Source organism: Streptomyces sp. NPDC014656 (assembly GCF_043084305.1).
GTDB lineage: Bacteria > Actinomycetota > Actinomycetes > Streptomycetales > Streptomycetaceae > Streptomyces.
In genome coordinates this window covers 1-54018 of the sequence record NZ_JBIBZN010000012.1, presented here as the reverse complement: position 1 = coordinate 54018, position 54018 = coordinate 1, and the positions used below count along the sequence as shown (strand labels likewise).

The 54018-nt window shown below is 70.7% G+C and carries 63 protein-coding genes (1 of these 63 only partly in view); 47 read left to right on the top strand and 16 right to left on the bottom strand.

Annotated elements, in window-relative coordinates; genetic code table 11:
* On the bottom strand, positions 1-152 hold the 5' portion of the coding sequence (locus ACF1ED_RS25375; protein WP_391764123.1) for a hypothetical protein. 55 nt of this gene lie to the left of the window's left edge; only the first 152 of its 207 coding nucleotides appear in the window; its start codon is at positions 150-152; its stop codon lies off the left edge, out of view.
* A gap of 241 nt (positions 153-393) precedes the next feature.
* Here ACF1ED_RS25375 and ACF1ED_RS25370 point away from each other — a divergent pair, with 241 nt between their 5' ends.
* Entirely contained in the window at positions 394-1338 is a 945-nt protein-coding gene (locus ACF1ED_RS25370; protein WP_391764121.1) for a hypothetical protein, read from the top strand.
* Positions 1339-1386: 48 nt separating this feature from the next.
* Here the strand turns inward: ACF1ED_RS25370 and ACF1ED_RS25365 are convergent, their stop codons facing one another.
* From ACF1ED_RS25365 to ACF1ED_RS25350, 4 genes are all read right to left on the bottom strand, one after another.
* Positions 1387-1599: a hypothetical protein gene (locus ACF1ED_RS25365; protein ID WP_391764119.1), complete on the bottom strand. Its 213-nt coding sequence runs from the start codon at positions 1597-1599 to the stop codon at positions 1387-1389.
* A gap of 242 nt (positions 1600-1841) precedes the next feature.
* On the bottom strand, positions 1842-2132 hold the full coding sequence (locus ACF1ED_RS25360) for a hypothetical protein (protein WP_391764117.1): 291 nt from the start codon (positions 2130-2132) through the stop codon (positions 1842-1844).
* A gap of 89 nt (positions 2133-2221) precedes the next feature.
* Positions 2222-2830, bottom strand: a complete 609-nt coding sequence (locus tag ACF1ED_RS25355; RefSeq protein ID WP_391764115.1) for a phage tail protein — start codon at positions 2828-2830, stop codon at positions 2222-2224.
* A gap of 136 nt (positions 2831-2966) precedes the next feature.
* Positions 2967-3374: a hypothetical protein gene (locus ACF1ED_RS25350; protein ID WP_391764113.1), complete on the bottom strand. Its 408-nt coding sequence runs from the start codon at positions 3372-3374 to the stop codon at positions 2967-2969.
* Between the two features lie 556 nt (positions 3375-3930).
* On the opposite strand from ACF1ED_RS25350, the gene ACF1ED_RS25345 reads away from it, so the two are divergent.
* Positions 3931-4761, top strand: coding sequence for a hypothetical protein (locus tag ACF1ED_RS25345; RefSeq protein WP_391764112.1), 831 nt, complete (start codon positions 3931-3933; stop codon positions 4759-4761).
* Positions 4762-4857: 96 nt separating this feature from the next.
* On the opposite strand, the gene ACF1ED_RS25340 is transcribed toward ACF1ED_RS25345, so the two are convergent.
* From ACF1ED_RS25340 to ACF1ED_RS25330, 3 genes are read right to left on the bottom strand one after another with little or no spacing between them, the layout of a single operon-like run.
* Entirely contained in the window at positions 4858-5061 is a 204-nt protein-coding gene (locus ACF1ED_RS25340; protein WP_391764110.1) for a hypothetical protein, read from the bottom strand.
* A complete protein-coding gene (locus tag ACF1ED_RS25335; protein ID WP_391764108.1) occupies positions 5055-5792 on the bottom strand; it encodes a hypothetical protein in 738 nt (245 codons plus the stop codon). Before ACF1ED_RS25335 ends, ACF1ED_RS25340 begins: the two co-directional genes overlap by 7 nt.
* On the bottom strand, positions 5785-6153 hold the full coding sequence (locus ACF1ED_RS25330; RefSeq protein WP_391764106.1) for a WhiB family transcriptional regulator: 369 nt from the start codon (positions 6151-6153) through the stop codon (positions 5785-5787). Before ACF1ED_RS25330 ends, ACF1ED_RS25335 begins: the two co-directional genes overlap by 8 nt.
* A 244-nt stretch (positions 6154-6397) precedes the next feature.
* On the opposite strand from ACF1ED_RS25330, the gene ACF1ED_RS25325 reads away from it, so the two are divergent.
* The 3 genes from ACF1ED_RS25325 to ACF1ED_RS25315 all read left to right on the top strand — a co-directional run bounded on the left by ACF1ED_RS25325 (position 6398) and on the right by ACF1ED_RS25315 (position 10546).
* Complete coding sequence (locus tag ACF1ED_RS25325) at positions 6398-6847, top strand: helix-turn-helix domain-containing protein (protein WP_391764104.1); 450 nt, start codon at positions 6398-6400, stop codon at positions 6845-6847.
* 124 nt (positions 6848-6971) lie between these two features.
* Positions 6972-9938 carry a protein kinase gene (locus ACF1ED_RS25320; RefSeq protein WP_391764102.1) on the top strand — a complete coding sequence of 989 codons (2967 nt, stop codon included), beginning with the start codon at positions 6972-6974 and terminating at the stop codon, positions 9936-9938.
* Complete coding sequence (locus tag ACF1ED_RS25315; RefSeq protein WP_391764100.1) at positions 9935-10546, top strand: FHA domain-containing protein; 612 nt, start codon at positions 9935-9937, stop codon at positions 10544-10546. Before ACF1ED_RS25320 ends, ACF1ED_RS25315 begins: the two co-directional genes overlap by 4 nt.
* On the opposite strand, the gene ACF1ED_RS25310 is transcribed toward ACF1ED_RS25315, so the two are convergent.
* Entirely contained in the window at positions 10500-11900 is a 1401-nt protein-coding gene (locus tag ACF1ED_RS25310) for a serine/threonine-protein kinase (RefSeq protein ID WP_391764098.1), read from the bottom strand. The two genes, ACF1ED_RS25315 and ACF1ED_RS25310, sit on opposite strands and share 47 nt — an antisense overlap.
* Positions 11897-13120: an FHA domain-containing protein gene (locus ACF1ED_RS25305; RefSeq protein WP_391764096.1), complete on the bottom strand. Its 1224-nt coding sequence runs from the start codon at positions 13118-13120 to the stop codon at positions 11897-11899. Before ACF1ED_RS25305 ends, ACF1ED_RS25310 begins: the two co-directional genes overlap by 4 nt.
* Positions 13121-13486: 366 nt before the next feature.
* Here ACF1ED_RS25305 and rpsL point away from each other — a divergent pair, with 366 nt between their 5' ends.
* The 4 genes from rpsL (at position 13487) to tuf (ending at position 17835) form a co-directional block, all read left to right on the top strand.
* Positions 13487-13858: a 30S ribosomal protein S12 gene (gene rpsL, locus ACF1ED_RS25300; RefSeq protein WP_003948652.1), complete on the top strand. Its 372-nt coding sequence runs from the start codon at positions 13487-13489 to the stop codon at positions 13856-13858.
* A 2-nt stretch (positions 13859-13860) separates the two neighbouring features.
* On the top strand, positions 13861-14331 hold the full coding sequence (rpsG, locus tag ACF1ED_RS25295; protein ID WP_030494244.1) for a 30S ribosomal protein S7: 471 nt from the start codon (positions 13861-13863) through the stop codon (positions 14329-14331).
* A 39-nt stretch (positions 14332-14370) separates the two neighbouring features.
* Positions 14371-16497, top strand: a complete 2127-nt coding sequence (fusA, locus tag ACF1ED_RS25290) for an elongation factor G (RefSeq protein WP_391764094.1) — start codon at positions 14371-14373, stop codon at positions 16495-16497.
* 144 nt (positions 16498-16641) lie between these two features.
* Positions 16642-17835 (top strand): elongation factor Tu, encoded by a 1194-nt coding sequence (gene tuf, locus ACF1ED_RS25285; protein ID WP_043230265.1) that lies wholly within the window; start codon positions 16642-16644, stop codon positions 17833-17835.
* A gap of 127 nt (positions 17836-17962) precedes the next feature.
* Here tuf and ACF1ED_RS25280 read toward each other — a convergent pair whose 3' ends face one another.
* The gene (locus ACF1ED_RS25280; RefSeq protein WP_391764092.1) at positions 17963-20047 is read right to left on the bottom strand and encodes a PIG-L family deacetylase; all 2085 of its coding nucleotides are present in this window, start codon (positions 20045-20047) and stop codon (positions 17963-17965) included.
* A gap of 191 nt (positions 20048-20238) precedes the next feature.
* Here ACF1ED_RS25280 and gdhA point away from each other — a divergent pair, with 191 nt between their 5' ends.
* The 34 genes from gdhA to truA all read left to right on the top strand — a co-directional run bounded on the left by gdhA (position 20239) and on the right by truA (position 41172).
* The gene (gdhA, locus tag ACF1ED_RS25275; RefSeq protein WP_391764482.1) at positions 20239-21597 is read left to right on the top strand and encodes an NADP-specific glutamate dehydrogenase; all 1359 of its coding nucleotides are present in this window, start codon (positions 20239-20241) and stop codon (positions 21595-21597) included.
* Between the two features lie 138 nt (positions 21598-21735).
* Complete coding sequence (locus ACF1ED_RS25270; protein ID WP_391764090.1) at positions 21736-22098, top strand: YciI family protein; 363 nt, start codon at positions 21736-21738, stop codon at positions 22096-22098.
* On the top strand, positions 22095-23342 hold the full coding sequence (locus tag ACF1ED_RS25265) for an RNA polymerase sigma factor (protein WP_391764088.1): 1248 nt from the start codon (positions 22095-22097) through the stop codon (positions 23340-23342). The genes ACF1ED_RS25270 and ACF1ED_RS25265 overlap by 4 nt, the downstream gene beginning before the upstream one ends.
* Before the next feature lie 437 nt (positions 23343-23779).
* Positions 23780-24088, top strand: coding sequence for a 30S ribosomal protein S10 (gene rpsJ / locus ACF1ED_RS25260; protein WP_003948644.1), 309 nt, complete (start codon positions 23780-23782; stop codon positions 24086-24088).
* Positions 24089-24099: 11 nt separating this feature from the next.
* Positions 24100-24744, top strand: a complete 645-nt coding sequence (gene rplC / locus ACF1ED_RS25255) for a 50S ribosomal protein L3 (RefSeq protein ID WP_043230269.1) — start codon at positions 24100-24102, stop codon at positions 24742-24744.
* A 4-nt stretch (positions 24745-24748) separates the two neighbouring features.
* The gene (rplD, locus tag ACF1ED_RS25250) at positions 24749-25399 is read left to right on the top strand and encodes a 50S ribosomal protein L4 (RefSeq protein ID WP_351845842.1); all 651 of its coding nucleotides are present in this window, start codon (positions 24749-24751) and stop codon (positions 25397-25399) included.
* Positions 25399-25716: a 50S ribosomal protein L23 gene (gene rplW, locus ACF1ED_RS25245; RefSeq protein WP_030759382.1), complete on the top strand. Its 318-nt coding sequence runs from the start codon at positions 25399-25401 to the stop codon at positions 25714-25716. The genes rplD and rplW overlap by 1 nt, the downstream gene beginning before the upstream one ends.
* Before the next feature lie 39 nt (positions 25717-25755).
* Entirely contained in the window at positions 25756-26592 is an 837-nt protein-coding gene (gene rplB, locus ACF1ED_RS25240; RefSeq protein ID WP_043230273.1) for a 50S ribosomal protein L2, read from the top strand.
* 12 nt (positions 26593-26604) lie between these two features.
* Positions 26605-26886, top strand: a complete 282-nt coding sequence (gene rpsS, locus ACF1ED_RS25235) for a 30S ribosomal protein S19 (protein WP_043230274.1) — start codon at positions 26605-26607, stop codon at positions 26884-26886.
* Between the two features lie 44 nt (positions 26887-26930).
* Positions 26931-27278, top strand: a complete 348-nt coding sequence (rplV, locus tag ACF1ED_RS25230) for a 50S ribosomal protein L22 (protein WP_004571827.1) — start codon at positions 26931-26933, stop codon at positions 27276-27278.
* Positions 27278-28108, top strand: coding sequence for a 30S ribosomal protein S3 (gene rpsC / locus ACF1ED_RS25225; RefSeq protein ID WP_030759375.1), 831 nt, complete (start codon positions 27278-27280; stop codon positions 28106-28108). The genes rplV and rpsC overlap by 1 nt, the downstream gene beginning before the upstream one ends.
* A 5-nt stretch (positions 28109-28113) precedes the next feature.
* Complete coding sequence (rplP, locus tag ACF1ED_RS25220) at positions 28114-28533, top strand: 50S ribosomal protein L16 (protein ID WP_015035580.1); 420 nt, start codon at positions 28114-28116, stop codon at positions 28531-28533.
* On the top strand, positions 28533-28757 hold the full coding sequence (rpmC, locus tag ACF1ED_RS25215) for a 50S ribosomal protein L29 (RefSeq protein ID WP_030494258.1): 225 nt from the start codon (positions 28533-28535) through the stop codon (positions 28755-28757). The genes rplP and rpmC overlap by 1 nt, the downstream gene beginning before the upstream one ends.
* Positions 28757-29038, top strand: coding sequence for a 30S ribosomal protein S17 (gene rpsQ / locus ACF1ED_RS25210; RefSeq protein WP_024755411.1), 282 nt, complete (start codon positions 28757-28759; stop codon positions 29036-29038). Before rpmC ends, rpsQ begins: the two co-directional genes overlap by 1 nt.
* Before the next feature lie 105 nt (positions 29039-29143).
* On the top strand, positions 29144-29512 hold the full coding sequence (gene rplN / locus ACF1ED_RS25205) for a 50S ribosomal protein L14 (RefSeq protein ID WP_003956455.1): 369 nt from the start codon (positions 29144-29146) through the stop codon (positions 29510-29512).
* Between the two features lie 2 nt (positions 29513-29514).
* The gene (rplX, locus tag ACF1ED_RS25200; protein WP_030759367.1) at positions 29515-29826 is read left to right on the top strand and encodes a 50S ribosomal protein L24; all 312 of its coding nucleotides are present in this window, start codon (positions 29515-29517) and stop codon (positions 29824-29826) included.
* Entirely contained in the window at positions 29823-30380 is a 558-nt protein-coding gene (gene rplE, locus ACF1ED_RS25195) for a 50S ribosomal protein L5 (protein ID WP_106979021.1), read from the top strand. Before rplX ends, rplE begins: the two co-directional genes overlap by 4 nt.
* 5 nt (positions 30381-30385) lie before the next feature.
* Positions 30386-30571, top strand: coding sequence for a type Z 30S ribosomal protein S14 (locus tag ACF1ED_RS25190; protein ID WP_003956452.1), 186 nt, complete (start codon positions 30386-30388; stop codon positions 30569-30571).
* 223 nt (positions 30572-30794) lie between these two features.
* Entirely contained in the window at positions 30795-31193 is a 399-nt protein-coding gene (gene rpsH / locus ACF1ED_RS25185; RefSeq protein ID WP_030759363.1) for a 30S ribosomal protein S8, read from the top strand.
* Positions 31194-31213: 20 nt separating this feature from the next.
* Positions 31214-31753 carry a 50S ribosomal protein L6 gene (rplF, locus tag ACF1ED_RS25180; protein WP_043230278.1) on the top strand — a complete coding sequence of 180 codons (540 nt, stop codon included), beginning with the start codon at positions 31214-31216 and terminating at the stop codon, positions 31751-31753.
* A gap of 3 nt (positions 31754-31756) precedes the next feature.
* Positions 31757-32140: a 50S ribosomal protein L18 gene (rplR, locus tag ACF1ED_RS25175; protein ID WP_360308990.1), complete on the top strand. Its 384-nt coding sequence runs from the start codon at positions 31757-31759 to the stop codon at positions 32138-32140.
* A 45-nt stretch (positions 32141-32185) separates the two neighbouring features.
* Positions 32186-32791, top strand: a complete 606-nt coding sequence (gene rpsE / locus ACF1ED_RS25170; protein ID WP_030201551.1) for a 30S ribosomal protein S5 — start codon at positions 32186-32188, stop codon at positions 32789-32791.
* Entirely contained in the window at positions 32791-32973 is a 183-nt protein-coding gene (gene rpmD / locus ACF1ED_RS25165) for a 50S ribosomal protein L30 (protein WP_005313525.1), read from the top strand. Before rpsE ends, rpmD begins: the two co-directional genes overlap by 1 nt.
* 2 nt (positions 32974-32975) lie before the next feature.
* Complete coding sequence (gene rplO / locus ACF1ED_RS25160) at positions 32976-33431, top strand: 50S ribosomal protein L15 (RefSeq protein WP_030494264.1); 456 nt, start codon at positions 32976-32978, stop codon at positions 33429-33431.
* 217 nt (positions 33432-33648) lie between these two features.
* On the top strand, positions 33649-34968 hold the full coding sequence (gene secY, locus ACF1ED_RS25155; protein ID WP_391764082.1) for a preprotein translocase subunit SecY: 1320 nt from the start codon (positions 33649-33651) through the stop codon (positions 34966-34968).
* On the top strand, positions 34968-35615 hold the full coding sequence (locus tag ACF1ED_RS25150; RefSeq protein ID WP_391764080.1) for an adenylate kinase: 648 nt from the start codon (positions 34968-34970) through the stop codon (positions 35613-35615). The genes secY and ACF1ED_RS25150 overlap by 1 nt, the downstream gene beginning before the upstream one ends.
* Before the next feature lie 97 nt (positions 35616-35712).
* On the top strand, positions 35713-36564 hold the full coding sequence (gene map / locus ACF1ED_RS25145) for a type I methionyl aminopeptidase (RefSeq protein ID WP_391764078.1): 852 nt from the start codon (positions 35713-35715) through the stop codon (positions 36562-36564).
* Positions 36565-37009: 445 nt separating this feature from the next.
* A complete protein-coding gene (gene infA / locus ACF1ED_RS25140) occupies positions 37010-37231 on the top strand; it encodes a translation initiation factor IF-1 (protein WP_003956442.1) in 222 nt (73 codons plus the stop codon).
* Between the two features lie 63 nt (positions 37232-37294).
* Positions 37295-37408, top strand: a complete 114-nt coding sequence (gene rpmJ / locus ACF1ED_RS25135; protein WP_003956441.1) for a 50S ribosomal protein L36 — start codon at positions 37295-37297, stop codon at positions 37406-37408.
* Between the two features lie 190 nt (positions 37409-37598).
* Positions 37599-37979: a 30S ribosomal protein S13 gene (rpsM, locus tag ACF1ED_RS25130; protein ID WP_015035595.1), complete on the top strand. Its 381-nt coding sequence runs from the start codon at positions 37599-37601 to the stop codon at positions 37977-37979.
* A 66-nt stretch (positions 37980-38045) separates the two neighbouring features.
* Positions 38046-38450, top strand: coding sequence for a 30S ribosomal protein S11 (gene rpsK, locus ACF1ED_RS25125; protein WP_003956432.1), 405 nt, complete (start codon positions 38046-38048; stop codon positions 38448-38450).
* A gap of 120 nt (positions 38451-38570) precedes the next feature.
* The gene (locus ACF1ED_RS25120) at positions 38571-39593 is read left to right on the top strand and encodes a DNA-directed RNA polymerase subunit alpha (RefSeq protein ID WP_004946635.1); all 1023 of its coding nucleotides are present in this window, start codon (positions 38571-38573) and stop codon (positions 39591-39593) included.
* A gap of 168 nt (positions 39594-39761) precedes the next feature.
* Complete coding sequence (gene rplQ, locus ACF1ED_RS25115; protein ID WP_030759335.1) at positions 39762-40232, top strand: 50S ribosomal protein L17; 471 nt, start codon at positions 39762-39764, stop codon at positions 40230-40232.
* 82 nt (positions 40233-40314) lie between these two features.
* Positions 40315-41172, top strand: coding sequence for a tRNA pseudouridine(38-40) synthase TruA (gene truA, locus ACF1ED_RS25110; protein ID WP_391764075.1), 858 nt, complete (start codon positions 40315-40317; stop codon positions 41170-41172).
* A 13-nt stretch (positions 41173-41185) separates the two neighbouring features.
* Here the strand turns inward: truA and ACF1ED_RS25105 are convergent, their stop codons facing one another.
* Positions 41186-42172: a hypothetical protein gene (locus ACF1ED_RS25105; RefSeq protein ID WP_391764073.1), complete on the bottom strand. Its 987-nt coding sequence runs from the start codon at positions 42170-42172 to the stop codon at positions 41186-41188.
* A 56-nt stretch (positions 42173-42228) separates the two neighbouring features.
* Here ACF1ED_RS25105 and ACF1ED_RS25100 point away from each other — a divergent pair, with 56 nt between their 5' ends.
* The 4 genes from ACF1ED_RS25100 to glmM all read left to right on the top strand — a co-directional run bounded on the left by ACF1ED_RS25100 (position 42229) and on the right by glmM (position 46640).
* Positions 42229-43851, top strand: coding sequence for an ABC-F family ATP-binding cassette domain-containing protein (locus ACF1ED_RS25100; protein WP_391764071.1), 1623 nt, complete (start codon positions 42229-42231; stop codon positions 43849-43851).
* A gap of 312 nt (positions 43852-44163) precedes the next feature.
* Complete coding sequence (gene rplM, locus ACF1ED_RS25095; RefSeq protein ID WP_148005774.1) at positions 44164-44607, top strand: 50S ribosomal protein L13; 444 nt, start codon at positions 44164-44166, stop codon at positions 44605-44607.
* A 44-nt stretch (positions 44608-44651) separates the two neighbouring features.
* On the top strand, positions 44652-45164 hold the full coding sequence (gene rpsI, locus ACF1ED_RS25090; RefSeq protein ID WP_030750225.1) for a 30S ribosomal protein S9: 513 nt from the start codon (positions 44652-44654) through the stop codon (positions 45162-45164).
* A 117-nt stretch (positions 45165-45281) separates the two neighbouring features.
* Complete coding sequence (gene glmM, locus ACF1ED_RS25085) at positions 45282-46640, top strand: phosphoglucosamine mutase (protein WP_391764069.1); 1359 nt, start codon at positions 45282-45284, stop codon at positions 46638-46640.
* Positions 46641-46765: 125 nt separating this feature from the next.
* On the opposite strand, the gene ACF1ED_RS25080 is transcribed toward glmM, so the two are convergent.
* The 4 genes from ACF1ED_RS25080 to ACF1ED_RS25065 form a co-directional block, all read right to left on the bottom strand.
* A complete protein-coding gene (locus tag ACF1ED_RS25080) occupies positions 46766-47716 on the bottom strand; it encodes a DUF389 domain-containing protein (protein ID WP_391764067.1) in 951 nt (316 codons plus the stop codon).
* 19 nt (positions 47717-47735) lie between these two features.
* Entirely contained in the window at positions 47736-48743 is a 1008-nt protein-coding gene (coaA, locus tag ACF1ED_RS25075; RefSeq protein WP_391764066.1) for a type I pantothenate kinase, read from the bottom strand.
* A 260-nt stretch (positions 48744-49003) separates the two neighbouring features.
* On the bottom strand, positions 49004-49348 hold the full coding sequence (locus ACF1ED_RS25070) for a hypothetical protein (RefSeq protein WP_391764064.1): 345 nt from the start codon (positions 49346-49348) through the stop codon (positions 49004-49006).
* Between the two features lie 8 nt (positions 49349-49356).
* The coding region (locus ACF1ED_RS25065) for a polymorphic toxin-type HINT domain-containing protein (protein WP_391764062.1) at positions 49357-54018 on the bottom strand (4662 nt) is incomplete at its 5' end.

The window sequence follows — 54018 nt, the reverse complement described above, 5'->3', positions numbered from 1 at the left end:
GCCTTGTACGCGTGGATCTCGCGAGCCGCGACCTCGGCGTCGAGGGTGGCGAGGAGTGCGCGCTTGTCGAAGGGACCGGGTCCGCCCAGCAGCTCGTCGACGAGGTCGTGGAGCGTGCTCCCTGTGCGGCTTCCCCCGGTCTGGGACGTCATGTTGCCCTGCCTTCCGATTGCCTGTGTGCGATGCATTCTCGAACAGTCGTTCGAGTTTTGTCGAGTGGGAAAGGCTTCCGGCGCGTCCTTCGTCAGGTCGTCCGCCACATCCGGATGCCCGATCGACACGTCTGTTCGAGCGGGTAACCTGGAGGGCGCGTCTCGGATCCGACCACTCCGAGGGGCCGGGGCGCGAGGGGCGCGCGGGGGATCCCAGGGGGCTGGAAGGCAGTACGGACGCATGGACACGGATCCGGGAGCGCACCGGCGGGACGGGGTCGTCGACTGGCTCGCGGCCCATCCCGATCTGCCTCACCTCTTCGCTCACCTCTCCGAACTCGTGCACCGCTTCGGGTACGCGCCCGGGGACCTCGTCGTCGTCCCCCGGAGCGAGGTCGACCGCCGCGAGACGGCCGCCTTCACGGCGGGCTGGGCCGAGGCCGTGTCGGACGAACTCCCGCGCATCCGGAGGGAGTACGAGAAGCGCGTCGCCGACGCCTACGCCCAGGGTCAGGAGGACGCCCGCGGGATACGGCGCCCGCAGCGGCGCTCCTCCGGGGGGACGGACGGCGCCCGGGTCATCGCCCTGCCCTTCGCCCGCCTGCTCGAACCCCCGGCCGTGGTCGTCGAGGTCGAGGAACGGGTGCGCAGGGAGCGCGAGTCCTTCGAACGGCGCGCCGAGCCCGCCCACGAACAGGAGGCCGACGCGGAGTCCTTCGCCCGTCCTGACGCGGAGTCCGTTCAGCGATCTGACGTGGAGTCGGTTCGCCGGACTGACGCGGAGTCCGTTCAACGGTCTGACGCGGAGTCGGTTCGTCGGCCCGGCGCGGAGGCCGTACCGGAAGCGGGTCCCGGGCGGGAGGCCGGGCCCGTGCCGGAGCCCGAGCTCGAACACCAGAAGGAACCCGAGCCGGACCTCCTCGTGACCGCCCAGGAGAGCCGGGCCCGGAGGAACGGCCTGCCCGTGCGGAAGGTCGTCCGGGGCAAGGGCGGACGCCCGATCGTGCCGCCGCTCGCCGGAGTGCCCCACCAGGCCCAGGCGGGCGGCGAGCGCCGGCCCGCGGACCCCGCCGAGGCCGAGTCGCGCACGGGCCGGGCGCGCAGCCTCTCCGACCGGGCCAGGGCCCTGGAGGAGGAACTGGCCGCCGAACGAGCACAGGAAGCGCCCCCGGAGCCCGTTCCCTGACGGGACGGGTCTCCGGGGGCGCGGGTGCGGAGGCGAGCGGGACGGGGTTCAGCCGAAGAAGCGGGCGAGGTCCGTGGGGGACACCGCCTCGGCGGCGCCGCCCGGGGCGGACCCCGTCCCCCCGGCGTCTCCCGCGCCCGCCCGGTCCCGGCCGGAGCCGGTGCCGGCCTCCGCTTCGGCCTCCGCGTCGACCGGCCGCGGGACCGGCACCGGGGGCTCGGGCGGATCGTCGTCCTCGCCCGTGTTGACGCAGGCGAACATCCAGTTGGCGACGGCGAGGTGGTCGACCGCGGCCGCCAGCAGGTGATCGGAGACCGACCACTCGGCGGCCTCGCCGTGGAGGGAGCGCTGCAGGGCACCGTCCCGGGGGAGGTGCCGGATCAGGAGCAGGAGCCGGCGACTGGACAGTTCACCGCGGTGCCAGTCGAGCAGGTCCGTCCCGTAGTAGCGGAGCAGGTCCGCCTCAAGGGCCTCGGCGTGTTCGTCGACGAACTCGACGAGGCTCAGTCTTCCCCCAGGCCGAGCCCGGTCTCCTTGCCGTACGCCTCCAGGATGGCGGCGATGTCCTGCATGGTGACGTCGTGTTCCTCGAAGCGGGCGAACTGGTCCCCGCCCATCAGGAGCGCGAGCAGGCCGTCCACGTCGTTGTCGTCGAGCTTGCGCAGCGCCTTCGCGGTCGCGCGCGAGAGCTCCGTCGGAAGGGTGAAGGTGTCGCCGTCCAGCTCGAAGGACCAGGCGCGGCCGTGGGCCTCCTGGCGCTGGGCGCGGGCGGCGTTGACGTCGAAACGGGCCATGGCGATGCGTACTCCTCGATCGGGTGAGTGGGGTGGGGAAGGTCCCCGGGGCGGGACGGCGCTCGGCCGCCCCGCCCCCGGGGGGTGGATCAGGCCGAGGCCGTGCCGTACTGGTTGTCCTTCATGAGGAAGGTCGCCAGCGGCTTGCCGTCGCCGTTCGACATCGCGGTGAAGGTGACGCCCAGGGTGGACGCCGCCTTGCGGGCCAGCTTGATGTCGTCGGAGGCGGTGACCTGGCCGCGCGGGATGATGAAGCGGTAGGTGACCGCGACGCCGCCGACCTTCACGTCGGTGAACTCCAGGCCGAGGGCGCGGGCGTCCGCGTACGGCCGCTCGGCGATCTCGTACTTGTACGTGTCGGTCGACGCGGCCGGCTCCGCCTCGACCTTGCCGCCGCCCATGAAGAACGGCAGCGTGTCCTCGTTGAACTGGAGCATCGAGAACTTCAGCGAGAGGTCGCGGCTGGAGTAGATGAAGTGCACCGGGGAGACCGACTGCCAGGTGTCGATCGGCTCCAGCTTGTCCTTCTTGGAGAAGGTGACGCCGTCGCCGGTGGTGTAGCCGAGGTTCGTCCAGGTCGTCGCGGCCCAGTCGGTGGCCGGGTCGGAACCGAAGGCCGGGGCGGTCGAACCGGCGGCGGCCACGAAGAGCTTGCCGGTGCCGGCGACGCGGATCTCGGCCGAGTTGTTTCCTGCCATGGTGGTTTCTCCTTGTGATGGGGTGGGGCGCCGCGCCCGGGCGGAGGGAAGGGAGCCCGGGAACGGCGAAGGCCCCGCCGGACGGCAGGGCCTCGTCGATGGGGCCGGACGGGATCCCGAAGGGTCCGGCGGCGCGTCAGAAGACGCTCAGGGAGAGGCGCAGCACGCAGAGGTAGCGGTTGGCGCCCCGGTAGAGGTAGTCGGGCAGCCAGCGCGGCCCGTCCTGCTCCTCCACGTCGTGCACGACGTTGACGCCGATCCGCTTGCCGAGGGTGGCGAGCAGCGCGCGCCGGGCGCCGTTGGCGAGGACGTGGGCCTCGTTCTTGGTCGGGCCGTACACCTCGAACTCGATCAGCGGCATGTCGACGTGCAGGTCGCCGATCCAGGCGCCGCCGCGGCGGTTGACCAGGACGGCGGCCTGGGTGCCGTCGAAGCCGGCGGGCGCCTGGACGGCGATCACGGCCCCGGCCAGCGCCGGATCGGCCTTGAGGACGTCGACGACCAGCTTCTCGACGTCCGGGAACGCACTCGGGGGAGTGGTCATGACGGTTCTCCTCGGGAGGGGACGGACCCGCGGGGCGCCCGGGGCGCCCGGGGCGCGGGATGCGCGGGATGCGCGGGAAGGGAGGGGGTGCGGGAAGGGAGGGGGGTGCGGGTGGTGCGGGTGTGGAGGGCGCGCGGGTGTGGAGGTGGCGCGGTTGGTGAGGCGTGCGCGGGTGGTGCGGGTGTGGAGGTGGCGCGGAGCGCGCGGGTGGTGCGGGGTGCGCTGGTGGTGCAGGTGGTGCAGGTGGTGCGGGGGCGCGGAGGGCGCGCGGGTGGTGCGGCGCGGGGTGCGCGGGGCGCCGTCCGGGGGCTTTCCGCGGGGGAGGGGGAGGGGCGCGGCAGCGCGCCCCGGACGGCGGACGGCGGAGCCGCCGCCCGTCCCGCGGGCGCAGCTCCGCCGCTGCGCCAACTGTGACAGAGAGCGTGCGTGCACGCAACTAGTTCGGTGACCGGCTCCGCCCCGCCCTCAGGCATACGTCCCTGACCTGCGGCGATGCCTTCCACGGAGCCGGTGCCCGCCGATAGGTTGGCCCTCCCCGACCCCCGAGGAGCCCCCCGTGTCCGCCGACCGTCCCCGCCTGCTCTACGTCACCGACCTCGCCTACCCGGCCCGCGGACGCCGCTACTGCGACGAGGACATCGACCTCACCGCCCGCCTCCGCGCCTCCTTCGACCTCGCCCTCTGCCACCCCCGCGACGCCGCCGCCCTCATGGACTCCTTCGACGCCGTCGTCGTCCGCAACAGCGGCCCGGTCCTCCACCACCAGGAGGCGTACGACCGCTTCCGCGAGCGCGCCGCCGCCCTCGGCACCCGCGTCTACAACCCGCTCCACGGCCGCGGGGACATGGCGGGCAAGCAGTACCTCCTCGACCTCACCGCCGAGGGCCTCCCCGTCATCCCCACGGTCGACCGGCCGGAGGACCTGCGCCTTCTGCCCGAAGCCGGGGAGTACGCGGTCAAGCCCAGGGCCGGCGCCGACTCCATAGGGCTGCGCTTCGTCCCGTACGCCGAACTCCCCGCCCTCGCGGCCGGCGGCGGCCTGCTCGTCCAGCCCCGGATCGACTTCCGGTACGAGGTCTCCTTCTACTTCGTCGACGACCGCTTCCAGTACGCGCTGTACGCCCCCGACCCCGCGCGCCGCTGGGAGCTGGTGCCGTACGAACCCACCGGCGCCGACCTCGACTTCGCGCGCCGCTTCGTCGCCTGGAACACCCTGCGCCACGGCGTCCAGCGGGTGGACGCCTGCCGGGCGCCGGACGGCGGGCTCCTCCTGGTCGAGCTGGAGGACCTCAACCCGTACCTCTCCCTCGACCGCGTCGACGAGCCGGTCCGCGCCCGCTTCACCGAGGAGCTGACCCGCTCGCTCCACGACTTCCTCAAGGCGTGACCGCGTGACGGCGTGACGGCGTGACGGCATGACGAAGCACCCCGTGTCCGGTGTCGGACACGGGGTGCTTCGCCGGTGGCGGCGGAGGGCCGGGGATCAGGCGGTGCGGGTGCGGCGGCGGGTCGCCCGCTCCGCCGCGAAGACGTCCTCCAGGCGGAAGAGCTGGGCCCGGCCCGCCTTGCCCGCGGCCCGCAGGTGGCCCAGCTGGACCCACTTGCGGATGGTGGCGGGGGCGACCCCCGCCTCCTCGGCGGCGAGCGGCCCGGGGATCAGGGCGGGCAGGTGGGGGGTGCTCAGCACGCGGTCTCCTCCGTGTCGTCCATCGCCGCCGCGATCTCCTCCGTGCGGGCCCCGGAGGCGTCGGCCAGTTCCGGCCACTCCGCCTCCCGCCACAGGTGCCGGTAGGCGGGGTCGTCCTGGCAGCCGCAGACCGGATCCGCGCACACGCAGGCCGGGTTGACGCAGAGCACCGCCCGCCGGTCGGGGAAGGCGCGCAGCGAGACCGAGTCGCACCAGGGGCAGCGGCCCGCCACCCGGACGACCGTCTCGGCCTCGCCGAGGGTGCGGGCGCACCGGCGGGCCATCCGCCGGACCTCGTCGCGCACGTGCCGGGCGAGGTCGGGGTGGGCCGCGACGCCGTCGAGCAGGGCGACGATCCGGCGCAGCCGGTCGGTCACCCCGGCCCGCGGCGGCCGGGGCAGGCCGAGCCGCGCGTGCACGGCCTCCTCCAGCTCCACCACGCCGTCGGTGACGTCCCGGATGCAGTCCGAGACGTGGAGCCGGATCGGGGCGGCGCCGTGACCGGGCACGGCGAGCCCGTGCCGCTGTTCCAGGAGCAGCGCCTCGCGCCGCTCCTGGCGGAGGAGTTCGCCGGCGCCGGGGTGCGGCCCGGTGGGCGCGGGGCCGACGGGGGAGCGGCGCACGGGGGCCAGCTCCTCGGCCAGTTCGGGGAAGTGGCGGACGAGGGCGGCGGCCCAGAGCGTGATGTCCCGCGGGACGGCCGCGGCGCCGGCGGCGGGACGCTCAGCCACGGGTGCCCCCGGTGCCCGCGAGCACGGCGTCGAGCTGGGCGGCGGCGACCCGGACGTCGAAGGGGTCGCCGGCGGGAGCGACGGCGGGGGCCGCGGCCGGGGCGGCGCCGGCGGACCGCCGGGCGCGGGGCGTACGGGGCTTCACGGCACGTCCGTTGCGCCAGAGGCGGCCCGCGCAGACGCCGTCGAACCAGCTCTCGGAGGGGGCGACGGCCTCCTCGCACTCGCGGGCGACGGGGCAGGCGGCGCAGGCCTCCAGGGCGGGGGCCGCCTGTCGCTCGCGGCGGGCGAAGACGACGGACGGGGAGAGGCCGGCGCACGCGGCGGCGGCCTGCCAGGGGGTGGGGTCGGGCTGGAACAAGACGGTTCTCTCCACGGTCCGGGGCCGCCGGAACACGGGGCACCCCTAGGGGGCCCGGTGTGCGGGAGGCCGGCGAGTGCGGCGGCCAGCAGACTCGCATGTTGCGTGCGAGCTCGCAACTAGCGTTGTGGAGGGTTCTTCATCGATTCGACACTATTGCGTGCCCGAAAGCACGTAATTCCGTGCGCGCAAGCACGCTAGAGTGGGGGACCCGGAGGGTGGGGATGATGAGGGAGCGGTAAGCATGAACACTCAAGGGCTCGACGAGTTCGCCGGCTGGGTCGAAGACCTCATGAGACGGCGCGGGTACGACATCGACAGCCCGCGCGGCGGAGGCAAGTCGCGGATCGCGGACGAGGCCGGCGTCCACCGGGCCGCGGTGACCCGCCTGCTCCAGCGGCAGAGCATGCCCGACCTGGAGACCATGCGCCGCATCGCCCCGCTCCTCGGGGTCTCCGTCCGCGACATGCTGATCCGCTCCGGCCGGGTCACCCCGGAGGAGCTGCCCATCGCGGCGGACCTCCTCCCGCCGTCCGACTGGCAGCCGACCATGGAGGACTTCGCCCGCTGGCTGGGCGTCCCCGACGACCGCATGGGCGTCTTCGTCAAGGTCGTCAGCCAGTTCCTGGAGCCCGACGCCGCCCCCGGCGAGGAGGGGCCCCGCGTGGAGCCCCGCCGCTCGGCCCGGGACTGACGCCCCCTCAAGCCGGCCGGTGCGCAACGGAGATCCGGCGGTTCCCCTTGTCGTGATCCGCACGTTCGGCGTTTCATGGGGAGGTGTGGGCACGGGGGGTACGGATGCGGCGGGGTGAGTGCCGATGTTGCCGGCGCCGCTGAGCGGGGAGTACACGGCGGTACGCGCGCTCGGCGGGGGCGGCGGCGAGGCCGACCTCTTCGTGGGGCGCGACGCGCGCCACGAGGACCGCGTGGTGAAGTTGTACCGCCGGGGCATCCGCGCCGACCGCCAGGTGTGGGACCGGCTCGGCGACCTCGCCCACCCCAGCCTCATGCGGATCGAGCGGACCGGCACCGCCGACGGCCGCGACTTCGAGGTCATGCCGTACCTGCGCGGCGGCACCGCCGCCGCGCGGATGCCCATGCGGACCGGCGACCTCGTCCACGTCGTGCGGCGGCTCGTCGGCGGCGTCAACCAGCTCCACGCCCTCGGCATCGTGCACCGGGACATCAAACCGGCCAACATGCTCTTCGTCGACGCGGGCCCGCAGGTCGTGCTCGCCGACTACGGCATCAGCCGCCTCCTGGAGCGCGCCCGGATGACCGTCGCCTTCACCCCCGGCTTCGCGCCCCCGGAGCACGAGGTGACCCCCGCCTACGACTGGTGGTCGCTCGGCATGTCCGTCCTCCTCCTGGCCGCCGGCGCGGACCCCTTCCACGGCATGACCGCCCCGGCCGTGCAGCAGCGGCTGCGCGAGTCCGACATGGACCTCAGCCGGGTTCCGTCCCTGCTGCGACCGCTGTGCCGGGGCCTCCTCCAGCGGGACCCGGACGCACGCTGGGGCAGCGCGCGGGTCCTGGACTGGGCGGACGCGTACGACCGCCCGACCGCGCCCGGCATCCCGCCCGCCCCGCCCCCGCCCGCCCCGACCCGCCGCGAACCCCCGCCCGCGGCACCCGCCGGGCCCGCGAAGACCACGGCTCCCGCGAAGACCACGACGCCCGCGAAGACCACGGCCCCCGCGAAGACCGCGACGCCCGCGAAAGCGGCTGGTCCCGCGAAGACCGCGGCCCCCGCGAAGGCCTTACCGGGGAAAGCCGTGGCGTCCGCGAAGGCGCCCGCGCCCGCGAAGACCGCCGGACCCGCGAAGACCGCCGCGTCCCCGAAAGCGGCTGGTCCGGCGAAGACGACACCCCCCGCGAAGGCGCCCGCGCCCGTGCGTTCCGCCGCCTCCACGGCCCCGCCCGGAGCGGACGGGAAGGGCGGGCACACCCTCCGGTACGGCTCCGGGACCTACACCGGCGCGCCCGGCGAGCCCGCCCGGCTCGCCCAGGCCCTCCGGGACGACCCCCAGCACGCGCTGGCCGCCCTCCTGCCGGCCGGCGGCGGATCCCCCGACCTCGACGCCCTGCTCGGCTGGCAGCCCCTGCGGGCCGGCCGGACGCCCCAGGAGCGGGCGGCCCTCGAAGCGGAGCTGCGAGGGAGCCGGTCGCGCTGGTACAAGCTCAACCGCCTCCTGCTCGGGCTGGACCCCGCCGGACTGCCGGTGCTGGCCGACCGGCCGCTCAGCCAGGCGGCCCTGGAGGGCGTCTGCCTGGAGGCGGCCGACGGGAACGCCAGGGCGATCGAAGCCGTGCGGGAGCTGCGCGAGGAAGAACTCCTCGCCCTCCTCGCCCGGTTCGACCGCCTGAAGGCACTGGGCGCCGCCGCCGCCCCGTGGCGCCGCCTCGTCCACCAGTGGACGAACGACACGGTGATGGCGAACACCCCGGCGACGGTCCGCTTCCCGCGCAACGAGGCGGTGCCGCCCCTGCTGCTCCTGGCCGCCCTGCCGGGCACCACCGCCCGCCGCAAGCTGGAGGTCCGCGCCGCGGCGGTGACCGTCCCGGCCCAGGTGGAGCCCTGGTACCAGAAGCTGCTGGACCGGATGGGCGGGGAGAAGAGCTCCCCGGGCCTCGTGGTCCGCGCGGTGTGCGCGCCCCTCGCCGCGAAGCAGACCCCGCCCCCGCCGAAGACCGCGCCCAAGCAACCCGCCAAGTCACCGGTCAAGCAGCCCGCCCAGCCCCCCGCCAAGCAGCCCACCCAGCCTGCCGCCAAGCAGCCGGCCAAACCGCCCGCCAAGCAGCCCACCCAGCAGGAGACCAGACGCCAGGAGACGCACCGGCGGGACCTGGAGGCGCTCCGGGCCGGCTCCCGGCTGACCTTCGGCGGACACGAGTACAGCACCGCGGCCCAGCTGGCCACGACGATCCGGCACGACCGGAAGGCCGTCATCCAGGGCTTCCTCGTCGACTGGAAGGGCACCACCAGCAAGAAGGAACTGGCCTTCTCCTGGGAGCTGCTGAGGGAGTGGTCCGCACGCCTCGCGCGGGTGGCGGACGCCCAGAGGCCGAACTGGGACGCCGGGTTCGACGGCGAGTTCCGGCTGACGGACCAGCCGGAGCTGGCGGTGCTCCGCCTCCTGCGCTTCCTCGACCCGCAGGGGACGCCGGTGCTGTGCGGCCGGCCCGTCGCCGGACCGGAGCTGATCGAGGCGTGCGCGGCGGTGGTCAACGGCGCGGCCGGGGCGTCCCACCAGGACCGCAAGCACGTCCTGGAGGTGCTGAAACCGGGCGTGCTCGAAACGCTCGCCCGCTTCCCGTCCCTGGCCGGGAGCCTGTACGGCGTCCAGGCCGGGCTGCGGAAGCTGGAGAACCGGTACGCCTCGTACCCGGAGATGAAGAAGCTGCGGCAGGTGGCGTCGGACCAGGTGTTCCGCATCCCCGGCAGGGCCGCGATGCTCCTCGCGGCGATCGGCGAGCCGGCCGCCGACCGGCTGCGGACCCTGGCCGAGCGGACCGCCCTCGCGAAGGATCCGGAGGTCACCGGACTGGTCGCGCACATGGGCGGCCCGGACAGTCCCGGCGGCCTCGCGATGCGGGCCGTCTACACGCGCCGGGCGGTGCGCGCCTACCAGTACTGGCAGGAGGAGAGCCGCCAGTGGCAGCTCGACGGCGGTCCCCGCTCCGGCCGGCCCAAGCCGGTGAAGCCGCCGCTGCCGCCGCCGGACTCGCTGCTGATCCGGGCCCGCCTGGGGCTCCGGGCCCTGACGAAGGTGGAGGACGAATGAGCGAGGACGGCCGCCGCTGCGCGTGCGGGGAGCCCGCCATGACGCAGGGCCAGCTGGTCTGCCACGCCTGCTTCACGCCGTACGCCCTGGCCCCGCCCCGCACCCCCGCCCCATCCCGCACCCCCGGCCCCGCCCGTACGCCCACCCCGCCCCGTACACCGGATCCGTCCCCTACTCCCACTCCCGCTCCCGCCCCCACTCCCACTCCCGCCCCCGCTCCCGCCCTGGCCCGTGTGCCCGCCCCCGCCCCCACCGTGCGCGGGAGGTCCGGGACTTCTTGGGCCGCCGGGCTGCGGGTGGAGGTGGCCGGGGGCACGGTGGAGCTCCGGCCGGGCGGGTCGGTGACGCTGGGGCGGGACGCCCGCTACGACCCGCGCGTCGCCTTCCTCGCCGACGACGAGGCATTCCCCGAGCTGTCCCGGCGGCACGCCACGGTCCGCCTCGACCACGACGGCACCGCCTGGGTCCGGGACGAGGGCTCCAGCCACCACACCTACCTCGACGGCCGGGCCCTCCCGCCGCACCAGTGGGCCCGGCTGTCGCCGGAGGCGTCCCTGAGCCTCACCGCGGCCCTCCCGGTGACCCTCCGCGTGCTCGGCGCAGGGTGAGGGCGGCCACGGCCCGGCGCAGCGGATGGTCCGCGGCCAGCTGCTCCGCCTGGACCCGCAGCCGGGCCAGCCGGCGCTCGGCGGCGGCGCGCCGCCCGAGCCGGGCGAGGGCGCGGACCCGGCCGAGGCGGGCCGCGTGCATCGCGGGGTGGGCGTGGTGGCCGGAGGCGTGCAGTTCGACCGCCAGCGCCCGGAACGCGTCGTCGGCCTCCTGGGCCCGCCCGGCCCGCAGCTCCTCCTCCGCCGCCTCCAGCCGCCGCCACAGCTCCGTGCGGTCGGGCTCACCGCCGCCACGGCCACGGCCCGGCGGCACGGCCCCCGGCGCCGCCTGCGTCACGTCGTCCAGCCCGGCGGCCACCGGAGTGACCACCGGGGTGACCGCAGGAGCGGTCACCGGCACGGGAACCGGTGTGGGCACCGGCGTGGGCATCGGACCGGGCACCGGCTCGGCCCCCTGCTCCGGTGGGCCGCCCCGGGCCGTCGGGCTGTAGGCGGCGTGCGGGCGCAGCCGGTCCAGCTCGGTGGCCAGGCGGCTGCGCACCGAGCCCGCGCTCGGCCGCCGCGCGGGCTCCTTGGCCAGCACGGCGGCGAGGAGCGCCGCGCAGGATCCCGGCACCTCGGGCCGGTAGCGGGTGACGGGCGGCGGCTCCTCGTCCCGGGTCCTGGCCAGGGTGTCGAGGGGATCCGCGCCCCGGAAGGGCGAGCCGCCCGCCAGCAGCGCGTACAGCGTGGCGCCCAGGGAGAAGACGTCGGACGGCGCCTCCACCGGCCGTCCCGGGGTGGCCTGTTCGGGGGAGGCGTAACCGGGGGTGCACGGGCCGGGGCCGCCGCGCACGGTCAGCCGGGCCGCGTCCGGCATCCAGGCGGTGACCAGGCCGAAGTCGCAGATCTTCGCCCGTCCCGACGCCGTGACCAGGATGTTCCCCGGCTTGATGTCGCGGTGCACGATGCCGTGCGCGTGGGCGGCCGCGAGCCCGTCCGCGACCTGCCGGCCGAGTTCCAGGACCCGGGCGAGGGGGAGCCGCTCCTGCCGGGTGAGGACCCCCGCCAGGCTCTCCCCCTCGACGAGTTCCAGCACGGCGAAGGGCACGCCCGCGTGCTCCCCGCTGTCGAAGACGGTGACGACGTGGTCGTGGCGGAGCGCGGCGAGGGTGTGGACCTCGCGGCGGAAGCGCCCCCGCGCCTCCCCGTCCGTCGCGGTGAGGGTCTTGACCGCGACCTCCCGGCGGAGCCGTTCGTCGTACGCCGTGAAGACGGCGCCCTGCGCGCCGGCCCCGCGCGGCCCCAGCAGCCGGTACCGCCCGTTCAGCAGGACGCCCGCCCCGGGCTCCCCGCCACCGGTCCCTCCGGTCATCGCCGCCGCCTCCTCCGCCCGGGCTTCCGGCCCCCGCCCGGCCCCGGGCCCCGGATCCCGCCGGAGGCGCCGCCGGCCGGGTCCGGGGGCCGGAGCATGGTCGGGGCGGAGTCCTCGGGGCGCGGCGGCGGGTGCGGGTCCCGCTCCCCGTCGTCGGGCGCGAGGGTGTAGCGCCGCCCGCTGAGCAGCAGCTCCACGCCCTCGTACAGCTCCACGACCTGACCCGGCCGCAGGGTCCACTCCCGGCCGGGGCGCAGGGGCACGGGCGGGGCGTCGCGGCGCCGGACGGTGCTGCCGTTGTGACTGGTGTCACTGACCCTGAGGGCGCCCCCGCGCACGGTGACGCGCAGGTGGTCGCGGCTGATCAGGCGCCGCACCCCCTCCTCCAGCCAGGGGAACAGGGCGATCCGGCCGGGCCCGTCGGGGAACCGGCCCACGGTCACCAGGTCGCCCTCGACGACGGTGAAGCGGGTGCGCAGCACGCCGTCCACGCGGATCTTGGCCAGGACCCGGGCCGGGGCGGGCCCGGCGTCGGCGAGCGGGGCGGCGTGCTCCGGGCAGCGCGGGACGCCCTGCCGGTAGCCGGGCATGGGAGCGGCCGCCCGGGCGTCGGGGCCGAACAGCCGGCAGCCGGGCTCGGGGCAGTGCCAGCTCCGCCGGAAGACCCGCTCCCGGACGCCGCTGCCCCGGCGGTCGTGGAGGCCGACGGCGTGGAGCTCGTTCTGCTCCTCCTTGAGGGAGATCCGGGCCTCCTCCACGACGGGCATGATCCGCGGCACCACGGCCACCCCCCGCCCTCCGGCGTCCGGGACGGGGAGCAGGAAGGTGTCCGTGTTGCCCGGGATCCACGGATAACGGCGGTGGAAGTCGACGTAGTTGTCGCGGGACACGACCGGCATGTCCAGCGCGTGGGCGAGTTCGAGGAGCCGGGGGTCGGCCCAGGGCAGCACCTCGACGCGCCCCTCGGCGGCCCACCGGGCGAGCGTGGCGCGCTCGGCGGGGGAGAGGTGCGGATCGGAGAGCAGCGTGCGGTCGACGACGGCGTAGACCTGCGCGGACTCGTCCCGGGCGAAGCCGGCGAGGGCCTCGCACAGCAGGGTCAGGCGCTCCAGGTGGGCGGGGCGGCCGTCGGTGAGTTCGGTGGCCCGGACCACGTTGGCCGTGTCGACGAGGAAGTCGGCGCCCCCGGCGTCCAGTGCGAGCTGCCGTCCCGGATCCATGGGCCGCACTGTAGGGTGCCGGGGCGCGCCGCGCGGGGGGTACGGGGAATTCCGTGGCGGGCAGGAGTCCGGCGCGAGACCCTCCGACGGGCAGGTGGCCCGGCCGGACGATCTTCGCGGCGGGGGTGGCGGGTTCCATTTCTTTTGACCGCAGTCCGTGCGATAGGTACGCTCATGCCTTGTGCCTGGGGTGTGCCTGGGCTCCTGTGCGTGTCCACAACCGCACGGTGAGTCCGAGACCGGCCACCGTGATCCGCACCTTTCCGCTTTCCGCGGAAGGTTCTGCGGGTCCGACACTCCCGACCGCGTGGGTCGGTGAATGTTCCAGGTTAGTAGTACTTACGGCACACAGAAACCGGAGAAGTAGTGCCTACGATCCAGCAGCTGGTCCGGAAGGGCCGGCAGGACAAGGTCGAGAAGAACAAGACGCCCGCTCTCGAGGGTTCGCCCCAGCGCCGTGGCGTCTGCACGCGTGTGTTCACGACCACCCCGAAGAAGCCGAACTCGGCCCTCCGTAAGGTCGCGCGTGTGCGTCTGACCAGCGGCATCGAGGTCACGGCCTACATCCCGGGTGAGGGACACAACCTGCAGGAGCACTCCATCGTGCTCGTGCGTGGTGGCCGTGTGAAGGACCTGCCTGGTGTTCGTTACAAGATCATCCGCGGCTCCCTCGACACCCAGGGTGTCAAGAACCGCAAGCAGGCCCGCAGCCGCTACGGCGCCAAGAAGGAGAAGTAAGAATGCCTCGTAAGGGCCCCGCCCCGAAGCGCCCGGTCATCATCGACCCGGTCTACGGTTCTCCTCTTGTCACGTCGCTGATCAACAAGATCCTGCTCGACGGCAAGCGCTCCACCGCTGAGCGCATCGTCTACGGCGCCATGGAGGGCCTGCGCGAGAAGACCGGTGCTGACCCGGTCGTCACGCTGAAGCGCGCCCTCGAGAACGTCAAGCCGGCTCTCGAGGTCAAGTCCCGCCGTGTCGGTGGCGCCACCTACCAGGTGCCGATCGAGGTCAAGCCCGGTCGTGCCTCCACCCTCGCGCTGCGCTGGCTCGTCGGTTACTCCCGCGCCCGCCGCGAGAAGACCATGACCGAGCGCCTCATGAACGAGCTCCTGGACGCCTCGAACGGCCTGGGTGCTTCGGTCAAGAAGCGCGAGGACACGCACAAGATGGCCGAGTCCAACAAGGCCTTCGCGCACTACCGCTGGTAGTCGCAACCCCCATCGAGACCGAGAGAAGACTGAAGCCTTATGGCTACCACTTCGCTTGACCTGGCCAAGGTGCGCAACATCGGCATCATGGCCCACATCGACGCGGGCAAGACGACCACCACCGAGCGGATCCTGTTCTACACCGGCGTTTCGTACAAGATCGGTGAGGTCCACGACGGCGCCGCCACGATGGACTGGATGGAGCAGGAGCAGGAGCGTGGCATCACGATCACGTCCGCTGCCACCACCTGCCACTGGCCGCTCGAGAACGTCGACCACACGATCAACATCATCGACACGCCGGGTCACGTCGACTTCACCGTCGAGGTGGAGCGTTCCCTGCGCGTGCTCGACGGTGCCGTGACCGTGTTCGACGGCGTGGCCGGTGTCGAGCCCCAGTCCGAGACCGTCTGGCGTCAGGCGGACCGCTACGGCGTTCCGCGCATCTGCTTCGTCAACAAGCTCGACCGCACCGGTGCCGACTTCTTCCGCTGTGTCGACATGATCGTGAGCCGCCTCGGCGCCACTCCGATCGTGATGCAGCTCCCGATCGGTGCCGAGGCCGACTTCCAGGGCGTCATCGACCTCGTGAAGATGAAGGCCCTCGTCTGGTCCGCCGAGGCGAGCAAGGGCGAGATGTACGACGTCGTCGACATCCCGGCCGACAAGCAGGAGCTCGCCGACGAGTACCGCGCCAAGCTGGTCGAGGCCGTCGCCGAGAACGACGAGGAGCTCATGGAGCTCTTCCTCGAGGGCGAGGAGCCCTCGGAGGAGCAGCTCTACGCCGCGATCCGTCGCATCACCATCGCCTCCGGCAAGGGCGGCGACACCACGGTCACCCCGGTGTTCTGTGGCACCGCGTTCAAGAACAAGGGCGTCCAGCCCCTGCTCGACGCCGTCGTCCGCTACCTGCCGTCGCCCCTCGACGTCGAGGCCATCGAGGGCCACGACGTCAAGGACGCCGAGCTGGTCGTCAAGCGCAAGCCGTCCGACGACGAGCCGCTGTCGGCCCTCGCGTTCAAGATCGCGAGCGACCCGCACCTCGGCAAGCTCACCTTCGTCCGGATCTACTCCGGTCGCCTGGAGGCCGGCACCGCGGTGCTGAACTCCGTCAAGGGCAAGAAGGAGCGCATCGGCAAGATCTACCGCATGCACGCGAACAAGCGTGAGGAGATCGACTCGGTGGGCGCCGGCGACATCGTCGCCGTCATGGGCCTGAAGCAGACCACCACCGGTGAGACGCTGTGCGACGAGAAGAACCCGGTCATCCTGGAGTCCATGGACTTCCCGGCGCCGGTCATCCAGGTCGCGATCGAGCCCAAGTCCAAGGGTGACCAGGAGAAGCTGGGTGTCGCCATCCAGCGTCTCGCGGAGGAGGACCCCTCCTTCCAGGTCCACTCGGACGAGGAGACCGGCCAGACCATCATCGGTGGCATGGGCGAGCTCCACCTCGACATCCTCGTCGACCGCATGCGTCGCGAGTTCAAGGTCGAGGCGAACGTCGGCAAGCCGCAGGTCGCGTACCGCGAGACGATCCGCAAGGCCGTCGAGCGCGTGGACTACACCCACAAGAAGCAGACCGGTGGTACCGGTCAGTTCGCCAAGGTGCAGATCGCGATCGAGCCCATCGAGGGCGGCGAGGCGTCGTACGAGTTCGTGAACAAGGTCACCGGTGGCCGCATCCCGAAGGAGTACATCCCTTCGGTCGACGCCGGTGCGCAGGAGGCCATGCAGTTCGGCATCCTGGCCGGCTACGAGATGACTGGCGTCCGCGTCATCCTTCTCGACGGTGCCTACCACGAGGTCGACTCCTCCGAGCTCGCGTTCAAGATCGCCGGTTCGCAGGCCTTCAAGGAGGCCGCGCGCAAGGCTTCCCCCGTGCTCCTTGAGCCGATGATGGCCGTCGAGGTCACCACGCCCGAGGACTACATGGGCGAGGTCATCGGCGACATCAACTCCCGCCGTGGCCAGATCCAGGCCATGGAGGAGCGTCACGGTGCCCGCATCGTGAGGGGCCTCGTGCCCCTGTCGGAGATGTTCGGCTACGTCGGCGACCTCCGCAGCAAGACCTCGGGTCGCGCAAGCTACTCGATGCAGTTCGACTCCTACGCCGAGGTTCCGCGGAACGTCGCCGAGGAGATCATCGCGAAGGCCAAGGGCGAGTAACGCACCGCGTCCACACGCTTTAGGCTTGACACCGACCGGTGGGGGGCCGTCCCGAGAGGGATACCCCCTGCCGGACGGCACCCCAGCAAAGATCACCTGGCGCCGATGAAGCAAGGCGTTCAGAACCACTCCAGGAGGACCCCAGTGGCGAAGGCGAAGTTCGAGCGGACTAAGCCGCACGTCAACATCGGCACCATCGGTCACATCGACCACGGTAAGACGACCCTCACGGCCGCCATTACCAAGGTGCTGCACGACGCGTACCCGGACCTGAACGAGGCCTCGGCCTTCGACCAGATCGACAAGGCTCCCGAGGAGCGCCAGCGCGGTATCACGATCTCGATCGCGCACGTCGAGTACCAGACCGAGCAGCGTCACTACGCCCACGTCGACTGCCCCGGTCACGCGGACTACATCAAGAACATGATCACCGGTGCCGCGCAGATGGACGGCGCCATCCTCGTGGTCGCCGCCACCGACGGCCCGATGCCGCAGACCAAGGAGCACGTGCTCCTGGCCCGCCAGGTCGGCGTTCCGTACATCGTCGTCGCCCTGAACAAGGCCGACATGGTGGACGACGAGGAGATCCTGGAGCTCGTCGAGCTCGAGGTCCGTGAGCTCCTCTCCGAGTACGAGTTCCCGGGCGACGACCTTCCGGTCGTCCGCGTCTCGGCGCTCAAGGCGCTCGAGGGCGACAAGGAGTGGGGCGAGAAGCTCCTCGGCCTCATGAAGGCCGTGGACGAGTCCATCCCGCAGCCCGAGCGTGACGTCGACAAGCCGTTCCTGATGCCGATCGAGGACGTCTTCACGATCACCGGTCGTGGCACCGTCGTCACCGGTCGCATCGAGCGTGGTGTCCTCAAGGTCAACGAGACCGTCGACATCATCGGCATCAAGACCGAGAAGACCACCACCACGGTCACCGGCATCGAGATGTTCCGCAAGCTGCTCGACGAGGGCCAGGCCGGTGAGAACGTCGGTCTGCTCCTCCGTGGCATCAAGCGCGAGGACGTCGAGCGCGGCCAGGTCATCATCAAGCCGGGCTCGGTCACGCCGCACACCTCCTTCGAGGCCCAGGCGTACATCCTGTCGAAGGACGAGGGTGGCCGTCACACCCCGTTCTTCAACAACTACCGCCCGCAGTTCTACTTCCGTACCACGGACGTGACCGGCGTCGTGACCCTCCCCGAGGGCACCGAGATGGTCATGCCGGGCGACAACACCTCCATGACCGTCGAGCTGATCCAGCCCGTCGCCATGGAGGAGGGCCTCAAGTTCGCCATCCGTGAGGGTGGCCGGACCGTCGGCGCCGGCCAGGTCGTCAAGATCAACGCCTGATCTCGAACTGACCTGGTGGCTCGCAGGAGCCGCTGAGCAGTAGGGGAAGGCCCCGCACCGTCAGGTGCGGGGCCTTCTCGCGTTCCCGGGGACCGCCCACGGCCGCCCCCGCCCGGCCGGGGACCGCCTACGGCCGCCAGGACCAGAGCCGGCCGTCCGCGCCCAGCCCCACCACCGTCACGCCGCGGCCGTCCACGTGGAGCGCCGCCGCCACCGCCGCAGGGCCCCCGGTACGGGTGCGCAGCCTCCCGCCGGCCCGGACGCACAGCCGCCCCGCGACGTCCCTCCCCAGCAGCACCGTGCCCAGCGCGGCCGAGCGCGCCGCCGCCACCTCCCCGTAGCCGTCCAGGCCCGCGTCGGCGCCGTCCGGGCCGACCAGCCGCGCCGAGGCCGGCGCCCGGTGGTAGAGCCCGCCGCCCGCGCTCGCCGGCCCCGCGGCCGACAGCGGCAGCGCGCCCGGAGCCTCCCGGCCGTCCACCCAGTGCCGCACCGACTCCCGCCCCGCCGCGTACAGGTGCGTCCGCCCCGCCGCGTCCAGCGAGACGGCGAGGCCGTCCTGCACCACCGCGTCCCCCGGCAGCGCCCGCCACGGCCCCCAGCCGCCGTCCGGCTCCCGGACCCGCTCGGCGACGCCCCGCGCCGCGTTCCGCACGTACAGCCGCACCCGGCCGTCCGGGGCGGCCACCGCCACCGGCGCGCCCAGCCGGCGGCTGCGGTCCGCCCCGCGGTCCGGGGTGCCGAGCCCCCGCCAGGCCAGGAACGGCCCGCCGGGGGAGCGCTGCTCCAGGAGGACCACCTCCCGCCGGTTGGGCCCGCCGCGCCCCTCCAGGGCCGCGAAGCGCACCCCGAAGAGCAGCACCCGCCCGTCCGCGAGCACCGCCGAGCCCAGCGCCGGCGCCAGCGGGCCGCCGCCCAGGTCCTCCGGCTCGCCCCACGTCCCGTGGGAGGTCTCCCGCCGGCGCACCGCGCGCAGCCCCAGCACCCCGTAGGCGGCGAGCCGCCCGTCCGGCTCCGCGGCGAGCCGCAGCGCCCCGCCCGGCCAGCGGTGGTGGGTGGAGCGGACCCAGCCCTTGCGGTTGGTCAGCGGCCGGTCGCCGCCCACGCCGTAGTCGCCGCACCCGGAGGGGTTCCCGCACTCCCAGGCCGGATCGCCGCCGTAGGGCACCAGCCGGGCTGCCTTCCCCGCCAGCACCCCGGGCGGCAGGTTCTTCGGCCAGTGCCGGTTGTAGTAGCCGCGGAAGGCGGTCGCCGTGAAGACCGGCACCGGCGCCCCCGCCCGCACCTCCTCGGCCACCCAGCGGACCAGCGCCGCCCAGCCGAAGCAGGCCGCCGCCGTGTGGTCCCCGTGGTCGGAGAAGCCCGGCTGCTCGGAGTCCCGGCGGCGGGCCGCGTCGTCGCCCGGCTGCACGTCCGGGTCCGGGTCGAGGGTGTGCACCACGGTGGGCCGGTAGCGCCGCAGCAGCCCGGTCAGGGCCGCCACCAGGCCGTCGTGGTCGTACGCCCCCGGGCGCACGGCCGGCGAGCCCGCCGAGCGGTGCGCCGCCAGCTCCAGGGCCCGGTCCTCCCACAGCGCGGGCAGCGCCGTGTACCGGCGCGGGGTGTGCATCGGCAGGTCCAGGAAGACCAGCTCGACCCGGCGCCCGCCGTGCGCCAGGACCGCCCGCTCGGCCGTCCGCCCGCCGCCGAGCGCCAGCGCCTCGCGCCGCCACGGCGTGAAGAGCGGCAGGCCGAGCGCCCGCGCGTAGCTCTGCCGCAGGCCCTGGCGGCGGGCGGAGGAGTACGCGGCCCGGTCCGGCGCCGTCTCCGGCATGCCCTTGATCCGGTTGACGCCGGTGTGCTCGCCGGCCGTCACGTAGACGGAGACCACCGGCACCCCGCCGTCGAGCAGCCGCTGCGCGTCCGGGTTCATGAAGTACAGGTCGTCGTCGGGGTGCGCGACGAGCTGGAGCAGCAGCGCCCGGCCCGGCTCCCCGCCGGCGAACGGCCTGCCCGGCGCCGGGTCCGCGGCCGGCGAGGTCCGTCGCGGAGCGGGTACGGAGCAGCCCGCGGCCAGCGCCGTGCTCACGGCGGTCGCCAGCAGCGTGCGGCGGGACGGTCGGTGCACGGCGGTTGGCCCTTCCCCCGGGGTCGGTCCCCGGGAAGACGGGCGTCGGGGGAGCGGGGTTGCCCGTCGCGCCCGGACCCGCCGCGCGGGCCCGGCGCCGTCTCGCATGCCGGACGGAGGGGAATGCTTGCTGGTGCCTGCATTCACATGGATGTAACACTTCGTCCGGCGGCGGTCCCCAGGTGCGGGGGCGCGCGAGGACGCCGCCCGTCAACGCTCGGCAACGGCGCCGAGCACCGCACCGCTTCCCTGGCGCGCACAGCCGTGCCAGAAGGGGGTACTCCGTGCCGTCCCGTCCCATCGCCGAGACCACCGCCGCCCGGTCCGCCCTCGACGCCCTGCGCGTCGGGATCGAGGACCGCAACCCGGCCCAGCCCGAGTTCCACCAGGCCGTCCACGAGGTGCTCGACTCCCTCGCGCCGGTGCTCGCCGCCCGCCCCGAGTACGCCGAGCCCGGCCTGCTGGAGCGGCTCGTCGAGCCCGAGCGGCAGATCGTCTTCCGCGTCCCGTGGCAGGACGACCGCGGCCGCACGCACGTCAACCGCGGCTTCCGCGTCGAGTTCAACAGCGCGCTCGGCCCCTACAAGGGCGGCCTGCGCTTCCACCCCTCGGTGAACCTCGGCATCGTCAAGTTCCTCGGCTTCGAGCAGATCTTCAAGAACGCCCTCACCGGCCTCGGCATCGGCGGCGGCAAGGGCGGCAGCGACTTCGACCCGCACGGCCGCAGCGACGCCGAGGTCATGCGCTTCTGCCAGTCCTTCATGACCGAGCTGTACCGCCACCTCGGCGAGCACACCGACGTCCCCGCCGGCGACATCGGCGTCGGCGGCCGGGAGATCGGCTACCTCTTCGGCCAGTACCGCCGCATCACCAACCGCTGGGAGGCCGGCGTCCTCACCGGCAAGGGCACCGGCTGGGGCGGCTCCGCCATCCGCCCCGAGGCCACCGGCTACGGCAGCGTGCTCTTCGCCGCCGCCATGCTCCGCGAGCGCGGCGAGGACCTGGAGGGCCAGACCGCCGTCGTCTCCGGCTCCGGGAACGTGGCGCTGTACACGATCGAGAAGCTGCTCGCCCTCGGCGCCAACCCGCTGACCTGCTCCGACTCCAGCGGCTACGTCTACGACGACAAGGGCATCGACCTCGGCCTGCTCAAGCAGATCAAGGAGGTCGAGCGCGGCCGGGTCGCCGACTACGCCGAGCGGCGCGGCGCCTCCGCCCGCTTCGTGCCCGGCGGCCGCGTCTGGGAGGTCCCCGCCGACGTCGCCCTGCCGTCCGCGACCCAGAACGAGCTCGACGAGAACGACGCCGCCGCGCTGGTCCGCAACGGCGTGAAGGCCGTCGCCGAGGGCGCCAACATGCCCACCACCGCCGAGGCCGTCCACCTCCTCCAGCGGGCCGGCGTCGCCTTCGGCCCCGGCAAGGCCGCCAACGCGGGCGGCGTCGCGGTCAGCGCCCTGGAGATGGCCCAGAACCACTCCCGCACGTCCTGGACCGCGGCCCGGGTCGAGGAGGAGCTGGCCGGGATCATGACCGACATCCACCGCACCTGCCACGAGACCGCCGAGCGGTACGGCGCCCCCGGCGACTACGTCACCGGAGCCAACATCGCCGGCTTCGAGCGGGTCGCGGACGCGATGCTGGCGCAGGGCGTGATCTGACCCCGCACACCCCCGGCGCAGCCCGGAAAGATTTTCTCCGAAGGTCTTTCCGGGCGGTGTCGAGATCGTCGCGGCGGCTCCGACCCTAGGGTGACAGCGCGCCGGAAGAGGCGCGCGGGGCAGGGGAGGACACCCGAGATGAAGTACGTCGCGATGATCTACGGCAACCAGGCCAAGTGGGACGCGTTCCCCGCCGAGGCGTGGCCGGAGGCGATCGCCCGCCAGGAGGCCTTCAACCGGAAGTACCGGGAGACCGGCGAACTGATCGGCGCCTACGGCCTCGCCGACGCCGCCGCCGTCCGGCTGGTCCGCCGCGAGGGCGGCGCCCCGGCCGTCACCGACGGGCCCTACCTGGAGACCAAGGAGTACCTGGCCAGCTTCTACCTCCTGGACTGCGAGTCCCCGGAGCGGGCCCAGCAGATCGCCGCGGACATGCCCTTCGCAGACGTGGACCCGGTGGAGCTGTGGCCGGTCCTGCACGAGTCCGCGGCGGACGTGTGAGCGAGCCGGCCGGCGTCGAGGACCTGCTGCGGGCGAGCGCCCCGCGGGTCCTCGGCGCGCTCGTCCGCCGCCACGGCGACTTCTACGGCTGCGAGGACGCCGTCCAGGAGGCGCTGATCGCGGCCGCCCGGCAGTGGCCGGAGCAGGGCGTGCCCGGGCGGCCGGGGAGCTGGCTGCTGACCGTCGCCCACCGCAAGTACGTCGACCAGGTGCGCGGCGAGGCCGCCCGCCGGCGGCGCGAGGACACCGTGGCCCTCGCCACCCCGGCGGCCGAGCTGCTCGCGCCCGCCGCCGACGAGGCGGGGCAGGAGGCCGCGGACGACTCGCTCGCCCTGCTCTTCCTCTGCTGCCACCGGGACCTGTCGCCGCCCAGCCGGATCGCGCTCACCCTGCGGGCGGTCGGCGGTCTCACCACCGCGCAGATCGCCGCCGCGTTCCTGGTGCCGGAGGCGACGATGGCGCAGCGGATCAGCCGCGCCAAGCAGACGGTCCGGGAGGCGGGGGACTCCCTCGCGCTGCCGGAGGGCGAGGACCGCACCGCCCGGCTCGCGGAGGTCCGGCACGTGCTGTACCTGGTCTTCAACGAGGGCTACACGGCGAGCGGCGGCGAGGAGCTGACCGCGCCCGGGCTGTCCGCGGAGGCGATCCGGCTGGCCCGGCTGCTGCACCGGCTCGTCCCCGAGGACACCGAGACGGCGGGGCTGCTGGCCCTGATGCTGCTCACCGACGCCCGCCGCCCGGCCCGCACGGGCCCGCACGGCGAGCTGGTCCCGCTGGCGGAGCAGGACCGGAGCCGCTGGGCCGCCGCCCCGCTGGCCGAGGGCATCGCCCTGATCAGCCGCACCCTCCCGCGCGGGCGGGTGGGCCCGTACCAGATCCAGGCGGCGATCGCGGCGGTGCACGACGAGGCGGAGTCGGCGGAGGCGACCGACTGGCCGCAGATCCTCGCCCTGTACGAACTCCTGGAGCGGGCGGGCCCCAACCCGATGGTGACCCTGAACCGCGCGGTGGCCGTCGCCATGGTGCACGGCCCGCGGGCCGGTCTGGAGCTGCTCGACACGCTGGCCGCCGACAAGCGGCTGGCCCGCCACCACCGGCTGCAGGCCACCCGGGCCCATCTCCTGGAGCTGTCCGGGGACGCCGGGGCCGCGGCGGCGGCCTACCGCGAGGCCGCCCGGCGCACCACGAGCGCGCCGGAGCGCCGTCACCTCACGGAGCGCGCCCGCCGGCTGGACCGGTCCTGACCCGCCGGGGCGGTACCGGGGCGTCCGGAAGCCCGCTCGGCCCCTGCGTGTACCCGAACGTGACGTGGGGTACAGTCTTCGACCCGATTGGCGGGCCGCAGGGGCGGTATGGCAGACTAGCGGGGTTGCTCGGTTGAGTGCCGATGCTGCGCGCCTCCCGTCGGGGGGACCGGAAGCGAGTCCCACAGTACTCGTCGCTCCTTCTCAGGAGCGGACGTACGGGAATCTTCCGGGAAGTGTCAGCGGGGTACCAGCCAGGCGCCCGGTGGGTGTTCACCCCCGTTCCGCGGTCCTCGGCCCGCACCCCCTTGGTTGGGAAATCCTTCGGGACTTCTTCGTAGAGGGAGTGCGACACGCCCGACCGCGTGGGTCGGAGGAGGACGCGAATCCGCCGGGTTCCAGAGCGTTTAACGACAAGACAGGACTACGGAGTAGCCATGGCGGGACAGAAGATCCGCATCCGGCTCAAGGCCTACGACCACGAGGTCATCGACTCCTCGGCGAAGAAGATCGTCGAGACGGTGACGCGCACTGGTGCGTCGGTCGCGGGCCCGGTGCCGCTGCCCACTGAGAAGAACGTGTACTGCGTCATCAAGTCGCCGCACAAGTACAAGGACTCGCGCGAGCACTTCGAGATGCGCACGCACAAGCGCCTCATCGACATCCTCGACCCCACGCCGAAGACCGTCGACTCGCTCATGCGTCTCGACCTGCCGGCCGGTGTCGACATCGAGATCAAGCTCTGAGGGCGCGCGAGATGGCTAAGAACATCAAGGGCATCCTGGGCGAGAAGCTCGGCATGACGCAGGTCTGGGACGAGAACAACCGGGTCGTCCCGGTGACCGTCGTCAAGGCCGGCCCGAATGTCGTGACCCAGGTGCGTACGAACGACGTCGACGGTTACGAGTCGGTCCAGATCGCCTTCGGCGAGATCGACCCGCGCAAGGTGAACAAGCCCCTCAAGGGCCACTTCGCCAAGGCCGACGTCACCCCGCGCCGTCACCTCGTCGAGCTGCGTACCGCTGACGCCAGCGAGTACACCCTCGGCCAGGAGATCACCGCCGAGGTCTTCGAGGCGGGCATCAAGGTCGACGTGACCGGCAAGAGCAAGGGCAAGGGCTTCGCCGGTGTCATGAAGCGCCACAACTTCCGTGGTGGCAAGGCCTCCCACGGTGCCCACCGCGTGCACCGCAAGCCGGGTTCGATCGGTGGCTGCGCCACCCCGGGCCGCGTCTTCAAGGGCATGCGCATGGCCGGCCGCATGGGCAACGAGCGCGTGACCACCCAGAACCTGACCGTTCACGCCGTTGACGCGGAGAAGGGCCTGCTCCTGATCAAGGGTGCGGTTCCTGGTCCGAACGGCGGCCTCGTCCTGGTCCGCACCGCGGCCAAGGGGGCCTGAGGATATGAGCACCATTGACATTCTGTCGCCCTCCGGCGACAAGACCGGGACCGTCGAGCTCCCGGCCGAGATCTTCGACGCCAAGGTCAGCGTCCCGCTGATCCACCAGGTCGTCGTCGCGCAGCTTGCGGCCGCCCGCCAGGGCACCCACAAGACCAAGACGCGTGGCGAGGTCCGCGGTGGTGGCAAGAAGCCGTACCGCCAGAAGGGCACCGGCCGCGCCCGTCAGGGTTCGACCCGCGCCCCGCAGTTCGCCGGTGGTGGCGTCGTGCACGGTCCCGTGCCGCGTGACTACTCGCAGCGGACCCCGAAGAAGATGAAGGCCGCCGCCCTCCGCGGTGCCCTCTCCGACCGGGCGAACCACTCCCGCATCCACGTCGTCACCGGCGTGGTCGAGGGTGGCATCTCCACCAAGGCCGCCAAGACGCTGTTCGGCAAGATCTCGGAGCGCAAGAACCTGCTCCTGGTCGCCGAGCGCTCCGACGAGGCCGCGTGGCTGTCCGCCCGCAACCTGCCCCAGGTGCACATCCTGGAGCCGGGCCAGCTGAACACGTACGACGTGATGCGATCCGACGACGTGGTCTTCACCCAGGCCGCCCTCGAGTCCTTCGTGTCTGGCCCCAAGGCCGACGACAACGAGGGGAACGAAGCCTGATGGCCGAGATCACCAGCAAGACCTTCACGGACCCGCGCGACGTCCTCGTCAAGCCGGTTGTCTCCGAGAAGAGCTACGCCCTGCTCGACGAGAACAAGTACACGTTCATCGTCGCGCCCGGCTCCAACAAGACCCAGATCAAGCAGGCCGTCGAAGCGGTCTTCTCGGTCAAGGTCACCGGGGTCAACACGATCAACCGCCAGGGCAAGCGCAAGCGCACCCGCACCGGTTTCGGCAAGCGCGCCAACACCAAGCGCGCCATCGTGACCCTTGCTGAGGGCAACCGAATCGACATCTTCGGCGGCCCGACCGCCTGACGGCGGTCGAGTCGTCCGATATCGGACGAGGACTGAGAAATGGGTATCCGCAAGTACAAGCCGACTACGCCGGGCCGTCGTGGCTCCTCCGTAGCCGACTTCGTCGAGATCACGCGGTCCACGCCGGAGAAGTCGCTGGTCCGCCCCCTGCACAGCAAGGGCGGCCGTAACAACACCGGCCGGATCACCGTTCGCCACCAGGGTGGCGGACACAAGCGCGCCTACCGCGTGATCGACTTCCGTCGTCACGACAAGGACGGCGTGCCGGCCAAGGTCGCTCACATCGAGTACGACCCGAACCGCACCGCGCGCATCGCGCTGCTCCACTACATGGACGGCGAGAAGCGCTACATCATCGCTCCCAAGGGTCTGACGCAGGGTGACCGCGTCGAGAACGGCCCCGGCGCGGACATCAAGCCCGGCAACAACCTGGCGCTCCGCAACATCCCGGTCGGTACCACGATCCACGCGATCGAGCTCCGTCCCGGTGGCGGCGCCAAGTTCGCCCGCTCCGCGGGTGCCTCCGTGCAGCTGCTGGCGAAGGAGGGCACGATGGCCCACCTCCGCATGCCGTCCGGTGAGATCCGTCTGGTCGACGCCCGCTGCCGCGCCACCATCGGCGAGGTCGGCAACGCCGAGCAGTCGAACATCAACTGGGGCAAGGCCGGCCGCAAGCGCTGGCTGGGCGTCCGTCCGACCGTTCGCGGTGTGGCGATGAACCCGGTTGACCACCCGCACGGTGGTGGTGAGGGCAAGACCTCCGGTGGTCGCCACCCGGTCTCCCCGTGGGGTCAGAAGGAGGGTCGTACTCGCTCGCCGAAGAAGGCTTCGAGCAAGTACATCGTCCGCCGCCGCAAGACGAACAAGAAGCGCTAGGAGCGGGTTTAGATGCCGCGCAGTCTCAAGAAGGGACCCTTCGTCGACGGCCACCTCATCAAGAAGGTGGACGCTCAGAACGAGGCCGGTACCAAGAACGTCATCAAGACCTGGTCCCGTCGCTCCATGATCATCCCGGCGATGCTCGGGCACACGATCGCGGTGCACAACGGCAAGACCCACGTCCCGGTGTTCGTCACCGAGTCGATGGTCGGTCACAAGCTCGGCGAGTTCTCGCCGACGCGTACCTTCCGGGGCCACGTCAAGGACGACCGGAAGTCGAAGCGCCGCTAGTAGCGGATCGCATTCAGACACGTAAGTAACTGAGAGGGACAACCATGGAAGCCAGGGCCCAGGCGCGGTACATCCGCGTCACGCCCATGAAGGCCCGCCGCGTGGTGGACCTGATCCGTGGCATGGACGCCACGGAGGCTCAGGCTGTTCTGCGATTCGCTCCGCAGGCAGCCTCCGTGCCGGTCGGCAAGGTGCTCGACAGCGCCATTGCCAACGCCGCGCACAACTACGACCACACGGACGCCTCTTCGCTGGTCATCAGCGAGGCGTACGTCGACGAGGGTCCGACCCTGAAGCGGTTCCGTCCGCGTGCCCAGGGCCGTGCCTACCGGATCCGCAAGCGGACCAGCCACATCACCGTGGTCGTCAGCAGCAAGGAAGGAACCCGGTAATGGGCCAGAAGGTTAACCCGCATGGGTTCCGGCTCGGCATCACCACGGACTTCAAGTCCCGCTGGTACGCCGACAAGCTGTACAAGGACTACGTCAAGGAAGACGTCGCCATCCGTCGGATGCTGACGTCCGGCATGGAGCGCGCCGGCATCTCGAAGGTTGAGATCGAGCGCACCCGCGACCGCGTCCGCGTGGACATCCACACCGCTCGCCCGGGCATTGTCATCGGTCGCCGTGGCGCCGAGGCCGACAAGATCCGCGGCCAGCTGGAGAAGCTGACCGGCAAGCAGGTCCAGCTGAACATCCTCGAGGTCAAGAACCCCGAGGTCGACGCTCAGCTCGTGGCCCAGGCCGTCGCCGAGCAGCTCTCCTCCCGCGTCTCCTTCCGTCGGGCCATGCGCAAGAGCATGCAGTCCGCCATGAAGGCCGGCGCCAAGGGCATCAAGATCCAGTGTGGTGGCCGTCTCGGCGGCGCCGAGATGTCCCGCTCGGAGTTCTACCGCGAGGGTCGTGTGCCGCTGCACACGCTCCGCGCGAACGTCGAGTACGGCTTCTTCGAGGCCAAGACGACCTTCGGCCGCATCGGCGTGAAGGTCTGGATCTACAAGGGCGACGTCAAGAACATCGCCGAGGTCCGCGCCGAGAACGCTGCTGCCCGCGCGGGCAACCGCCCGGCCCGTGGCGGCGCTGACCGTCCGGCCGGCCGCGGTGGCCGCGGTGGCGAGCGTGGCGGTCGCGGTCGCAAGCCGCAGCAGGCTCCCGCTGCCGAGGCCCCCAAGGCCGAGGCCGCCGCCGCTCCGGCTGCTGAGAGCACCGGAACGGAGGCCTGACCGACATGCTGATCCCCCGTAGGGTCAAGCACCGCAAGCAGCACCACCCCAAGCGCTCGGGCATGAGCAAGGGTGGCACGCAGGTCGCGTTCGGCGAGTACGGCATTCAGGCCCTCACGCCGGCGTACGTGACCAACCGTCAGATCGAGGCCGCGCGTATCGCGATGACCCGCCACATCAAGCGTGGCGGCAAGGTCTGGATCAACATCTACCCGGACCGCCCGCTCACGAAGAAGCCTGCCGAGACCCGCATGGGTTCCGGTAAGGGTTCCCCGGAGTGGTGGATCGCGAACGTCAAGCCCGGTCGGGTGATGTTCGAGCTGTCCTACCCGAACGAGAAGATCGCGCGTGAGGCTCTGACTCGTGCGGCTCACAAGCTGCCGATGAAGTGCAAGATCGTTAAGCGCGAGGCAGGTGAGCTGTGATGTCGGCCGGTACCAAGGCGTCCGAGCTGCGCGAGCTGGGCAACGAGGAGCTTGTCGCCAAGCTCCGCGAGGCCAAGGAAGAGCTGTTCAACCTCCGCTTCCAGGCGGCGACGGGCCAGCTCGAGAACCACGGCCGTCTTCGGGCGGTCCGTAAGGACATCGCCCGGATCTACACCCTCATGCGAGAGCGTGAGCTCGGCATTGAGACGGTGGAGAACGCCTGATGAGCGAGAGCAACGTGACTGAGAAGACCGAGCGCAACGCTCGCAAGGTCCGCGAGGGCCTGGTCGTCAGCGACAAGATGGACAAGACCGTCGTCGTCGCCGTCGAGGACCGCGTCAAGCACGCGCTGTACGGCAAGGTCATCCGCCGTACGAACAAGCTCAAGGCTCACGACGAGCAGAACGCTGCCGGCATCGGCGACCGCGTCCTCCTGATGGAGACCCGGAAGCTGTCGTCGACGAAGCACTGGCGCGTCGTCGAGATCCTCGAGAAGGCCAAGTAATCCCTCCTAGGGGGACCCCCTAGGAACAGTTCCGCCAGGCTCGGTGGGGACCGCTGATCGACCAGCGGCCCCCGCCGGGAACCGGCAGACAATCAGGAGATAGACGTGATCCAGCAGGAGTCGCGACTTCGCGTCGCCGACAACACTGGTGCCAAGGAGATCCTTTGCATCCGTGTTCTCGGTGGCTCGGGTCGCCGCTACGCGGGCATCGGTGACGTCATCGTCGCCACCGTCAAGGACGCGATCCCCGGTGGCAACGTGAAGAAGGGTGACGTCGTCAAGGCGGTCATCGTTCGCACCGTCAAGGAGCGCCGCCGCCAGGACGGCTCGTACATCCGCTTCGACGAGAACGCCGCTGTCATTCTCAAGAACGACGGCGACCCTCGTGGCACCCGTATCTTCGGCCCGGTCGGCCGTGAGCTGCGCGAGAAGAAGTTCATGAAGATCATCTCGCTCGCGCCGGAGGTGCTGTAAGCATGAAGATCAAGAAGGGCGACCTGGTCCAGGTCATCACCGGCAAGGACAAGGGCAAGCAGGGCAAGGTCATCGCGGCCTACCCCGCCGAGTCCCGCGTTCTGGTCGAGGGTGTCAACCGGGTCAAGAAGCACACGAAGGCCGGCCCCAACCAGGCCGGCGGCATCGTGACCACCGAGGCGCCGGTCCACGTCTCCAACGTCCAGCTGGTCGTGGAGAAGGACGGCAAGAAGGTCGTCACGCGTGTCGGTTTCCGCTTCGACGACGAGGGCAACAAGATCCGCGTTGCCAAGCGGACGGGTGAGGACATCTGATGGCTACCACCACTCCGCGTCTCAAGACGAAGTACCGCGAGGAGATCGCGGGCAAGCTGCGTGACGAGTTCAAGTACGAGAACGTCATGCAGATCCCCGGCCTCGTGAAGATCGTGGTCAACATGGGTGTCGGCGACGCCGCCCGTGACTCGAAGCTGATCGAGGGCGCGATCCGCGACCTCACCACGATCACCGGTCAGAAGCCGGCCGTCACCAAGGCCCGCAAGTCCATCGCGCAGTTCAAGCTGCGTGAGGGTCAGCCGATCGGTGCCCACGTCACGCTCCGTGGCGACCGCATGTGGGAGTTCCTGGACCGCACCCTGTCGCTCGCGCTGCCGCGCATCCGCGACTTCCGCGGCCTGTCCCCGAAGCAGTTCGACGGCCGTGGCAACTACACCTTCGGTCTCACGGAGCAGGTCATGTTCCACGAGATCGACCAGGACAAGATCGACCGTACCCGGGGTATGGACATCACCGTGGTCACCACGGCGACCAACGACGACGAGGGCCGCGCGCTTCTCCGTCACCTCGGCTTCCCGTTCAAGGAGGCGTAAGCGAGATGGCGAAGAAGGCTCTGATCGCGAAGGCTGCCCGCAAGCCCAAGTTCGGTGTGCGTGCGTACACCCGCTGCCAGCGTTGCGGCCGCCCCCACTCCGTGTACCGCAAGTTCGGCCTCTGCCGCGTGTGCCTTCGTGAGATGGCTCACCGTGGCGAGCTGCCGGGCGTGACCAAGAGCTCCTGGTAATTCCCCTTCGCCCATTGGGCGTTGGTGAATGACCGGAGTCTCTCGGTAAGCATTGGGATGGCGGACTCCCCTCCCCGCATGGCTTAGGCTAGTGGGGTTGGGCGTCCGCCGCCCTTACGACTTACTACGCCGTAGGTCCACCGCACCGCACCCGCCCCGTCTCGGATCGGGGAGAGGGATGGTGCACCAGGAAACCCCGGCGAGAGAGGCCGAAGGCCAATTCATGACCATGACTGATCCGATCGCAGACATGCTCACGCGTCTGCGTAACGCGAACTCGGCGTACCACGACACCGTGACGATGCCGCACAGCAAGATCAAGTCGCACATCGCGGAAATCCTCCAGCAGGAGGGCTTCATCACCGGCTGGAAGGTCGAGGACGCCGAGGTCGGCAAGAACCTCGTCGTCGACCTCAAGTTCGGTCCGAACCGTGAGCGCTCCATCGCGGGCATCAAGCGGATCTCGAAGCCGGGCCTCCGGGTTTACGCGAAGTCCACCAACCTGCCGAAGGTCCTCGGCGGCCTGGGCGTGGCGATCATCTCCACGTCCCACGGTCTCCTGACCGGCCAGCAGGCGCAGAAGAAGGGCGTGGGTGGGGAAGTCCTCGCCTACGTCTGGTAGTCGGGAACGGAGGAATAGCAATGTCGCGAATCGGCAAGCTCCCCATCACGGTTCCCGCCGGCGTGGACGTCACCATCGAGGGCCGCACGGTCACGGTCAAGGGTTCCAAGGGCACCCTGAGCCACACCGTCGCCGCGCCGATCGAGATCGTTAAGGGCGAGGAGGGCGTGCTCAACGTCACCCGTCCGAACGACGAGCGTCAGAACAAGGCCCTCCACGGCCTGTCCCGCACGCTGGTGGCCAACATGATCACCGGTGTGACCCAGGGATACGTCAAGGCGCTCGAGATCAGCGGTGTCGGTTACCGCGTGGCCGCGAAGGGCTCCGGTCTGGAGTTCCAGCTCGGTTACAGCCACCCGATCCTGATCGAGGCTCCCGAGGGCATCTCGTTCAAGGTCGAGTCCCCGACCAAGTTCTCGGTCGAGGGCATCGACAAGCAGAAGGTCGGCGAGGTCGCGGCGAACATCCGCAAGCTGCGGAAGCCCGACCCGTACAAGGCCAAGGGCGTCAAGTACGCCGGCGAGGTCATCCGCCGCAAGGTCGGAAAGGCTGGTAAGTAAGCCATGGCATACGGTGTCAAGATCGCCAAGGGCGACGCTTACAAGCGCGCCGCGAAGGCGCGTCGTCACCTGCGCATCCGCAAGAGCGTGTCGGGTACGGCGGAGCGTCCGCGCCTCGTCGTGACGCGTTCCAACCGCGGCATCACCGCGCAGGTCATCGATGACCTGAAGGGCCACACCGTGGCGTCGGCGTCCCACCTGGACGCCTCCGTCCGCGGCGGCGAGGGCTCCAAGTCCTCGCAGGCCCAGCAGGTCGGCGCCCTGGTCGCCGAGCGCGCCAAGGCCGCCGGTGTCGAGGCCGTCGTGTTCGACCGTGGTGGCAACAGGTACGCCGGGCGCATTGCCGCTCTGGCTGACGCCGCCCGCGAAGCCGGGCTGAAGTTCTAAGCCCCGGTTCCGGGACTAACGGACGTAACAGAGAGAGGTAATCCAATGGCTGGACCCCAGCGCCGCGGCAGCGGTGCCGGTGGCGGCGAGCGGCGGGACCGGAAGGGCCGCGACGGTGGCGCTGCCGCCGCCGAGAAGACCGCGTACGTTGAGCGTGTAGTCGCGATCAACCGCGTCGCCAAGGTTGTCAAGGGTGGTCGTCGTTTCAGCTTCACCGCGCTGGTCGTGGTGGGCGACGGTGACGGCACCGTGGGTGTCGGTTACGGCAAGGCCAAGGAGGTGCCGGCCGCCATCGCCAAGGGTGTTGAGGAGGCCAAGAAGCACTTCTTCAAGGTCCCCCGCATCCAGGGCACCATCCCCCACCCCATCCAGGGTGAGAAGGCCGCGGGCGTCGTCCTGCTCAAGCCGGCGTCCCCCGGTACCGGCGTTATCGCCGGTGGCCCGGTGCGTGCCGTGCTCGAGTGCGCCGGCGTTCACGACATCCTGTCGAAGTCGCTCGGCTCCGACAACGCGATCAACATCGTGCACGCGACCGTGGAGGCCCTCAAGGGCCTGCAGCGTCCCGAGGAGATCGCGGCTCGCCGTGGTCTGCCGCTCGAGGACGTCGCCCCCGCGGCTCTGCTTCGTGCGCGTGCGGGAGCGGGTGCGTAATGGCTCGCCTCAAGATCACGCAGACGAAGTCGTACATCGGCAGCAAGCAGAACCACCGCGACACGCTGCGTTCGCTCGGGCTCAAGCGCCTGAACGACGTGGTCGTCAAGGAGGACCGCCCCGAGTTCCGCGGAATGGTGCACACCGTCCGCCACCTCGTGACGGTTGAGGAGGTCGACTGATCATGGCGGAGAACAACCCGCTCAAGATCCACAACCTCCGTCCCGCCCCGGGCGCCAAGACCGCCAAGACCCGTGTGGGTCGTGGTGAGGCGTCGAAGGGTAAGACGGCCGGTCGTGGTACCAAGGGCACCAAGGCCCGTTACCAGGTTCCGGAGCGCTTCGAGGGTGGCCAGATGCCCCTCCACATGCGTCTCCCGAAGCTCAAGGGCTTCAAGAACCCGTTCCGCACCGAGTACCAGGTCGTGAACCTGGACAAGCTGGCCGCGCTCTACCCGCAGGGTGGCGAGGTCACGGTGGCCGATCTGGTCGCCAAGGGTGCGGTTCGTAAGAACCAGCTCGTCAAGGTGCTCGGCACCGGCGAGGTCTCCGTGGCGCTGCAGGTGACGGTCGACGCCGTCTCCGGCTCCGCCAAGGAGAAGATCGCCGCCGCCGGCGGCACCGTCACCGAGCTCGTCTGAGACGACTCGATGGCCTGAACATCCGACCGGGGATGCCTCTCAAAAGGGGCATCCCCGGTTGGTCGTTCCTAGGGGGGCATGGTCGCCGGTAAGGTGGCGTGCACCGTCCATGCTCATGCGGTATAGACCGCGGGAGCCGGGACCGATATCCATCAGTCCTTATCGAATCTCAAGACCGTCACCTCTGACGCATAGCGCGGGGGTCGCAGGAGGCACCGTGCTCACCGGCTTCGCCCGGGCGTTCAAGACGCCCGACCTGCGCAAGAAGCTGCTCTTCACGCTGGCGATCATCGTGCTGTACCGCCTCGGGGCCCACATCCCCGTGCCGGGCGTCAAGTACGAGGCCGTCCAGATGTGCGTGGACCAGGCGCGCGAAGGCAACAACAGCCTGTTCGGCCTGGTGAACATGTTCAGTGGCGGCGCACTGCTGCAGATCACCATCTTCGCGCTCGGCATCATGCCGTACATCACGGCGAGCATCATCCTGCAGCTGCTCACCGTCGTGATCCCGCGACTGGAAGCCCTCAAGAAGGAGGGCCAGAGCGGTACGGCGAAGATCACGCAGTACACCCGCTACCTGACGATCGCGCTGGCGATCCTCCAGGGCACGGGCCTCGTGGCCACCGCCAAGAGCGGCGCCCTCTTCAGCGGCTGCAGCGTCGCCGACCAGGTCGTCCCGAACCCCACGATCTTCACCATCGCCGTCATGGTCATCACCATGACCGCGGGTACCGCCATCGTGATGTGGCTCGGCGAGCTCATCACCGACCGCGGCATCGGCAACGGCATGTCGATCCTGATGTTCATCTCGATCGCCGCCGGCTTCCCGGGCGCCCTGTGGGCCATCAAGGAGAGCGGCAAGCTCGCCCAGGGCTGGATCGAGTTCGGCACCGTCATCCTCATCGGCTTCGTGATGGTGGCCCTCGTCGTCTTCGTCGAGCAGGCCCAGCGCCGGATCCCGGTGCAGTACGCGAAGCGCATGATCGGCCGCAGGTCGTACGGCGGTACGTCCACTTACATCCCGTTGAAGGTGAACCAGGCAGGTGTGATTCCTGTCATCTTCGCCTCGTCGCTGCTCTACATCCCGGCGCTGATCGCGCAGTTCTCCAGCTCCACCGCGGGCTGGAAGACCTGGATCGAAGCCCACTTCGTCAAGGGTGACCACCCCTACTACATCGCGACGTACTTCCTCCTGATCGTGTTCTTCGCCTTCTTCTACGTGGCGATCTCGTTCAACCCCGAGGAAGTCGCCGACAACATGAAGAAGTATGGTGGCTTCATCCCGGGTATCCGGGCTGGTCGACCTACTGCCGAGTACCTGAGCTACGTGCTCAACCGGATCACTTGGCCGGGCTCGCTGTACTTGGGTCTGATCGCTCTTGTGCCGACGATGGCGTTGGCAGGCTTCGGCGGTGCCAATGCCAACTTCCCGTTCGGCGGGACGAGCATCCTGATCATCGTGGGTGTGGGGCTGGAGACCGTGAAGCAGATCGAGAGCCAGCTCCAGCAGCGCAATTACGAAGGGTTCCTCCGCTGATGCGAATCGTCCTCGTCGGACCGCCCGGGGCCGGCAAGGGAACGCAGGCCGCGTTCCTCGCCAAGAACCTGGACATCCCCCACATCTCCACGGGTGACCTGTTCCGTGCCAACATCTCGCAGGGCACGGCGCTGGGCCTGGAGGCCAAGGGTTACATGGACCGGGGCGAGCTCGTCCCGGACGAGGTGACCATCGGGATGGCCAAGGACCGTATGGAGCAGACGGACGCCGCGAACGGCTTCCTGCTCGACGGGTTCCCGCGCAACGTGGCTCAGGCCGAGGCCCTGGATGTCGTGCTCAAGGCCGACGACATGCAGCTGGACGCGGTTCTGGACCTGGAGGTCCCCGAGGACGAGGTCGTGAAGCGGATCGCGGGTCGCCGCATCTGCCGCAACGACTCCGCGCACGTCTTCCACGTCGAGTACAACGCCCCCAAGACCGAGGGCGTCTGCGACACCTGTGGCGGCGAGCTCTACCAGCGCGCGGACGACTCCGAGGAGACCGTCCGCACCCGCCTGGAGGTCTACCACACGCAGACCGAGCCGATCATCGACTACTACCGGGCGCAGAACCTGGTCGTGACGATCTCGGCGCTCGGCAAGGTGGACGAGGTCACGGCGCGGGCGATGGACGCGCTGAAGAAGTAACCCCACGCTCACGCGATACGGCCGCGGTGCCCCTGACGGGCGCCGCGGCCGTATCGTTGTTCCGTCCCCGTACGCGCAAGGAAAGGCCCCCGTCACGATGGTGCAGATCAAGACCCCCGAGCAGATCGCGAAGATGCGTGAGGCGGGGCTGGTCGTCGCCGCCATCCACGCGGCGACCCGCGAGGCGGCCGTGCCGGGCGCCACGACGAAGGACCTGGACGAGGTCGCGCGCAAGGTGATCGCCGACCACGGGGCGAAGTCGAACTTCCTCGGGTACGGCGGCTTCCCCGCGACCATCTGCACCTCGGTCAACGAGGTCGTCGTGCACGGCATCCCCGACGAGAAGACCGTCCTCAAGGACGGCGACATCATCTCGATCGACGCCGGCGCGATCGTCGACGGCTGGCACGGCGACGCCGCGTACACCGCCTTCGTCGGCACCGGTCACGCCCCGGAGCTGATCGAGCTCTCCCGGGTGACCGAGGAGTCGATGTGGGCCGGCATCGCCGCGATGCGGGTGGGCGCGCGCCTGGTCGACATCTCGAAGGCGATCGAGTCGTACATCAAGCGCCAGCCGCGGCCGGCCGTCGGCGACCACAGCCTGGGCAAGTACGGCATCGTCGAGGACTACGGCGGCCACGGCATCGGCACCGAGATGCACATGGACCCGCACCTGCTGAACTACGTCTCCCGCAAGCGCGGCAAGGGCCCGAAGCTGGTCCCCGGCTTCTGCCTGGCCATCGAGCCCATGGTCTCCCTCGGCACTCCGCACACGGAGGTCCTGGAGGACGACTGGACGGTCGTCTCCACCGACGGCACCTGGTCCTCCCACTGGGAGCACAGCGTCGCCCTCACGGAGGCCGGCCCCCTCGTCCTCACCGCCGTCGACGGCGGCAAGGCGAAGCTCGCGGAGCTGGGCGTCACCGCGGCCCCGGACCCGCTGGCGTAGTCCGCCCCGCCCCCGCTTCCCGCCGGGCCCGGGTCCGGCGGCGGGCCTCGGCGTGGTCCCGGCGGCCGGAGGCCGCCGCAGCACCGCGAAGCCTGTGAGGCGCCCTCGGCGCCGAGCCCGCGAGCGGTGCGTCGAGGGTCGGGTCGGCGGCAAGGCGAAGCTCGCGGAGCTGGGCGTCACCGCGGCCCCGGACCCGCTGGCGTAGTCCGCCCCGCTTCACGCCGGGTCCGGGTCCTGCGGGGTCCCGGGCCTCGGCGTGGTTCCAGGCCCGGCGGCGGTGTTCGGCTCTCGGATTGTCGGCGTAACGATCATCCCTGCTGGGCACACTTTCCCGATTCGTCTTTTCGGGGGGCCTGACGTAGACTGATGCGTCGGCTCTCGTGTACCCGTGTGTCCACACCGGGGAGCGAGAGTCGATCAAGGTAGCCGATTCGAAAGGCGAAGCGTGGCCAAGAAGCAAGGTGCCATCGAAATCGAGGGCACCGTGATCGAGTCCCTGCCGAACGCCATGTTCAAGGTGGAGCTCCAGAACGGTCACAAGGTCCTCGCGCACATCTCCGGCAAGATGCGCATGCACTACATCCGCATCCTCCCGGACGACCGGGTCGTCGTGGAGCTGTCTCCGTACGACCTGACGCGTGGCCGGATCGTCTACCGGTACAAGTAGATCTTGCCCGCACCCCGCCTCCGCGCGCGGGTGGTGGCACTGACCCGGAGAACCTCACATCCCATGAAGGTCAAGCCGAGCGTCAAGAAGATCTGCGACAAGTGCAAGGTGATCCGCCGTCACGGCCGGGTCATGGTCATCTGCGACAACCTGCGCCACAAGCAGCGCCAGGGCTGACGCACGCCGACCGACCTGCAACTTCGCAGTTCTTCGCGCGACGCATAGCAACACGTACATACGCAGAGCCCGTCCGACCGCCCCGCGCGGTTGACGGCACCTCCGGCGGGGGCCGGGGACCCGACCTGTACCTCATACGGCAGCCGGGAACGGTTCTGCAGCAGACCCCCGAGAACACAGGAGCCATTGAATGGCACGCGTTTCCGGTGTTGACATCCCGCGCGAAAAGCGTGTGGTGGTCGCACTCACCTACGTCTTCGGCATCGGGCGTACCCGGTCCGAGGAGATTCTCGCCGCGACCGGCGTGAACCCGTCCACCCGTGTCCGCGACCTTGCCGAGGAAGACCTCGTCAAGATCCGCGAGTACGTGGACGCCAACCTCCAGACCGAGGGTGACCTCCGTCGCGAGATCGCCGCCGACATCCGCCGCAAGGTCGAGATCGGCTGCTACCAGGGCCTGCGCCACCGTCGTGGCCTGCCCGTCCGCGGCCAGCGCACCAGCACGAACGCTCGTACCCGCAAGGGCCCGCGTCGCGCCATCGCCGGCAAGAAGAAGCCGGGCAAGAAGTAGTCCTCAGCGGACGCTTGACCAAGCGGTCTTCGCTGTAGGACCGACCACCTCCCGTAGGAGTAAGAGATGCCCCCCAAGGGACGTCAGGGCGCTGCCAAGAAGGTGCGCCGCAAGGAAAAGAAGAACGTCGCTCACGGCCACGCGCACATCAAGAGCACGTTCAACAACACGATCGTCTCGATCACGGACCCCTCGGGCAACGTGATCTCCTGGGCCTCCGCCGGCCACGTCGGCTTCAAGGGCTCGCGCAAGTCCACCCCCTTCGCCGCGCAGATGGCCGCCGAGTCGGCCGCCCGCCGCGCGCAGGAGCACGGCATGCGCAAGGTCGACGTCTTCGTCAAGGGTCCCGGCTCCGGCCGTGAGACCGCGATCCGCTCCCTCCAGGCCACCGGCCTCGAGGTCGGCTCGATCCAGGACGTCACCCCCACGCCGCACAACGGCTGCCGTCCCCCCAAGCGCCGCCGCGTCTGACGCACGGGCTGCTTGAGCAGGACTTTCGGGCGGTGCGCCCCCTTCCGGGGTCGTACCGCCCGTACCCTTGTAGTACCCGAGGACGTCAAATAGTGGGCGTCCACGACTGAAGGAACACACATGCTTATCGCTCAGCGTCCGTCGCTGACCGAAGAGGTCGTCGACGAGTTCCGCTCCCGGTTCGTGATCGAGCCGCTGGAGCCGGGCTTCGGTTACACCCTCGGCAACAGCCTCCGCCGTACCCTCCTCTCCTCGATCCCGGGTGCCGCCGTCACCAGCATCCGCATCGACGGCGTCCTGCACGAGTTCACCACCGTGCCGGGCGTCAAGGAGGACGTCACCGACCTCATCCTCAACATCAAGCAGCTGGTCGTCTCCTCGGAGCACGACGAGCCGGTCGTGATGTACCTGCGCAAGCAGGGCCCGGGTCTGGTCACCGCCGCCGACATCGCGCCCCCGGCCGGCGTCGAGGTGCACAACCCCGACCTCGTCCTGGCGACCCTGAACGCCAAGGGCAAGCTGGAGATGGAGCTGACCGTCGAGCGCGGTCGCGGCTACGTCTCCGCCGTCCAGAACAAGCAGGTGGGCCAGGAGATCGGCCGCATCCCGGTCGACTCCATCTACTCGCCGGTCCTCAAGGTCACCTACAAGGTCGAGGCGACCCGAGTCGAGCAGCGCACCGACTTCGACAAGCTCATCGTCGACGTCGAGACCAAGCAGGCCATGCGCCCGCGCGACGCCATGGCGTCCGCCGGCAAGACCCTGGTCGAGCTGTTCGGTCTCGCCCGCGAGCTGAACATCGACGCCGAGGGCATCGACATGGGCCCGTCCCCGACGGACGCCGCCCTCGCCGCCGACCTCGCGCTGCCGATCGAGGAGCTGGAGCTCACGGTCCGCTCCTACAACTGCCTCAAGCGTGAGGGCATCCACTCCGTGGGTGAGCTCGTGGCGCGCTCCGAGGCCGACCTGCTCGACATCCGCAACTTCGGTGCGAAGTCGATCGACGAGGTCAAGGCGAAGCTGGCCGGCATGGGCCTGGCCCTCAAGGACAGCCCGCCCGGATTCGACCCGACCGCCGCCGCCGACGCCTTCGGCGCCGACGACGACGCGGACGCCGGGTTCGTCGAGACCGAGCAGTACTAAGGGCTCGGGCCTTCGGGCCCGTACTCGGGTGCGGGTGGACTGCCGCCGTTCGCGCAGTTCCCCGCGCCCCTTCCGGGGCGCACGCCCCGGTCTCCGACGGGTGACCGCCCGCTCGGACACTGACACCGGTACCTCATACGGCCGGTGCAGATCACAAGGAGAAACACCATGCCGCGTCCCGCGAAGGGTGCCCGCCTCGGCGGTTCCGCCGCTCACGAGAAGCTGCTGCTCGCCAACCTGGCGAAGTCGCTGTTCGAGCACGGCCGCATCACGACGACCGAGGCCAAGGCCCGCCGTCTGCGTCCCGTCGCCGAGCGCCTGATCACCAAGGCGAAGAAGGGCGACATCCACAACCGTCGCCTGGTGCTGCAGACGATCACCGACAAGGGCATCGTCCACACCCTCTTCACCGAGATCGCCCCGCGCTACTCGGAGCGTCCGGGTGGTTACACCCGCATCACGAAGATCGGCAACCGTCGTGGCGACAACGCCCCGATGGCCGTGATCGAGCTCGTCGAGGGCGAGATCGCCAAGAAGGCGACCGTCGCCGAGGCCGAGGCCGCCACCAAGCGCGCCGTCAAGGAGGCCGACGAGGCCCCCGCCGCCGAGGCGACCGAGGACGAGGCGAAGGACGCGTAAGCGTTCTTCCGACGTTTCTCACGGAACGGGTCCGTACCCCTGGGGTGCGGGCCCGTTCCCGTGTGTCTGAGAGGATTTCCTGGTGAGCGATGACGTGCAGCCCGGGTTCGTACGGGTACGGCTGGACCTTTCCTACGACGGCCGGGACTTCTCCGGGTGGGCCAAGCAGGCCCGCGGACAGCGGACCGTGCAGGGCGAGATCGAGGACGCTCTGAAGACCGTGACCCGGTCCTCGGAGACGTACGAACTGACCGTCGCCGGCCGGACCGACGCGGGGGTGCACGCGCGCGGGCAGGTCGCCCACGTGGACCTGCCGGAGGAGCTGTGGCGGGAGCACCGCGAGAAGCTGCTGCGGCGGCTCGCGGGCCGGCTCTCGCACGACGTGCGGGTGTGGAGCGTCGCCGAGGCCCCCGCGGGCTTCAACGCCCGCTTCTCGGCGGTCTGGCGGCGGTACGCGTACCGGGTCACCGACCATCCGGGCGGCGTCGACCCGCTGCTGCGCGGGCACGTGCTGTGGCACGACTGGACGCTCGACATGGACGCCATGAACGAGGCGGCGGCGGCCCTGGTCGGCGAGCACGACTTCGCCGCGTACTGCAAGAAGCGCGAGGGCGCCACGACCATCCGCACGCTCCAGGAGCTGCGCTGGGAGCGGCGGCCCGACGGCGTCCTGGAGGCCACGGTCAAGGCCGACGCCTTCTGCCACAACATGGTCCGCTCGCTGGTCGGCGCGCTGCTCTTCGTCGGCGACGGGCACCGGCCGGTGGAGTGGCCGGGCAAGGTGCTGGCCGCCGGCGTGCGGGACTCCGCCGTCCACGTCGTGCGCCCGCACGGCCTCACCCTCGAAGAGGTCGGCTACCCGGCCGACGACCAGCTGGCCGCGCGCAGCCGGGAGGCCCGCAACAAGCGGACCCTGCCCGGCGTCGCCGGCTGCTGCTGAGCCTTCCGGGCGCCTACCGGGGCGGGGCCGAAGCGGCGGCCGCCGCCTTCGCCTGGCTCTTGCCCCGGGCGTAGATCTGGTTGAAGACGAAGGTGGCGAGGTCGTCGCTGGCCTGGAAGACCGGCTTGTCCTTGGTGGTGACCTTCTTGCCGCTGGTGAAGCCGGACTGGGTGAAGTAGGCGTAGCGGCCGACGGAGTTGGCGCGGCGCAGGCAGACCGTGGCGTGGCAGAAGTCCTTGACGCCCGCGCCGGTGAGGGGGGCGATGCCGCCGGTGGCCTGCTTCTTCGCCGCGAGGGCCGCCTTCTCGGAGGGGAAGACGGCCACGCCCACGGTGATCGCCACGCCGTCCTTGACGTAGGTGGCGCGCAGCACCCGCTCGCAGCCGTTCTTCTTCAGCACCGCGCCGAGCCCGCCCTGGGTGACCGCGGCGCAGTTCGTCGTCGCGGAGGTCGCGCCCTTGTCGTAGGGGCGGCCGAACATGGTGAGCTTCCGGCCCGGGTAGAGGCCGTCGGTGGTCAGCGGCGCCTTGTCCTTCTTCGGGTCGGAGATGTAGTCCTTCGGGTCCGGCGGGGGCGGCGGGGCCACGGAGGAGAAGGTCGGCGCGGGGGTGGGGGAGACCGTCGCGGTGACCGTGCCGGTGGGGGTCGGGTCGCCGTTCTTGGCCTCGTCGTTCTTCTTGTTCGTGGCCACGACGGCGGTCGCGACGACCGCGCCCACGGCGAGCGTGGCGACGACACCGCCCGCGATCGCCAGCCTGCGCTTGCGGCGGCTGCCGGCCGCGGAGGCGTCCGCGAGGGCGCCCCAGTCAGGGGTGCCGTCGCCGGGCCCGCCCTGCCCGCCCGCGAAGGGGTCCTGCGGCGGCGGGTAGCCGTACCCGTGCTGCTGCGGTGGCTGCTGCCCGTACGGCGGCCCCGGATACCCGTAGCCCTGCGGCTGTCCGTGCCCCTGCTGCCCCTGCTGCTGCGGCTCCTGCGGCCACTGCGGTCCCCCAAAGCTCATGCCGCGCATCCTAAACCGCTTGGGAGAAGCGGACGCGGGCGGTGACAATGCACCTCATGGGACATGTCGAGGCCGCGCATCTGGAGTACTACCTTCCCGACGGGAGGGTCCTGCTCGGGGACGCCTCCTTCCGGGTGGGAGAAGGCGCGGTCGTCGCGCTCGTCGGGGCCAACGGCGCCGGGAAGACCACCCTCCTGCGGATGATCGCGGGAGACCTCCAGCCGCACGGCGGCTCCGTCACCGTCAGCGGCGGGCTCGGCGTGATGCCGCAGTTCATCGGCTCCGTGCGCGACGAGTCCACCGTCCGCGACCTGCTCGTCTCCGTGGCGCACCCGCGGATCCGGGAGGCGGCGAAGGCGGTCGACGAGGCCGAGCACCTGATCATGACCGTCGACGACGAGGCCGCGCAGATGACGTACGCGCAGGCCCTCGCCGACTGGGCGGAGGTGCAGGGCTACGAGGCGGAGACGCTGTGGGACATCTGCACCACGGCCGCGCTCGGCATGCCGTACGACAAGGCGCAGTTCCGTCAGGTGCGGACGCTCTCCGGCGGTGAGCAGAAGCGGCTGGTCCTGGAGTCGCTGCTGCGCGGCACCGACGAGGTGCTGCTCCTCGACGAGCCGGACAACTACCTGGACGTGCCCGGCAAGCGGTGGCTGGAGGAGCGGCTGCGGGAGACCCGCAAGACCGTGCTCTTCATCTCCCACGACCGGGAGCTGCTCTCCCGGGCCGCGCAGAAGATCATCGCGGTGGAGCCCGGCGCGGCCGGCTCCGACGTGTGGGTGCACGGCGGCGGCTTCGACACCTTCCACGAGGCCCGGCGGGAGCGGTTCGCCCGCTTCGAGGAGCTGAAGCGGCGCTGGGAGGAGAAGCACGCGCAGCTGAAGAAGCTGGTCGTCAACCTGCGGCAGGCGGCCGCGGTCAGCCACGAGATGGCGTCCCGGTACGCGGCGGCGCAGACCCGGCTGCGGAAGTTCGAGGAGGCCGGCCCGCCGCCGGAGCCGCCGCGCGAGCAGGACATCCGGATGCGGCTGCGCGGCGGCCGGACCGGCGTGCGGGCCGTGACGGTCGAGAACCTGGAGCTCACCGGCCTGATGAAGCCCTTCTCCCTGGAGATCTTCTACGGGGAGCGGGTCGGCGTCCTCGGCTCGAACGGCTCCGGCAAGTCGCACTTCCTGCGGCTGCTCGCCGGGGACGAGTCGGTCGCCCACACGGGCCTGTGGAAGCTGGGCGCGCGGGTCGTGCCCGGGCACTTCGCCCAGACCCACGCCCACCCCGAGCTCGCCGGCCGCCCGCTCGTCGACATCCTGTGGACCGAGCACGCCAAGGACCGGGGCGCGGCGATGTCGATGCTGCGGCGCTACGAGCTGGAGCGCCAGGGCGACCAGCCCTTCGACAAGCTCTCCGGCGGCCAGCAGGCCCGCTTCCAGATCCTCCTCCTGGAGCTGGCCGGCACCACGGCCCTCCTCCTCGACGAGCCCACGGACAACCTGGACCTGGAGTCCGCCGAGGCCCTCCAGGACGGCCTGGAGTCCTACGAGGGCACGGTCCTCGCCGTCACCCACGACCGCTGGTTCGCCAAGAGCTTCGACCGCTACCTGGTCTTCGGCTCCGACGGCGTCGTCCGCGAGACCACCGAGCCGGTGTGGGACGAGCGGCGGGTGGAGCGGGCGCGCTGACCCCGGGCGGCCGGCGGGGCGGGTGAGCGCGGCGGGGACGGCCCACGGGCCGGAGCCGGGCGGCCCCTGAGGCCGCCCGGGGCCGGGCGGGGGGCGGGCGGCGTTTTGACCCGCCCGGGGGAGCCCGGGTACGCTTCTGCTTTGTTATGCGTATTGGCTTCGTCGTTCTCACGCGAAGGGCCCTTACGCAGGTTCCCTGGAGCAGTTACCAGTGGCTCGCATACGGGCGGTGTCCCGGCAGTGCAGGCCCCAGCTGCATGATCGCTTCAGGTGTGTCTGGACTCCATCCACTGAAGAAGCGAAGGCTACGAAGTGCGTACGTACAGCCCCAAGCCCGGCGATGTCACTCGCCAGTGGCACATCATTGACGCGCAGGACATCGTCCTGGGCCGCCTGGCGACGACGGCTGCGAACCTCCTGCGAGGCAAGCACAAGCCCGTCTACGCCCCCCACATGGACATGGGCGACTTCGTCATCATCATCAACGCCGACAAGGTCCACCTGTCCGGCAACAAGAAGACCCAGAAGCTGGCGTACCGCCACTCCGGCTTCCCGGGTGGTCTGCGCTCCGTCCGTTACGACGAGCTGCTGGCCAAGAACCCCGAGAAGGCCGTCGAGAAGGCCATCAAGGGCATGATCCCCAAGAACACCCTGGGCCGTCAGATGCTCTCGAAGCTGAAGGTCTACGCGGGCGAGAACCACCCGCACGCTGCCCAGCAGCCGGTCCCGTTCGAGATCACCCAGGTCGCGCAGTAGTTCCGGCCACACCCCCTAAGAACGAAAGAAATCTGAGGAGCATCGTGGCCGAGACCACCCCCGAGACCCCCGTCGACGAGTTCGAGGGCGTCGAGGAGTACACCACCGAGACCGAGATCGTCGAGGGTGACTACACCTCCGAGTCCCTCGCGTCCCGCTTCGGCGACCCGCAGCCGGCCGCCGGCCTGGGCCGTCGCAAGAACGCCATCGCCCGCGTCCGGATCGTCCCGGGCACCGGCAAGTGGAAGATCAACGGGCGTACGCTCGAGGACTACTTCCCGAACAAGGTCCACCAGCAGGAAGTCAACGAGCCCTTCAAGGTGCTCGAGCTCGACAACCGCTACGACGTCATCGCCCGCATCGCGGGTGGCGGTGTCTCCGGCCAGGCCGGCGCCCTGCGCCTCGGCGTGGCCCGTGCCCTCAACGAGGCCGACGTCGAGAACAACCGCCCGGCGCTGAAGAAGGCCGGCTTCCTCTCCCGTGACGACCGCGCGGTCGAGCGGAAGAAGGCCGGTCTCAAGAAGGCCCGCAAGGCTCCGCAGTACAGCAAGCGTTAATCGCCTGCCGCACTGCTTGTACGTACGCCCCGGCGCACTGCGCGTGCCGTCGGGGCGTACGTTTTTTCTTAACCTTTTTCACTTTCAGTCTTGGGCACGCATTTTCGGAGGACAGCTGTGGGACGACTCTTCGGCACCGACGGCGTACGCGGCGTTGCCAACGCGGACCTGACGGCGGAGCTCGCGCTCGGCCTGTCGGTCGCGGCGGCGCACGTGCTCGCCGAGGCGGGGACCTTCGAGGGCCATCGGCCGACCGCCGTGGTCGGGCGGGACCCGCGGGCGTCGGGAGAGTTCCTGGAGGCGGCCGTCGTCGCCGGCCTCGCCAGCGCCGGCGTCGACGTCCTGCGCGTCGGCGTCCTGCCGACCCCGGCCGTCGCCCACCTCACCGGCGTCCTCGGCGCCGACCTCGGCGTGATGCTGTCCGCCAGCCACAACGCCATGCCCGACAACGGCATCAAGTTCTTCGCCCGCGGCGGCCACAAGCTGGCCGACGACCTGGAGGACAAGATCGAGGGCGTCTACGAGGAGCACCGCACCGGCGCTCCCTGGGACCGCCCGACCGGTGCCGGCGTCGGCCGCGTCCGCGACTACACCGAGGGCTTCGAGACGTACGTCTCCCACCTCCTCGGCGTGCTCCCCAACCGCCTCGACGGCCTGAAGATCGTCCTCGACGAGGCCCACGGCGCCGCCGCCCGCGTCTCCCCGGAGGCGTTCACCCGCGCCGGCGCCGAGGTCGTCACCATCGGCGCCGCCCCCGACGGCCTCAACATCAACGACGGCTGCGGCTCCACCCACCTGGAGCTCCTGAAGGCCGCCGTCGTCGAGCACGGCGCCGACCTCGGCATCGCCCACGACGGCGACGCCGACCGCTGCCTCGCCGTCGACCACACCGGCGCGGAGGTGGACGGCGACCAGATCCTCGCCGTGCTCTCCCTCGCCATGCGCGAGGCCGGCACCCTGCGCGGCGACACCGTCGTCGCCACCGTCATGTCCAACCTGGGCTTCAAGCTCGCCATGGAGCGCGAGGGCCTCACCCTCGTCCAGACCGCGGTCGGCGACCGCTACGTCCTGGAGTCCATGAAGGAGCACGGCTACGCCCTCGGCGGCGAGCAGTCCGGGCACGTCATCGTGCTCGACCACGCCACCACCGGCGACGGCACCCTCACCGGCCTCATGCTGGCCGCCCGGGTCGCCGCCACCGGCAAGTCCCTCGCCGAGCTGGCCGCCGTCATGGAGCGGCTGCCGCAGATCCTGATCAACGTCAAGGACGTCGACAAGTCCCGCGTCACCACCTCCGCCGAGCTGGCCGCCGCCGTCGTCGACGCCGAGCGCGAGCTGGGCACCACCGGCCGCGTGCTGCTCCGTTCCTCCGGCACCGAGCCGCTGGTCCGCGTCATGGTCGAGGCCGCCGACATCGAGCAGGCCCGCGCCGTCGCGCAGCGCCTCGCCGACGTCGTGAAGTCCGCGCTGGGCTAGACCTTCCGAGCGGCACGAGCGGCACGAGCGGCACGAGCGGTACGGGCCGTACGAGCGGTACAGGCGGTACGGGAAAGGGCCCCGCGCACTCCGGTGCGGCGGGGCCCTTTCCCGTACCCGGGTAGTCAGCTTCTGCGCAGGCGGCGCTTCAGCTTGCCGCGCTGGGTGTTCCACAGCCACTTCTGCACCAGCAGCGTCAGGGTGCCCGCCAGCATGATGCCCAGCAGGTTGAGCAGCAGCTGCTGGACCGAGCCCAAGGTCTGGCCGACCTCGCCGTAGCTGAGCGCCACCGCCGCGTTGGCCGCCGCCGGCACCGTCGTCACCGAGATCGCCACGCCCACCAGGGCGCCCGCCTTCGACGAGGTCAGCGAGAGGGTGCCGGCGGCACCCGCGAGCACCGCCACCACGAAGGAGAACGGGTCCGGCTGCCAGATGAAACTGGTCTGGGGCCGCTCCCCGTCCAGCATCTCCACGCTGAACAGCCCGAGCCGGTCCATCAGCAGGCTGAACAGGGTCGTGACCAGGATCGCCGCCAGGAAGCCGACGAGCAGCGCGACCAGCGACCGGACCGCGAGCCGCGGCGCCCGCTTCACGATCGCCGTGCACACCCCGGCGAGCGGACCGAACTCCGGGCCCACCGCCATCGCGCCCACGATCAGGATCGCGTTGTCCAGGACGACGCCGCAGGCCGCGATCATCGTCGCCAGGAGCATGAACGCGAGATAGGTGAAGGAGAGCGTCGACTCCTCGTGCGTCGAGTTCGCCAGCTGCTCCCAGAGCACCGCGTCGGCGCCCTCGCCCGGGGCGTCCTCCTCGGCCGCGTCGGCCCGCTCCGACATCGACAGGTCGATGTCCTCGACGGCGATCGACCCGTCCCGATCGACCTTCAGCTCCCGCAGCCCGTGCAGGAGTTCGTCCCCCGCCTCGCGGGCGACGTCGCACATGACGACGTCCCCGGCCGGGTCCCGGGCGGCTCCCGGCAGCACCACCACATGGGTGGTGCCGACCGTCGAACCGATCAGCTCGGTCACGTCCTCGGTCCGGTCCGATGGCACGATCATCCGCAGGTGCAGCATGCCCCCGAGCTTACGGAGGTCAGAGCTTGCGGAGGCTGAGGCGCTGCACCTTGTGGTCGGGGCCCTTGCGGACCACGAGCGTCGCCCGGCCCCGGGTCGGCGCCACGTTCTCCAGCAGGTTCACCTTGTTGACGGTCCGCCACATCGTGCGGGCGTAGTCCAGGGCCTCCTCCTCGGAGACCTGCGTCCAGCGCCGGAAGTACGAGGACGGGTCCTGGAAGGCGGTCTCCCGCAGCTTCCGGAAGCGGTTGAGGTACCAGCCCTCGATGTCCTCCGGCCGCGCGTCCACGTACACGGAGAAGTCGAAGTAGTCGGCGAGCCCGACCCGGGTCCGCCCGTCCTTGCCGGGCAGCGCCGGCTGGAGGACGTTCAGCCCCTCGACGATCAGGATGTCGGGCCGGCTCACCACCAGCTGCTCGCCCGGCACCCGGTCGTAGATGAGGTGCGAGTAGACCGGTGCGGTGACCTCGTCCTTCCCCGCCTTCACGTCGGCGACGAACCGGGTCAGCGCCCGCCGGTCGTACGACTCGGGGAACCCCTTCCGGGACATCAGCCCGCGCGCCTTCAGCTCCTCCATCGGATAGAGGAAGCCGTCGGTGGTGATCCGCTGCACCCGGGGGTGCTCGGGCCAGCGGGCGAGGAGCGCCTCCAGGAGGCGGGCCACGGTCGACTTCCCGACCGCGACCGACCCGGCCACCCCTATGACGAACGGCGTCCCGCGCTGCTCGGCCCTCTCCCCGAGGAAGGTGTTCAGCGCCCCCCGCAGCCCGCTGGTGGCCTGCACGTACAGGTTGAGCAGCCGGGAGAGGGGGAGGTAGACGTCCCGCACCTCGTCGAGGTCGATGACGTCCCCCAGACCCTGGAGCCGCTCGACCTCGTCGGCGGTGAGCGGGAGCGGAGTCTTGTCGCGCAGGGCGCTCCACTCGGCGCGGGTGAGGTCGACGTAGGGAGTCGCCTCGGGGGACCGGCGGGCCCCACCGTTTCCGGCTCCGTTGCCGTTGGCGCTTCGTGGCGGCGAAGTGATCACGCGCCCATTGTCCCGGGTCGGCGGGGGGTGTGGGGGGTGGGGTGGGTCACGTGGGGGGCAGAGGCGAAGCCATCGCCCAGGGAGGGGCCTTCCGCCCAAGTCCTGGCGGCAGGCCCCCTTCCTGTTCAGCTGCAAAAACACTGCCCCCGTTTTCCCGGCGCGTGGCGCAGGGAAAACGGGGGCGGGTTTTTCAGAGAGTCGCGTGTCGCTCTCCGGTTCGTAAAGGTCTCCTATGAGCTCTTCACGGGAACGCCGTATGCCTAGTCGATGGTGACGCCGTTCCTGGAAGCGATCTCACGGATTCCTTTTGCCGCTTCCCTCAGTGCATGCTCCAGATTCTCCAGATTCCGAATCCTCTGGTCTTGGTCGGACTCGGTGGTTACGGAGTCCCATGCCTGCCGATAGAGGTCTTCCAACGCCAGGACCGATTCGACGATGTCGGCCCGCTGATCGAGCGAGAGGCCGACTGCTCCCTGCATTCCCATGCTCAATTGAGCTCGAGCCGATATCACATCGCCCACGTATCGGATGTGGGAAACGCCGACTTTGTTGCTCAACAGGATCTCGGCAAGGGGGGCATCGTGATGCCCTTCTTTTCTGTTCAAGCCGATTCCTATCTCAACGTCCTCTTGAGAGCGATCATTCCACGTGCGCCCTCAGGGATGTCTACTCCTCCAGCCCTGAGGATGGCAACACAATAGGTCACGCAACTATTGTGGATGCCGTCATAGGGGCCTAGGTCAGCGTTGAGGCTATCCCGCTGCGCCTTCCATGCCCCCTCCACGTCGGACAGCTCGAAGGTTCGCTCGATCACGTTGGGCCCCAGCGGTTCCGCGCGCGCCCCGGTTGTGGAGAGACCCGAAGGGCTGCCTTGGCCATCCCAGCCGGGAATTACCTGCTCGGTTTCCAGCGAGACGCCGTCTCGCTCCACCCGGATGGTGGCGTGCTCCATGTCCTCATCCCAGCGCACGGTTGCGGTTCCGCAGTTGTGGACGAGGACGGGGGTGGTGTCCGCGAGGACGTAGTAGGTGTGGAAGTCGGCGACCGTGAGGTTGCGGACACTTGCGGTCTGGGTCCATGCCTGGACCGCGGTGACCTGGACGTGGGTGCCGGCGCTGGTGCGGAGCCACTGGCCGGGCTTGAGGTCCTTGGCGTCGACCCACTTGTCCAGGGCCGGGACCCAGAAGGGGTGGCCGTCGGTGGCCGTGATGGGGGCCGTGGCGGTTCCCTTGTCGCCGTCGGTGTCGACGGTGACGCGGACGAGGTGCTTCTCGCCGTCGCCGGTGATGGTGGCGGCGACGTTCTTGCCGGTGGTCTCACCGGTTTTCTCGTCGGTCGCCATGACCTTGTCGCCGGGCTTCAGGTCCTTGATCGGCTTGCTGGTGCCGTCGGCGAGCAGGACGTGGGTGTCGGGGGTGAAGCTGTTCCTGATAGGGCAGGTCTCGCCTCCGCCGCCGTCGGATTTCTTCGCCGCGTCGGCTGCCGCGTCGTCGGCTTTCTTCGCCGCCGCCTTGGCGGCGTCGGCTCTCTTCTCCCAGGCGGCGTAGTCCTCGGCGTACTTCGCCATCGCGGCGGCTTCGTCGTCGGCGCGTCGCAGGGTTCCGACGGCCCAGCGGACCTCGTCCTCCCAGCGGTTGTACATCTTCCAGGCGGTTTCGAGTGCCTTGAGGGTGCGTTTGGCCTTTCCGGCGAAGGGCATGGCGGCGTCGAGTGCGAGGGCGCCGCAGGCCCAGACGTCGCCGCCGAGGCAGGCCTTGATGTCGTCGAATCCGCTGATGCCCTTGGCGACCTCGACGGCGATCTCGAGGATGATGTCGGCCTTGGACTTCTGCCGGATGAAGGTGGCCTTCTTGACGTCGGCCTCACTGACCGTTGTCGTCGGCTTGGCCGGCGGCGGGGGCACGGCCTGGTAGTAGTCCTTGACGTCCTCGATGATCTGGTCGAAGGTCTTGCCCTCGGTCTGGACCCTCTGCGTGCACTTCTCGTCGATGCACATCGCCAGACCGGAGGGGTCGGAGAATGTGATCGGACTGTTGTTGCCGTACGCGTAGGGGTTCATCGTCTGCGACTCGGCGATGTCCATCATCGGGTCGACGGAGATGAACCGGCCCAGCGCCGGGTCGTACTCGCGGGCGTTGAGATGGGTCAGGCCGGTGGCGTCCTTGGCGCCGCCGAGGTAGCCCTTGTCGTCCGGCCACATCGACGGAGCCGTGCCGCGGTCCTCGCCGAACGGGGTGTTCTTGCGGCGGGTGACCGTCTTGGTCGCCGCGTCCACGGCCGTCGTCGCGGTGCCGTTGCGGTCGGCGAGGATGTACGACTTCTTGATCGTGCCGTTCTCGGCGACCTTGACCATCGCCGGGCCGGCCGGGTGGGCGTAGTACCGGGTGGTCTTGGCGACGTTGCCGGCCGCGTCGAGCTTCAGCTCGGTGCCGGGCAGGTAGAGGGTGGTGCCGGTCGCCTCGCGTTCGATGAGGCGGTTGCCGCCCGCGTCGTAGACGTAGGACGACTCGTTCGTCCCGGCGGTCACCTTCTGAAGGTGCCCCTCCAGATCCCACTGGAGCGACTGGGTGTTGCCCTGGATGGTGCGGGTGGTGGTGTTGCCCGCGTCGTCGTAGCCGAACAGGTCCTCACGCTGGCCCTGCGGACCGGTGGTGGTGACCTTGGCCAGACGGCTCTTGGTCGGCAGACCGGTGGCGTAGGTGAAGGTGCGCTTGACGTCCTTCGCCGTGTCGCCCAGCGGGTCGTGCTTGGTCTCGCTCAGCCGGTTGCCGGCCGCGTCGAATGTGTAGGAGTGCCAGTAGGCGTCCGGACCGCCGACCTTCGGCGCCGAACCGGGACCCGAAGCACCCGGCTTGAGCGCACAGGCGTCGGACGCCGTCCACGCGTCGGTCATCCGGCGCAGGTGGTCGTAGGCGAAGCACTGCACGTCCGTGGTCGCGGCGGTGGGGTTGTCGCCGGTCTTGTCGGTGATGCGCATGACGTTGCCGGAGGCGTCGTAGTCGGTGACCACGTCATTGAGCGTGACCGTGTCGACCGTGCCGACTTCCTGGTGGTTCGTCGTCCGCGTCACCCGGCGGGTCTGCTCGTCGAACAGGTTGCTGGTGATCAGCGCCCGCCCCGCCGAATCGACCTTCGTACGCACCACGTCACCGAGCGAGGTGTACTCGGTGGCGGCGACGAACGTCAGGCCCGCCACCGCCATGGAGTTGACGGTGTCCAGGGCGTTGTAGCCGATGGAGACCCGCTCGGACGGCAGGCCGCCGACCGCCGGATGGGTCATGGTCTGCGGAAGACCGGTGCGCGGGGTGTAGGTGCTGGAGTAGGTGTAGGTGCCGGCGAGCTTGCCCTCACTGGCCGGAATGGTGACCGACGTGGACTTGGGCCGGTACTCGGTGTCGTAGGCGGTGACCGCCTGGGTGTAGGCGTTGCCGTTCACATACCGCGTCGAGGAAGCGGCGAGACCCAGGGCACCAGGAACGGTGTCGTAGGTCTGCGACGTCAGCTTCGTGCCCGACAGCGAGCCCTCGTGCGTGGACGTGACACGGCCGAGCGCGTCGTAGGCCATCGCGATCGTGCGCCGCGGGCTGCGGCCGTCGGTGACGGAGACGACGCGGTCGCCCTGGTCGTAGGTGAGGTCGGACGTGCCCTTGTCCGGGTCGGTCGTCGACTTCACCCGGCCGCGGATGTCGTAGGTCTGGGACCAGACGTTGCCGATCTGGTCGGTGACCTTCTCCAGCTGGCCCTTGCGCGTGTACTCGTAGGTGATCTTGTCGTAGTCACCCGACGGACCCGCACCCTTGAACTGGCGCAGTTCGGTCTTGCGGCCGAGCGCGTCCATGATCGACATGGTGGGTGTGTCGCCGGCCGGCGGGTCGACGGCCGTCCAGTCGCCGCCGTAGGTCAGGCTGGTGCGCCAGGTCTCCACGCCCTTGCTGCGGGCGATGGTGGCGGTCGGCCTGCCGACGCCGTCGTAGGTGGTGACGGTGGAGGACGGGACGGAGTTGTCGGTCGGCGGGAACATGGTGGCGACCGGGCCGCTGGCGCTGTTGTAGTAGCCGCCGTTCTCCTTCCAGACCCGGCCCAGGCTGTCGTAGAAGGTGTCGGTGATGACCCGGCCGCCGTTCATCGCCGGGTTCTGGGTCTGGCGCAGGCGCAGCGCGCCGTCGTAGAAGTCGTAGGAGGTGCGGTAGGTGCCGTCTTCCAGGAGCCTCTTGTTGGTGATCACGACGGGTGCGTCACGGCCCACCGTGTAGTCGAACTCGGCGTCCGGGGTGGTGGTGAGCGGGTCGCGGTCGGGGGACCAGACCTTCTTCATCCGCCCCAGCGCGTCGTACTCCATGACGGTCTTGCGGCCGTTGGCGTCCGTCTGGACCAGCGGCAGGCCGCGGCCGGGGTCGACCTCGGTGGTCGCGGTGTGGCCGAGGGTGTTGGTGGTGACCGTCTTGGTCACCACCGCGCCCGAGGCGGGGGTGTAGGCGGTGGTGGTGGTCTTGCCGTAGACGTCGGTCGCGGAGGTGATGCGGCCGTAGGCGTCGAACGTCGCCGTGCCCTGCGTGGTGTACTGCGGCACGTTGTTCGTGAACCCGGACAGCGACAGCGTCTTGACGACGTTGCCGGCCGCGTCGTACTCCACCTTGGAGTCCGAGACGACATTGTCCGGGCCGAACATGATCGGCGTGTTACACGCCGCCGTGACGGTCAGGACCCGGGTCTGCTGGGACTTGAACCACTTCTCGGTGTCGTTCAGGTACTCGAAGCGGGTGCAGGTGTCGTCATCGGACTTGGCGAGGTCGCCCTTGGACCAGGTCCACTCCAGACGGCCTTCGGTGTCGTAGCCGTGCTCGACGGCCGTCTTCCGCTCGCCTCGGCCGCCGGACAGGATCGTGCGCGACGACGTCGACTTCTGACCCTGGATCCACGCTTCCTGGTCCGACGCCCCCGTGGCCGAGCGGTCGCGCTTCGCCACCGGGCCCTGCAGATGAGGAGTGGTGATGGTGGCCGAGTGCAGGCCGCCGCTGACGCCCTCGTAGTAGCGCACCTCCCTGGCCTGGCCGGCGAGCATGCGGTGGTCGTCGACCGTGCTGTCGTCGGAGGCGGTGATGGAGACGTCGCGGCGGGTGCCGTCGGCCTTCAGGTCGCCGTCCAGACCGCGGTAGTAGAGGGTCTCGGTGCGGGTCAGGACGTCGGGGGCGACGCCGTGGACGGTGCGGACCTCGCCGTAGCCGCGGTAGACCGACCAGGTACGGGCCGGCTTGTTCGTCAGCTCGCTGGCGTC

Bases quoted from the DNA above. Each gene is read 5' to 3' on its own strand.
- ACF1ED_RS25315 (WP_391764100.1), top strand. From the start codon at position 9,935: ATGAGCGAGGACGGCCGCCGCTGCGCGTGCGGGGAGCCCGCCATGACG.
- ACF1ED_RS25105 (WP_391764073.1), bottom strand. From the start codon at position 42,172: ATGAGCTTTGGGGGACCGCAGTGGCCGCAGGAGCCGCAGCAGCAGGGG.
- ACF1ED_RS25350 (WP_391764113.1), bottom strand. From the start codon at position 3,374: ATGACCACTCCCCCGAGTGCGTTCCCGGACGTCGAGAAGCTGGTCGTC.
- ACF1ED_RS25320 (WP_391764102.1), top strand. From the start codon at position 6,972: ATGTTGCCGGCGCCGCTGAGCGGGGAGTACACGGCGGTACGCGCGCTC.
- rpmD (WP_005313525.1), top strand. From the start codon at position 32,791: ATGGCTCGCCTCAAGATCACGCAGACGAAGTCGTACATCGGCAGCAAG.
- ACF1ED_RS25100 (WP_391764071.1), top strand. From the start codon at position 42,229: ATGGGACATGTCGAGGCCGCGCATCTGGAGTACTACCTTCCCGACGGG.
- rpsE (WP_030201551.1), top strand. From the start codon at position 32,186: ATGGCTGGACCCCAGCGCCGCGGCAGCGGTGCCGGTGGCGGCGAGCGG.
- rplC (WP_043230269.1), top strand. From the start codon at position 24,100: ATGGCTAAGAACATCAAGGGCATCCTGGGCGAGAAGCTCGGCATGACG.
- ACF1ED_RS25120 (WP_004946635.1), top strand. From the start codon at position 38,571: ATGCTTATCGCTCAGCGTCCGTCGCTGACCGAAGAGGTCGTCGACGAG.
- ACF1ED_RS25190 (WP_003956452.1), top strand. From the start codon at position 30,386: ATGGCGAAGAAGGCTCTGATCGCGAAGGCTGCCCGCAAGCCCAAGTTC.
- rpsJ (WP_003948644.1), top strand. From the start codon at position 23,780: ATGGCGGGACAGAAGATCCGCATCCGGCTCAAGGCCTACGACCACGAG.
- rpsH (WP_030759363.1), top strand. From the start codon at position 30,795: ATGACCATGACTGATCCGATCGCAGACATGCTCACGCGTCTGCGTAAC.
- ACF1ED_RS25325 (WP_391764104.1), top strand. From the start codon at position 6,398: ATGAACACTCAAGGGCTCGACGAGTTCGCCGGCTGGGTCGAAGACCTC.
- rplW (WP_030759382.1), top strand. From the start codon at position 25,399: ATGGCCGAGATCACCAGCAAGACCTTCACGGACCCGCGCGACGTCCTC.
- ACF1ED_RS25305 (WP_391764096.1), bottom strand. From the start codon at position 13,120: ATGGATCCGGGACGGCAGCTCGCACTGGACGCCGGGGGCGCCGACTTC.
- rplO (WP_030494264.1), top strand. From the start codon at position 32,976: ATGGCGGAGAACAACCCGCTCAAGATCCACAACCTCCGTCCCGCCCCG.
- rpmC (WP_030494258.1), top strand. From the start codon at position 28,533: ATGTCGGCCGGTACCAAGGCGTCCGAGCTGCGCGAGCTGGGCAACGAG.
- ACF1ED_RS25150 (WP_391764080.1), top strand. From the start codon at position 34,968: ATGCGAATCGTCCTCGTCGGACCGCCCGGGGCCGGCAAGGGAACGCAG.
- rplV (WP_004571827.1), top strand. From the start codon at position 26,931: ATGGAAGCCAGGGCCCAGGCGCGGTACATCCGCGTCACGCCCATGAAG.
- fusA (WP_391764094.1), top strand. From the start codon at position 14,371: ATGGCTACCACTTCGCTTGACCTGGCCAAGGTGCGCAACATCGGCATC.
- rplX (WP_030759367.1), top strand. From the start codon at position 29,515: ATGAAGATCAAGAAGGGCGACCTGGTCCAGGTCATCACCGGCAAGGAC.
- rplR (WP_360308990.1), top strand. From the start codon at position 31,757: ATGGCATACGGTGTCAAGATCGCCAAGGGCGACGCTTACAAGCGCGCC.
- rpsM (WP_015035595.1), top strand. From the start codon at position 37,599: ATGGCACGCGTTTCCGGTGTTGACATCCCGCGCGAAAAGCGTGTGGTG.
- ACF1ED_RS25355 (WP_391764115.1), bottom strand. From the start codon at position 2,830: ATGGCAGGAAACAACTCGGCCGAGATCCGCGTCGCCGGCACCGGCAAG.
- ACF1ED_RS25365 (WP_391764119.1), bottom strand. From the start codon at position 1,599: ATGTTCGCCTGCGTCAACACGGGCGAGGACGACGATCCGCCCGAGCCC.
- rplQ (WP_030759335.1), top strand. From the start codon at position 39,762: ATGCCGCGTCCCGCGAAGGGTGCCCGCCTCGGCGGTTCCGCCGCTCAC.
- ACF1ED_RS25270 (WP_391764090.1), top strand. From the start codon at position 21,736: ATGAAGTACGTCGCGATGATCTACGGCAACCAGGCCAAGTGGGACGCG.
- rpsS (WP_043230274.1), top strand. From the start codon at position 26,605: ATGCCGCGCAGTCTCAAGAAGGGACCCTTCGTCGACGGCCACCTCATC.
- map (WP_391764078.1), top strand. From the start codon at position 35,713: ATGGTGCAGATCAAGACCCCCGAGCAGATCGCGAAGATGCGTGAGGCG.
- rpsQ (WP_024755411.1), top strand. From the start codon at position 28,757: ATGAGCGAGAGCAACGTGACTGAGAAGACCGAGCGCAACGCTCGCAAG.
- rplF (WP_043230278.1), top strand. From the start codon at position 31,214: ATGTCGCGAATCGGCAAGCTCCCCATCACGGTTCCCGCCGGCGTGGAC.
- rplP (WP_015035580.1), top strand. From the start codon at position 28,114: ATGCTGATCCCCCGTAGGGTCAAGCACCGCAAGCAGCACCACCCCAAG.
- ACF1ED_RS25310 (WP_391764098.1), bottom strand. From the start codon at position 11,900: ATGACCGGAGGGACCGGTGGCGGGGAGCCCGGGGCGGGCGTCCTGCTG.
- ACF1ED_RS25280 (WP_391764092.1), bottom strand. From the start codon at position 20,047: ATGCGAGACGGCGCCGGGCCCGCGCGGCGGGTCCGGGCGCGACGGGCA.
- ACF1ED_RS25360 (WP_391764117.1), bottom strand. From the start codon at position 2,132: ATGGCCCGTTTCGACGTCAACGCCGCCCGCGCCCAGCGCCAGGAGGCC.
- ACF1ED_RS25370 (WP_391764121.1), top strand. From the start codon at position 394: ATGGACACGGATCCGGGAGCGCACCGGCGGGACGGGGTCGTCGACTGG.
- rplD (WP_351845842.1), top strand. From the start codon at position 24,749: ATGAGCACCATTGACATTCTGTCGCCCTCCGGCGACAAGACCGGGACC.
- rplB (WP_043230273.1), top strand. From the start codon at position 25,756: ATGGGTATCCGCAAGTACAAGCCGACTACGCCGGGCCGTCGTGGCTCC.
- ACF1ED_RS25080 (WP_391764067.1), bottom strand. From the start codon at position 47,716: ATGCTGCACCTGCGGATGATCGTGCCATCGGACCGGACCGAGGACGTG.
- rpmJ (WP_003956441.1), top strand. From the start codon at position 37,295: ATGAAGGTCAAGCCGAGCGTCAAGAAGATCTGCGACAAGTGCAAGGTG.
- rpsC (WP_030759375.1), top strand. From the start codon at position 27,278: ATGGGCCAGAAGGTTAACCCGCATGGGTTCCGGCTCGGCATCACCACG.
- rpsG (WP_030494244.1), top strand. From the start codon at position 13,861: ATGCCTCGTAAGGGCCCCGCCCCGAAGCGCCCGGTCATCATCGACCCG.
- rpsK (WP_003956432.1), top strand. From the start codon at position 38,046: ATGCCCCCCAAGGGACGTCAGGGCGCTGCCAAGAAGGTGCGCCGCAAG.